A 47889-nucleotide genomic window follows, 5' to 3' on the forward strand; every position below is an offset into this window, starting at 1 on the left:
GGCGGGACCCGCGCGGCGCGACCGGGCGGCACCGGCACCGCCGGCCCCCGCAGCACCGCCGGCCCCCGGGCCACGCGGATCGCCGAGCTGGGTCGCGTCCTCGTCCGAGGGCGCCACCTGGGTGATGTCCGCCTCGGGCCAACCACCGTCGCCGTCGCGCCCGTCGCCGTCGCGTCCGTCGTTCACCGCACCATCTCCTGCCGTGCCCCATCGGCGGCCGCCGTCGCTGCCCGGTCGTCCCCGGCATCCGTCGGACGCCGAATGCCACCGGATCGCTTTCCCACCGCATCGTCCTGTCGCCGGATCGTCGCATGTTTCGCATGTCTCGCGGCTGTCCGGGTGAGATCCATACCGAACAAGGACATGTCGGATCGGCGACGGGAGACCAGGTCGGCCGGCCCGGAGGTCAGCTCACACCTCCAGGGGGAGCTGTGCCACCGAGGTGTCCCTTCTGACCGGTGCGAGCCGGAAGACGTCGCCGCGCGGCGCCGCGTACGCCTGCCAGTAGTGCTCGGCGACCTCGCCCGGACGCAGCGGCCCGTCGGGCGCGACCCGACCATCGAGCAGGACGGTGCGCAGCCGCACCCCCCGCATCGCCAGTACCGGGCGCAGCGCCTCCGCCAGGGCCGTGAGCCCCGATTTGCCGACGGCGAGTGCGAACCGCCCGGCCACCGGCGCCGTCCGCGGGCTGGTGGAGGTGAGCAGGATGGTGGCGCCCGGGCGCTCGGCGAGTGGACCGATGCCGGCCTGGACCGTCGCCAGCGCGCCGGTGACGTTGACCGCGAAGGTGTCCGTGAGCGTGGACGGCGCCATGCTGAGCGCCGCCCCGCGGATACTGATCTTGGCGTTGTACACCAGGACGGTCAGCCCGCCGATCTCGGTGGACACCCGCTCGATCGCTCTGGTCAGCCCCGCGGCGTCGGTGACATCCGCCACCAGCCCGGACACCGTCAGCTCCTGCGCCGCCAGCTCGGCGCGGATGCGCCCCAGGGTCTCCGCCGAACGGGTCACCACGCCGAGCGCGAACCCCTCCCGACCGAACCGGCGCAGCAGCTCCACCCCGAAGCTCGCCCCCGGCCCGACCACCACCAGCCCCCGGCCGGACGGCTCCTCCCCCGCCGTTCCCGCCGCCATCCCCGCACCGTCGTCGGCCGCCGGGTCGACCGCTGCGTTGGCGCCCGTCCGGGAGCTGCTCATACCCCACATCCTCGCCGAGTCCGGGACCGGACATGTCGGGGATGGCCGGATCGGTGCGTCACCATCGCACCCCGCGGTCCATCACGGCACGCGACACCCCGTCCGCCATGACCGCGCCAGGCAGGTCGTCGTGGATCCTGCCGGCTTGTCCGCGCGACGCGACACCACTCCTCGAGCGCGGCTCCTTTCTGTGACCACAGTTTCGGGGGTTGCGGACGTGCAGGGCACGCAGGGGTCGCCGTGGGGTGTTCGTCTCCGATATGCACCCACGGCGACACGTGTATCCGGATCTTGCTGGCGGGTCGGTTGCGGGGCGTGGCAGGGGCGGGGAGTGGGTTGCTGGCCGTGTGGGTGCGGGGCGGTTTGGCTGCGGAGAGTGGGCGGGCTGGTGGGCGAGATCGCGGCGGCGGATCATGATGTTCCTGTCGCCATCGAGGTTGCCCACGGTGGAGGAGGGTTACCGCCGGTCAGGTGGGGCGGCGCAGGCCCCGCCGCTCGCGGTCGGCCTCGGCCCGGGCGGCGACCCGCAACGGGGCGCAGTTCACGAACGCCCAGACCAGCGGCGGCAGGACGACGAACGCGGGAATGGTCAGGAGCAGCATCGCGACGACCACAGCACCGAAGGTCTGCATCCCCGGGATGTACCCCCACCCACGTCCGACCCCACCCGTGCACCCCGCTGACCTGAGCTTTCATCGCGGGCCCACGGCCCGCGGCCCACGGCCCACGAGACGGGGCCTGGGGTCAGCAGACGCACGCCACGGAGCTCGGGGTCAGGGGACGAGAACGCCGGGGTTGAGGATGCCGGCGGGGTCGAGGGTGCGTTTCACCGTACGCAGGACGTCGAGGCCGAGACCGCCGATCTCGGCGCCGAGCCAGGGCCGGTGTTCGGTACCGACGGCGTGGTGGTGGGTGATCGTCCCGCCGGCCGCGACGATCGCCTCACCGGCCGCGGCCTTGGCCGCCCGCCAGGTCCCGATCGGGTCGTCCCCCTGGGCGCACACGACGGTGAAGTACAGCGATGCGCCCGTGGCGTACAGGTGGGAGACGTGGCACATCACCACCGGTGCCAGGCCGGCGCGGCCCAGGGTGTCGGTCAGGGCCCGGCGCACGCCGGTACAGAGGTCCGGCAGGGACGACCAGAAGCCAGCCGTCTCCAGAGTTTCGGCGAACACGCCGAGATCGAGCAGGGCGTCGCGCAGATAGGGGGCGCGGAAGCGACCGCGTTCCCAGTCGAGGCCGACATCCGGTCCGAGCGCGGTCGCCCCGCCCGCTCGCAGGATGCTCGCGACCTGCGCGGCCCGGTCGGCCACCTCCGTCCCGGACCCCTCGAACCCGGTGATCAGCCGACATCCGCCGACACCTGTGCCGGCCCCGGCCTTCTCCTTGTCTCCGGCCACCCCCGTGGACGCCGAGTCACCAGGGATCGAGTCACCAGGCACCGAGCTACCCGGCACCGAGCTACCCGACGTCGGGCCGGGAGTGACCGAGCCCGCAGCAGCCGATTCCCTGGAAGCCGAGCCCACGGTGGGGGTGGACCCCGACAGGTTGGCGATGGTCTCGGTCTCGTCGGCGAGGCGGCAGACGGTGGGACGCAGGTCGCGGGCGGACAGATCGCGCAGCAGGCGCGTACCGGTGGCGAAGTCGGGCACCCACCAGCCCTCGTGGATTCGCCGGGCCGGTAGCGGGCGCACCCGCACGGTCACCTGTGTGATCACGCCGAAGGCCCCTTCGGAGCCGAGCACCAGCGCCCGCAGGTCGGGCCCGGCGGCCGAGGCCGGTGCCCGGCCCAGGTCCCAGCTGCCGGCCGGCGTCGCCACCCGCAGCCCGACGACCATCTCGTCGAACCGGCCGTAGCCGCCGGAGGCCTGCCCACTGGACCGGGTGGCGGCGAAACCGCCGACGGTCGCGTACTCCCACGACTGCGGCACGTGGCCCAGGGTGAGCCCATGCGGCGCGAGCAGCTCCTCGACGCGGGGGCCGCGCAGCCCGGCGTCGAGTTCGGCGGTACCGGACTCGCGGTCGATACGGCCAAGCCGGTCGAGACGGCGCAGGTCCACCGCGATCAGCGGGCGCCCCTGCGTCGCGGTCGGAGCGAGCCCGCCGACGACGGACGTCCCGCCGCCGTAGGGCACGACGACGATCCGCTCACGGGTGGCTACCCGCAGCAGCGCGAGGACCTCGTCGTGATCCGCGGGCAGCACCACCGCGTCGGGCGCGGCGCCGGCGTCCCCGGAGCGCAGCAGCAGCAGATCGGTGGTGGAGCGCCCCCGGCAGTGCCGGATCCGCGTCTCGTCGTCGGTGCGGACGTGGACCTCGCCGACAACCGCCTCGAGCGCCTGGCGGGCCGCAGCGGGCAGCCGGACCGCGGGCAGGCGCACGTCGGCCAGCGCCACCGGTCGCGACGGCCGCACGGGAATGCCAAGCCCGACCAGCAGATCCGAGACACCCGGGGGCAGTGGGTGGTGCGCGAACGCCGGCCCCCAGCCCCACCAGACCGGCTCGGCAGCGGAGGCGGAGGCGGCAGGCCCGTGGGGGGGTTCGGCCCCACGGGCGGCAGCTGCGTGGATCTCGGCGCTGGTCATCGGCACCTCGGTTCGGCTGTGGTCCGTCTCGGTAGACTGCGACCGTGACAGTGTGACAGACGATGTAACACTGTCACAGATCTCGACGCCACGATGACACAGCCAGACAGACGACACAGCCCGACAGGCGACACAGCCCGACAGATGACACAGCCCGACGACCCGGCCGGGCACGTATGGGCCGGGCACCCTCCACCTCAGGCCGGCGGAAGGAGTACGGCGTTGACCATCGGCACGGACGCACCACACGCGCACTCGCCGCAGGCCACCGGGCGGGACGGCGGACGGGACAGCGGGCGGGACGGCGATCCGCCGCGTACCGCCGTACGGGACGGCGCGGCGCGGGACGGCGCGGCGCCGGAGGGCACCGTGCGGGACGCGGTCGTGCTCGACGCGGCGAAGGCATCGCTGCTGGCGGTCGGGGTGCGGCGGACCACGCTGACCGAAGTCGCCCGCCGGGCCGGAACAAGCCGGATGACGCTCTATCGCCGCTGGCCCGATCTGCGCACCCTCGTCGGGGAGGTGATGACCCGGGAATGGAGCTCGATCGTCACTGCGGCAGCCCGACTCGCCCGGCGCGACCCGCACAGCCGTGATCTGGACGGCATCGTCGACCAGATCGTCGCGACGGTCGACGCCTTCCGGGCGAACCCGGTCTACCGGCGCATCCTGGAGACCGACGCGGAGATGCTGCTGCCCTATCTGACCGAGCGGCGCGGCACCACCCAGCAGATGATCGTCGACCTGCTCGCCGGACAGCTCGGCGCCGCCGCCCGCGCCGGCACGGTACGCAGCGGCGATCCCGAGGCACTGGCCGTGATGGTGTTGCTGGTAGCGCAGTCCTACGTGCTGTCCGCGGACGCGCTGGGCGGACGGGTCGGCGCCGCGACACGCCACGGCGAACTACGCCGTCTCCTGCACGCCTACCTGGCTCCGGCCCCAGCACAGGACCCGGACCTGGAGTCGGACCCGGAGCGGACCACGTGACGGGCGACGACGCCGGCCGCGGCAGCGGTGCTGGCGGGGGGCTTCGTGGGACGTCCCTGCACGCGCGGCGGCGGGAGCGGGAACTGGCGGAACTGGCGGACGGACGGGTGGTCGACCTGCTCGTCGTCGGCGGCGGGGTGACGGGCGTCGGGGTCGCGCTGGACGCGGCGTCGCGCGGGCTGAGCGTCGCGCTGGCCGAGGCGCATGATCTGGCGTTCGGGACCAGCCGGTGGAGCTCGAAGCTCGTCCACGGCGGCCTGCGTTATCTGGCCCACGGTGACCTCCCGGTGGCGTGGGAGAGCGCCGTGGAACGCGACATCCTGCTGCGACACACCGCGCCGCACCTGGTGCGGGCGCTGCCGATCGTCACGCCGCTGACCGGCGACCTGCCGGTCCCGAGGGCGGCGCTGGTGCGGGCCGGCCTCGGCGTCGGCGACGTGCTGCGCCGCGCGGCCGGCACCCCACGCGGCGTCCTGCCCGGGTCACGCCGGCTCACCGCGATGGAGACGCTCGGGTTCGCTCCGGCACTGCGGCGGGCCGGGCTGCGCGGTGGGTTGGTGTACTGGGACGGGCAGCTGGTCGATGACGCCCGGCTGGTCGTCGCGCTGGCTCGTACCGCGGCCGGCTTCGGTGCCCGCATTCTGACCAGGCTGCGCGTCCAACGGATCGAAGCGGTCGGCCGAGCCGGAACGGGCGCGGCGGCGGGGTTCGAGGTGACCGCGCTGGATGGACGCGGCGGCGGGGAAGTCGGGCTGCGGGCCCGCGCCGTCGTCAACGCGACGGGGGTGTGGGCACCGACGCTGGCCCCGAGCATCCGGCTGCGTCCCAGCCGGGGCACCCATCTGGTGGTGCGTTCCGAGGTGCTCGCCGGCGGTCGGGCGGCGCTGTCGGTGCCGATCCCGGGCGAGCTCGGCCGGTTCGCGCTGATGCTGCCGCAGGATGACGGACGGGTCTACGTCGGGCTCACCGACGTCCCGGTCGACACGATCACCGACGTACCCGAACCCGACGACCACGAGATCACCGAGCTGCTGGAGGTCGTCTCCCGGGTGCTCGCGGCCCCGCTGGACCGGACCGACCTGCTCGGCGCGTTCGCCGGTCTGCGCCCGCTGCTGGACGGGCCGCCACCGGCCCACCGACCGGGCCACCCGGCCGAGGCGAGCCAGCCCGGGGCCGGCGGGCGCGCATCGTCGCGCACGGCGGACCTGTCGCGGCGCCATCTGGTGCACGCCGATGCGGACGGCCTGGTCACGGTGGTCGGTGGGAAGCTCACCACCTACCGGCGGATGGCCGCCGACGCGGTGGACGCGGCGATCGCCGTGGCGGGCCTGGCCGCCGGCCCCTGCCGGACCACCCGGCTCGGGCTCGTCGGTGCGGCCCCGCGCAACCGCCTCGCCGAGATCGCCGCGCCGCGCCGGCTGGTCGAGCGCTACGGCACGGAGGCGCCCCAGGTGCTCGCGCTCGCCGCCGACAGCCCCGAGCTGGGCGAACCGGTGGGCGGCGGGACATCCGTCACCGGGGCGGAGTGGCTGTTCGCGATCCGCCACGAAGGGGCGCTCGAGCCGGCGGACCTGGTGGACCGCCGGTCACGCATCGGTCTGGTCCCGGCGGAACGCCGCACGGCGCTCGCCGCCGCCACCCTGCTGTTCGACCACGCCCCGTCCCGGTGACCCGGGCTCGTCCCCGACCGGCACCGAACCACGCATCCCCGCCATCGCGGACGGAACAACCGGCGCGGACGACGCGAGCAGCGCCGCCGCGGACGACGCGGCGGGTTCGAGCAGCGCCGGGGAGCCCGGCTGATCGCCCAGGCCGTCCACCGACGGGGCGTCCGGGGACGTCTCGCTGGCGGACCAGCGCAGTTCGACGCAGACGATCCCATCGGTCATCGACGCACGGGAACGCACGAGACCCGCGCCGGCCGGACCGAACTCGCCGAACCGGCCGAAGTCGGCGAGCGTCGCCGCCCGGCCGCCCCCCTGCGCGGGTGCCATCACGGCCCGTACCGGATAGGTCAGATAGACGTCCGCCTGATCGGTGTCGAGGTAGCCGGTGAGCAGCACCGTCCCGCGTCCGACGGACGCCAGCACCGCCGAGACCCGGGCGAGGAACTCCGCACCGACCGCCGCCGGGACGGCGGTGAACAGGCCGTCGGCCTGCACCGTGACGGCGACCCCCCGGGCTTCGGCCGCCTCGATCGGCTCGGCGAAGTCCTGCAGGACCTCCGGTCCCGCCCCGGTGAGCTCCCGGCGCAGCGCCCGGGCCTGCGCGGTGCACCGCGCGCGGACGTCCGGGGTGGTCGGATCGAGCCGGCCGGCGGCGAGGTCGCGCAGCAGCGGCAGGAAGCGCGTGTCGAGCTGGGCGAGGCGCTGCTCGCGGTCACGGCGCAGGGCGTGGTCGAGGATCCGCTGGTCGGTGACGCCGGCCGCCAGCTGCTCGGCCCGGGCCCGCTCCTGGGCACTGGCCCGCAGCACCGGTCCGAACATGGTGACCAGTACCTGCAGGATGACCAGCGCGTAGATCGCCCCGCCGAGCCGGGCCAACACCAGGTGGTCCTGCCGGCCCCCCAGAACCAGGACGAGGGCGATCATCGTCAGGGCCGCGAGGGCAGCGGCGGCGTACCGCTCCCGGCGCCGCCGGGACTGCACGGCAAACGCCAGCCACAGCGGGTTGACCATGGTCGTCGCCCAGCACACGATCACCTCGCTGGACGAGTCGTCGGTGTTCAACGCCCCACCGACGGCCGACGCGATGGCCAGCAGCACCGCGCCGCGGGCCTCGGCCGGCCGCAGCGGCCGACGCCGGCCGATCCACGCCGTCGTCACGACCGCGGCGAGCGTCACCAGCCAGATTCCCAGCGACAGCGGCACGGAACGGGCCTGGTCCCGATGGACGATCACCGGAATGAGCGAGGCCAGCCAGCCCACCACCACCGCGACCGCGAAGGCGCGCCGGACCGTCGCGCTCAGCTCCTCCTCGATCCGATCCGCAACCGCCGCCGCCGACTCGGGCACGTCGGACGAGCAGGTGGCGGCCGACGTCGCCGGGTGGGTGGCGACCCGCGGCGGTTCAGCCCAGGTCAGGGCAACCTCGGTGCCCTGACCTGGGCTCGACCAGATGTGAGCCTCGCCGCCGACGGCACGCATCCGGGCGGACACGGAGTTGCGCAGGCCCAGCCGGGCACTGTGGGCCGCGACCTCGTCCGGTCGAAAACCTCGCCCCCGATCGAGGATGCTGACCCGCAACCGGCCGGGTTCGACCCGGGTGATCACCCGGGCCTCGCCGGTACCGGCGTGCGCCCGGACGTTGCGCAGCGCCTCCCCCGTCGCCGCGGCAACGGCCGCCGCCACCTCGTCGGGCACCCAGCCCACGTCCGTCCCCTCCCCGGCGCCGTCCCTTGTGATCTGCAGGCCGGTGCGGCTGGCCTGCGTCATCGTCCGAGCGAGACGCTCGAGGACGCCGGATCCGGGCCGGCTACCGGTATCGTGCCGCGGGCCGAGGTGATCCTCCACCTCGCGGACGCTGTGCGCGCACTGCTCGCGCAGCAGGTCGACCGGCCCGTCCTCGGCCATGCCGATACCGGTCAGGGTGTTGAGGATCGTGTCGTGCAGCAGCCGTTCGCTTTCCTGCGCCGCCCGCTCACGCGCCTCAGCGACCAGCGTGCGCCGACGGTGCGCCGTGGACCGCTGTTGACGCAGGTCGGCATCGTCGGCAACCCGTAACAGCCGCGCCAGCGCATAACGCAACAGGAAGGCGACGACGAGCAGAATCAACGTCGCCGCGAAGATCTGCGGTCGATGCCCCACGCCGGTGGCGAGGTGGACGGCGCACAGCAACGCGACGGTGGCGGCGAAGACCCGGTGGGTCATCGTGAACGCGGCTGTGACCGCCGCGGTGAGGGCGCCGACGAACACGAACGAGGCCGGGTCGCCGCGCACGGGTTCCGGCACGATCCACGGGGCGACAGCGGCACCCGCCACCGCCACCGCCACGTCCAGGCCCACGAGCACCGGACTGATCCGGATCGGCTCGCCGCGCCGCTCCTCGTCATCGGTGCCGCCTCGCCCGCCGGAGTGCTCCTGCTCACCGGTGGCGCCCGGTCCGGCAGCAGAACCGTGCTCGTCGGCGGCGCCCCCGCCATCCAGGCGCCGGTCGGGAGCGTCCAGGTCAGAGCCGTCCACACGCTGGCGGCGCAGCAGGACGAGGACCAGGACGCTCCAGGCGAACATCGCGCCCGCCGCGCCCGCCCCGACCGGATGCGAGCGGTACCAGGTGAACCAGACGGCGACGGACGAGAGCAGAAACGCCAGGTGCATCACCCGTAGCTGGATGGCGCACCGAACCATCACCCTTGACAGTGCCTGCACGGAACGTCCGTTCATAGCGCATAAGTGTGGACGATCTGGCTACCCGTGCTGGCACCCGGGACACGCGGCGGTCATCGCGCGGCCGCTCAGGCCGGGGAAAAGCTCCGAGTAAACCTAAATGTCCACCGATCTGGACATGTGTCTGCCATCCCCCGACGCCGTGCTCGCCCGGGGTCACGACATGGGGCTCACCGCCGTCCGCGCGATCTCGGCCAGATGGTCCCCGCTGTCGCCATAGGCCGTCGCGAGCCGCTTCGCACGCTTGTAGAAGAAGTGGGTGTCGTGCTCCCAGGTGTAACCGAGGCCACCGTGATATTGGATCATCGCCGCGGTGACCTCCCGGGCCGTGTCACTGGCCTTGCTCTTCGCGATCGCCACCGCGAGAACCACATCCGGCTGCTCGGTGTCCGGCTGCTCGGTGTCCGGCTGCTCGGTGGTGTCGATGGCGTGGGCGGCGAACAGGACGGCATGCTCGGCCATGGTGACCGCGACGTGCAGGTCGGCAAGGTGGTGCGCGAGCGCCTGGAAGGAGCCGACCGGACGGCCGAACTGAACCCGGGCGATGTCGTAGGCGACCGTGCGCCGCAGCGCCTCGCGGGCGATCCCGACCAGATCGGCGGCGGCGAGCGCCGCCCCGCGGCGCAACAGGTCCGTGAGGGCGGCGTCATCCGAGCCGGGCAGGCGCCGGCCGGGTGCACCCTCGAACGTCACCGCGGCGAGCCGGGTGGTCGCGTCGAACCCCGACTGCGGTGCGACCCGCACCCCGGCCGCGGACGGTTCCACCAGATACAGCCCGACCCGATCGGCAACCACGGCATCAACGCCGACACCGGCCACACCAGCCTGGTCAGCGGTGCGCCGACCGGCAGCGGAACGGGTGTCGGCGGCGGGGCCCGGTTCGAGGGCGGCGACGACGAGCAGACCGGCAACAGCGGCGTACTCCACCCCGCTGGCCATGCCGTGGAGGCGGCCGTCCGGACTGGCCCGCACGGCGATACCGGTCCGGCCGAAACCACCGCCCGGCCCGCGCAGCGCAACGGTGGCGACGAGCTCCCCGGCACCGAGCGGACCCAGAACCGCGGCGGCCTGCTCCGACGAGCCGAAACGGCGCACCGCCTCACCGGCAAGCACGGTGGACGCCCACGGTCCGGGCACCACACCGGCGCCGAACGCCCGCGCGATGACCTGCGCATCGAGCAGACCGAGACCGAGCCCGCCGTACTCGACCGGCACGCACACCGACAGCCAGCCCTGGTCGCCGATCGTCCGCCACAGCTCGCGCGGATGGCCGTCGCCGTCGGTGTCCTCGAACACCGCCCGCACGGCCGTCAGGTCACATCGGTCGGCGAGAACGTCCCGGACGGTCTCGGCCAGGGCACGCTGTTCGTCGGTCAGATCGAAGAACACGGGACAGGCTCCTCGGAACGGGAGTCAGGCCGGCGGCTGCGCCGGGGCGAGGGTGGTCGGGCTCGGCCATCCGGGATCAGGAGCCGCGGGGCAGACCGAGGACACGTTCGGCGACGATCGAACGCTGAATCTGGGATGACCCACCCCAGATGGTCACCGATCGGCTCCAGAAGCTCTCCCGCCGCAGCGCGGTGAGATCGAGATCACCGAGCTCGCCGAGCGGCTGGTCCAGGCCGACGTCCGCGCCGAGCACCTCGTCGAGCGTGTCGAACAGATCCTGGTAGGTCTGCGACCACTGCAGCTTGGTGACCGACGAGGCGAAGCCCAGGTCCCGACCGCGCTCGACCTCGGTGAGCACGTGCAGGGCGTGGTAGCGCAGACACTCCAGCTCCACCAGTCGGCGCGCGAGGGACTGACGGACCAGCGGGTCACGGTCGCGGCCCAGCGCCCGAGCAACCTCGACGATCTGGTCGTAGGCCCGGCGGAAGTCGGTGTACTGGCCCATCGCCGACGACCCGCGCTCGAACGACAGCAGCAGCATCGCCGTCGCCCAGCCGTTGCCGAGCCCGCCGACGCAGTCCGCCGCGGGCACCCGGACATCGGTGAAGAACACCTCGCCGAACTCGCTGATCCCGCTCATCTGCCGGATCGGACGGACCTCGACCCCGGGCGAACGCAGATCGACCAGCAACAGCGACAGGCCGCGGTGGCGGCCTGCGGCCGGATCGGTGCGCACCAGGGCGAACATCCGGTCGGCGCGGCGGGCCGACGTCGTCCACACCTTCTGGCCGTTGACAACGAACTCGTCGCCGTCACGTTCGCCACGGGTACGCACGGAGCCGAGGTCCGAGCCGGACTCCGGCTCGGAGAACCCCTGGCACCAGATCACCTCGTTGCGCAGCATCGGCGCGAGGATCTCGGCCTTCTGCCGCGGGGTCCCGACGGCCATCACGGTGGGGGCGAGGAACGTCAGACCCAACGGGTTCACCGAGCGTGGCGCGCGGGCGTGCATCAGCTCGGCGTCCGCGACCGCCGCCATCGTCGCGGAACCGCCGCGCCCGCCGTACTCGACCGGCCAGTCGATCCCGCCGAATCCGGCCAGAGCCTTACGCCGCTCCCAGCCCCGGCGCAGGTCGAAGGCCTCGTCCTCGCCCAGGGTGGCCCAGAATCCCGGTGCCGCCCACGCGGCGGGAAGCTGCTCGGACAGCCAGGCCCGCAGCTCCCGGCGAAAATCCGCCACCTCCGGTGGATAGGTCAGATCCACGTGTTCAACCCCATCTGTCGGCTTCGTCGCTTCCCCCCACGAGCGCGCAGACAGTGAGACCGTAGTACCCCAGTGCCGGTGATGCGTCGGCGACAGTCCTTTACGCCGCGCCGGTACGGCTGCCGCCGTGAACGCCAGGGTGCCCGGTGCCTGGCCCGGCACCCCAGCGTTCACTGCGGTCACAGGCGCAGGTCACCGTGAGCCGGCACGATGGACGTGACCGCGGGGAGCGCCGACACCGCCACACCGCCCTCGGCACCCGCGTCACCACGCAGCACACACCGCACGAAGGAGGATCACCGTCTTGACGTCGACCAGGCCCGCAGCGCCGAGAGGGGTCCTCGGCCCCGCCGCGCGCACCGCGGCACTGCGCCGGATGCGCACCGAGGTGATGGACATCGTCGTGATCGGCGGCGGTGTGACCGGATCGGGAGTGGCCCTCGACGCCGCCACCCGGGGTCTGTCCGTCGCCCTCGTCGAAGCGCGCGACCTCGCCGCCGGCACGTCCAGCCGGTCCAGCAAGCTCATCCACGGCGGGCTGCGCTACCTCGAGCAGCTCAACGCCCCGCTGGTGCGCGAGGCCCTGCGGGAACGCTCGCTGATGCTCGACACGCTCGCCCCGCACCTCGTCCATGCCATCCCGTTCCTGCTACCGCTGACCCGACACGGCTGGGAACGGGCCTATCTCGGCAGCGGCGTGCTGCTCTACGACACCCTCGGCCAGGGTCTGGCCCGCATCGGCCCCGGCGGCGACGGCACCGTCCCACACCACCGGCACCTGACCCGCAAGGCAGCGCTGCGGGCGTTTCCGTCCCTGCGCCCGGATGCCCTCGTCGGCGCCATCCAGTACTGGGACGGGCAGGTCGACGACGCCCGGCACACCATGTTCGTCGCCCGCACCGCGGCCCGCTACGGCGCGGCCGTCGCCACCAGTGCCCGAGTCGTCGGGCTGGTCCGCGAGGGCGAGCGGGTCGCCGGCGTCCGAGTCCGCGACCTGGAGTCCGGCGAGGAGATCGAGCTGCGTGCCCGTGAGACGATCAACGCTGCCGGGGTGTGGACGGACGAGATCCAGGCCATGGTCGGCGGGCGCGGTCGGCTGTCGGTGCGCGCGTCCAAGGGCGTACACATCGTCGTGCCGCGCGACCGCGTCCACGGCGAGACCGGGCTGATCCTGCGCACCGAACGCAGCGTGCTGTTCGTCATCCCCTGGGGCGGGCAGTGGATCATCGGGACGACCGACACCGACTGGAACCTCGACCTCGCCCATCCCGCCGCGTCCAGCGCCGACATCGACTACCTGCTCGCCACCGTCAACAAGGTGCTGCGCACCCCCCTGACCACCGACGACATCACCGGTGTGTACGCGGGCCTGCGCCCGCTGCTGGCCGGCGAGTCCGAGGACACCTCGGCGCTGTCCCGCGAGCACGCCGTCGTCTCCCCCGCCCCGGGCCTGACCATGGTCGCCGGCGGGAAGTACACGACCTACCGGGTGATGGCCGCGGATGCCGTCGACGCCGCCGTCCGCGGGCTCAACCGGACGGTGCCCGCCTCGTGCACGGAGAAGATCCCGCTGCTCGGCGCGGACGGCTACCTCGCCCTGTGGAACGCCCGGGAGGCCCTTGCCCGCCGGTCGGACCTGCACGTCGGCTGGATCGAGCATCTGCTGCACCGGTACGGCACCCTCGCCGAAGAGGTGCTGGAACTGGCCGCGTCCCGCGCGGAGCTTGCCCGGGCGCTACCCGGCGCACCGACCTATCTCGGTGCCGAGGCCGTCTACGCCGTCACGCACGAGGGGGCGCTGCACCTGGAGGACGTGCTGACGCGACGCACCCGGATCTCCATCGAGACCCGCGACCGCGGTGTCGAGGCGGCCCGCGCCGTCGCCGGCCTCATCGCCCCCGTCCTCGGCTGGGCGTCGGCCGACCAGGACCGCGAGGTGGAGCACTACCTGGCCCGGGTGGCGGCCGAACGCGCCTCGCAGCAGGCGGCCGACGACGCCACCGCGGACGCGGCCCGCCTCGGCGCACCCGAGGTACGCAGGCTCGGCCACACCGCCGAGCACCGCCCGCCCGCTCCCGCACTCACCTCGACACCCACCGCGCCGACGCCCACCCCCACCTCCGGCTGATCAACGCAGAGCACACATGGGACACACACCGGGTTCACACGGGAGTCCGGATGCACACCGGATGAACGGCACGGACCCAGGGGAATGACTCACGGAGGTGCTCGACACGACCCCGACATCGGCCGGGGGTTTTAGCGGAGCCGAACGCGGAACGACATCAATCATGGGAACTATTCTCTGGTTGATCGCGGTGATTTTCGTCATCGCCGGTATCGTGACAATCGTGCGCGGTGGCCTTCTGTACGGCATCGTGCTCATCGTGGTGGGACTTCTCATCGGCCCCGGCGGTGTCTCGGTGTTCACCTGAGAAGCGCGGGCGCTCGCCGGGAAAACACGGTGTTCACCTGATCGGCGGCGCCCGCGGCGGGGTCAGAGGCCGTATTCCTCCAACAGCCGCAGCCAGACCTCGCTGACCGTCGGAAATGCCGGCACCGCGTGCCAGAGCCGATCCACCGGCACCTCGCCGACAATGGCGACGGTCGCCGCGTGCACCAGTTCCTGGGTGTCCGCGCCGGTGAACGTCGCACCGACCAGCACCCGCCGATTTTCGTCGACCACCAGCATCGACGTGCCGACCGCGTCCGTCCCCCGCACCGACGCGCCCGCCACCCCACCGGTCGGGACGCGTACCGCCCGCACCGCGAGCCCTGCCTCGCGGGCCGCCCGTTCGGTCAGCCCCACCGCGCTGACCTGCGGATCGGTGAAGGTCACCCGTGGGACAGCCCGCCCGTCCGCAAGGTCGCGGGCGGGCTGTCCCACGATGTCCCGACGTCCGGTGATGACGTCCGCGGCGATGCGCGCCTGGTACTTGCCCAGGTGCGTGAGCAGCGCCCGGCCGTTGACGTCGCCGACGGCGTACAGCCAGCCCTCGGGCACCGCGCGGGCCCGCAGCTGGTCGTCCACCTCGACGAACCCGCCCGGACGCAGCCCGAACGCCGTCAATCCAAGATCGTCCGTTGCTGGCGTCCGCCCCGCCGCCACCAGGATCTCGTCGGCGACCAGCTCCGACTCCCCCGCCGGACCGACGACGCGGACGGTCACCTCCGGACGTGGCTGCCCCGGCTGCACCGGCTCCCGCCGGACCGCCACCGCCCGGGTGTCGACCAGGACGGTGATGCCCTCGGCCGCGAAGGCCGTCCGCACCTCGTCGCTGGCGAACTCCTCCTCTCGGGCCAACAGCCGCGGTGCACCCTCGACGAGGGTGACCGTCTCGCTGCCAAGTCGCCGAAACGCCTGCGCGAGCTCGGACCCGACCGCACCACCACCGAGCACCACCAGCCGGCGCGGCACCTGCCGGGCGCCCGTCGCCGACCGGTTGTCCCACGGCTCGGCGTCCGCCAGGCCCGGTACCGGCGGCACGGTCGCCCGTGTGCCCGCGGCCAGCACCACCGCCCGCGAGGCCACCAGCAGCCGCTGCCCACCACCGGTCAGGGTGACCCGTACCTCGCGCGGTCGTCCCGTCAGGCGGGCGACGCCCCGCACCAGCTCGACGCCCCGGTCCCTCAGCCACGGCACCTGCCCGTCGTCGGTGTAGCCGGCCACCATCTCATCGCGCCGGGCGAACGCCGCCGCCGCCTCCACCGACCCCGTGACCGCGGCGGCCGCGCCCGGCACCCGACGGGCCGCGGCGAGCACCTCCCCCGGCCGCAGCAGGGTCTTGCTGGGAATGCACCCCCAGTAGCTGCACTCGCCGCCGACGAGCTCCCGCTCGACGATCGCCACCGCAAGCCCCGCCTGCGCGCACCGCCCCGCGACGTTCTCCCCCGCCGGCCCCGCGCCGATCACGATCACGTCGGGCCCCGGGCCCCCGGCCGGCGCGCTGTCGTCACGGACGCCGTCCTCGGAGGCGCCATCGTCGCTGGCGTCATAGCCGTCATTGGTGCCATAGCCGTCGTTGGGCGTGCCGTCCATGGGATCCTCCCTGCGCCGGCGTCGACCGACATCCAGCTGGCCGACGTCCGGCGGTCACCTCGTTGCGACACAGTGGTCACGACCACCCGACCACGACCACGACCACGACCATGACCACGTGACGGTTGGTACCCAACCATGCCAGGCGGCCCGGGCGGTGCAGGTGTGGACGGTCCGGGCGGGGGTGGCGCAGGCGCGGTTCGGGGCGACGGTGACGAGAAGCACCCCGCCCGATCGGACGCCACGCCCACCGCGATCGAGAGACACGCGGTGTCAAGGGAACAATGGCAAGACAAGCCGAAGCATGGCCCGGTCCAGGTGCGCCACGTCGTCGCAACCCCCGTCGACGGGACCGACGCGACGTGGCGTGCCATCGTGGCCGGATCACCGAGAACGAAACGAGCGGGGAGACGAGATGCAGCTCGGGATGGTCGGACTCGGCCGAATGGGTGCGAACCTGGTACGCCGCCTGATCCGTGGTGGCCACGAGTGCGTGGTCTACGACGTCAACGCCGACGCGATCAAGGCGCTGGAGGCCGAGGGTGCCACCGGGGCACGCACGTTGGCCGAGTTCGCCGAGGCACTGCGCCCACCACGCGCCGCGTGGATCATGGTTCCGGCCGGGCTGACCGGTGAGACCGTGACCAGGGTCGCCGAGCTGTTCGCACCCGGCGACATCATCATCGACGGTGGCAACTCCTACTACCGCGACGACATCCACCGGGCGAAGGACCTCGCCACCCGCGGCCTGCACTACGTGGACGTCGGCACCTCCGGCGGCGTGTTCGGCCTGGAGCGCGGCTTCTGCCTCATGATCGGCGGCGAGGCCGAGGTCGTCGCCGGGCTAGAGCCGCTGTTCAGGACCATCGCCCCCGGTATCGGCGACGTGCCCCGCACCCCGGGTCGTTCCGGCGAGCCGACCCAGGCCGAGCAGGGCTACCTGCACTGTGGCCCCAACGGCGCCGGCCACTTCGTCAAGATGGTCCACAACGGCATCGAGTACGGCATGATGGCCGCGTTCGCCGAAGGCCTCGCCATCCTCGACAAGGCCAACATCGGTCACGAGGTCGCCGAGCACAACGCCGAGACCACACCGCTGGCCAACCCCGAGTACTACCAGTACGACCTGGACACCGCCGCGATCTCCGAGGTCTGGCGGCGCGGCAGCGTCGTCGCTTCCTGGCTGCTCGACCTCACCGCCACCGCACTGGTCGAGGACCCACAGCTCACCGAGTTCTCCGGCCGGGTCTCCGACTCCGGTGAGGGTCGTTGGACGGTGCTCGCCGCCGTCGACGAGGGCGTGCCCGCCCATGTGCTGACCGCTTCGCTCTACGAACGGTTCAGCTCCCGCGGGGAGGGCCTGTTCGCCGACAAGCTCCTGTCCGCGATGCGCAAGCAGTTCGGCGGCCACGCCGAGCAGCACACATCCTGACCCGTCTGACCACCACCCCACCGGGGCGCTTCGGCGGTCAGGCGCCGATGTAGGTGGCCAGGTGCTGAGCGGTCACCGTGGAGCGGGCGGCGACGAGGTCTGCGGGGGTTCCCTCGAAGACGATCCGTCCACCGTCATGGCCGGCGCCGGGACCGAGGTCGATGATCCAGTCGGCGTGGGCCATGACGGCCTGGTGGTGCTCGACGACGATCACCGACTTGCCGGCGTCGACGAGCCGGTCGAGCAGGGCGAGCAACTGTTCGACGTCGGCGAGGTGCAGGCCGGTGGTCGGCTCGTCCAGGACGTAGATGCCGCCGCGTTCACCCAGGTGGGTGGCCAGGCGCAGCCGCTGACGCTCCCCGCCGGACAGGGTGGTCAGCGGCTGGCCGACGCGCAGGTAGCCCAGACCGACGTCGGCCAGCCGGTCGAGGATGACCCGGGCTGCGGGCGTGCGGGCGTCGGCGGGACCGGACGCGCCGACGAACGCGGCGGCCTCGGCGACCGACATCGCCAGCACCTCGCTGATGTCGCGACCACCGAGGCGGTACTCCAGCACCGACGCGTCGAACCGGCGGCCCTCGCAGTCGTCGCAGGTGGAGGCGACACCGGCCATCATCGCGAGGTCGGTGTAGATGACGCCGGCGCCGTTGCAGGTCGGGCAGGCACCCTCGGAGTTGGCACTGAACAGTGCGGGCTTCACCCCGTTCGCCTTCGCGAACGCCTTGCGGATCGGGTCGAGCAGGCCGGTGTAGGTCGCGGGGTTGCTCCGTCGGGAGCCACGGATCACGCTCTGGTCGACCGACACCACGTCGGCGTCTGCCGGCATCGAGCCGTGCACGAGCGAGCTCTTCCCCGAGCCGGCCACCCCGGTGACGACGACCAGGACACCGAGCGGGATGTCGACGTCGACGTCGCACAGGTTGTGCGTGGCGGCGCCGCGGATCTTCAGATGCCCCGTGGGGCTGCGCAGCGGGTCGCGCAGGGCGGCCCGGTCGTCGAGGTGCCGGCCGGTGACGGTGTCGGCGGCCCGCAGCCCCTCGACGGTGCCCGCGAAGCAGACGGTCCCGCCGTCCGTGCCGGCGCCGGGGCCGAGATCGACGACGTGGTCGGCGATCGCGATCGTCGCCGGCTTGTGCTCGACGACGAGCACCGTGTTGCCCTTGTCCCGCAGCCGCAGCAGCAGGTCGTTCATCCGGGCGATGTCGTGCGGGTGCAGCCCGGTGGTGGGCTCGTCGAAGACGTAGGTGATGTCGGTGAGCGACGAGCCGAGGTGGCGCACCATCTTGACCCGCTGCGCCTCGCCGCCGGACAGCGTGCCCGACGGCCGGTCCAGGCTCAGGTAGCCCAGACCGATCTCCACGAACGAGCCCAGGGCCGCCCGCAGGGATGTCACCAGCGGCGCCACCGATGGCTCGTCGATGCCGTCCAGCCAGCCGGCGAGGTCGCTGATCTGCATCGCGCAGGCGTCGGCGATGGAGATACCGCGGATCTTCGACGCGCGCGCCCTCTCGGCCAGCCGGGTGCCGTCACACTCGGGGCAGGTGGTGAAGGTGACCGCCCGGTCGACGAACGCCCGGATGTGCGGCTGCATCGCCTCGCGGTCCTTGGCCAGCATCGACTTGCGGATCTTCGGAATCAGGCCCTCGTAGGTGAGGTTGATCCCGTCCACCTTGATCTTGGTGGGTTCCTTGTACAGGAGATCCTGCAGCTCATGCTTGGTGAACGTGCGGATCGGCCGGTCCGGGTCGAAGAAGCCGCAGCCGTTGAAGATGCGACCGAACCAGCCGTCCATGCTGTAGCCCGGGATGGTGATCGCGCCCTCGTTGAGCGACTTCGTGTCGTCGTACAGGACAGTGAGGTCCAGGTCGGAGACGTTGCCGCAGCCCTCGCAGCGCGGGCACATGCCACCGGTGCGAGTGAACGTCCTGCGCACCGCCTTCGTCGCGGCGCCACGCTCGACCGTCAGCGCGCCGCTGGCCCGCACGGACGGCACGTTGAACGAGAACGCGCCCGGCGGGCCGATGTGCGGCGCTCCGAGCCGGCTGAACAGGATGCGCAGCATTGCGTTCGCGTCGGTGACGGTGCCGACGGTGGACCGCGGATCGGCGCCCAGCCGCTGCTGGTCGACGGTGATCACGGTGGTCAGCCCGTCGAGAACGTCGACGTCCGGGCGGGACAGCGTCGGCATGAACCCCTGGACGAACGCGCTGTACGTCTCGTTGATCAGCCGCTGCGACTCGGCGGCGATCGTGGCGAACACCAGCGAGCTCTTGCCCGACCCCGACACCCCCGTGAACACCGTGAGCCGCCGCTTGGGCAGCTCGACGCTGATGTCGCGCAGGTTGTTCTCCCGGGCACCGTGCACCCGGATCAGGTCATGCCGGTCGGCGGCCTGCGGCGTGGGCGTGGGCGTGCTCATCGTGTCCCCTCTGGTCATGTCCCTGCCCGACAGGGCCCCAACTCAGCGGATCTGTTGCAGGCGGACCAAGTTGCCCGCCGGGTCGCGCACCGCACAGTCCCGGACACCGTACGGCTGCTCGGTCGGTTCCTGGACGATCTCGGTCTCGCTGGCCTGCAACCGGTCGAAGGCGCCGTCCAGGTCGGCGGTGGCCAGCAGAATCATGGCGTAGGTACCCTTGGCCATCATTTCGGTGATGGTGCGACGCTCGTCGTCGGTGACTCCTGGATCCACCGCCGGCGGGGCCAGCACAATGGACGTTCCCGGCTGGTCGACGGGGCCGACCGTGATCCAGCGCATCGTGCCGTGCCCGACGTCGCCACGGACCTCGAAGCCGAGTATGTCCCGGTAGAAACTCAGGGACGCCTCGGGGTCGTCATGCGGAAGAAAGCTGCTGTGGATGGTGATGCCGCTCATGGCGATCAGGCTAGCTGCGGCTCCGTGACCTGCGCTTCTCCATTCCTGACCAGATGGCACGTCCGGTCCGCAGAGCGCGCCGGATCTGCGACCGGGATCCGCACCGGCCTGGTGACCTGTTTCGACACGCAGGACGGCAGGCCTGCCGTCGATCGCGTGGCCTCGCGCCGGTAGGCGGTCGGTGTCATGCCGACAAGATCGGTGAACCGGGAACTGAAGCTGCCCAGCGATGAGCAGCCGACCGCGAAGCAGACGTCGGTCACGCTCAGATCGCCGCGGCGCAACAGTGACATGGCCCGCTCGATCCGGCGGGTCATCAGGTACGAGTAGGGCGGCTCGCCGTAGGCGAGGCGGAACTGCCGGCTCAGGTGCCCGGCGGACATGTGCACGCCTCGGGCCAACGCCTCGACGTCGAGTGGACGGTCGTACTCCCGGTCGATCCGGTCCCGAACACGACGCAACAGAGCCAGCTCGTGCAACTGCCGCTGCGCGGCACTTCGGCTGCTCATCCCCGCTGTCCTCCCGTCACGACCACACGCGTCTCGCAACCCGGCCGTCCGACCTCGTGTCACGGTCACACACCATCGTCACGGTCACACACCATCGCCACGGCCGCACGCCTCCCGTCACAGCCGCACGCCCGGTCATGGCTACACGTCGGCACTGAGATCGGCCACATCTCCCATCAGAATCATGGGACGCGCACCGGGTGACAACCAGCGCATGACCGAGACCAGTGTGCTCTGGGGGAGCGCGACGCAGCCCCGAGTCGGCGACCGGTGGTCGACATGCAGCCAGATATCCCCGCCCACCTGACCACCAAGCGGGCGGTTCGGGTCCGAAGGCGCACGGCCGGGAAGCCGGTTGTAGTCGATCGCGACGACATAGTTGAACGCGTCCGCGAGCGGCTCACCCTGCGGTGCGGCGGTCTGGTAGAAGGACGGCCGGTACTCGTAGGGCATTGCGGAACCAGGGTTGGGTAGTCGGCCGCCAGCCGCGGTCAGGCTGAACACGCCGATCGGACTGCGCAGATCGCCCTCGCGATGGGCTTCGGTCCATCCCTCGGCACCATTACGCCCAGTCATCGGTGTGCCGAACGACATCCACGGTGCGTTGACGTCCGCCCGCTGCCACAACGTGACACTGTTGGTGTTCGCATCCCGGTCGACGCCGCTGACCACGATGGCCTGGAGCGCTTCTCGGGGCACCCGGGCCATCATCACCGAGCCGATCCCCGGAATGGCGCCGGCCCGGCCGGCAACGGACGCACCACCAGTGCCGGAACCCGCAGCGTTCGGGCCCGCCGCCCAGTTCGGTCGCACCACTCGCGCCGACCCCGACGAGGGCCCGGTGGAGCCGTCCGCGGAATCGTCGAGGTGCAGAGCACCCGCGGCGCCGACCACCAAGGTCGTTCCGATGGCCGCCACGATGACCACGGCCGGTCGGCTGCGGACGGCCTGCGCACTCGATCGTGCTGCGCGCTGTGTCCTGCGGTGATCAGCCATGTCTCCGGTCCCCGGACGATGCCGCGGGCGGGGCAGCATCCTGCTCTGGCAGTGTTGCGCCGCGGCCGGCCCTGCGAGATGGCCCTGTCCGACAGCCCGCGGCGACCACGCCCCCGCCGCGCAGGTGCGACCGGCGCACCGCCACCGACGGTACGTTCAGCGTTTTCTCCGAAGCGGGGTGGTCCCGGGCTCCGCCCCCGTCCAGACCATCCACATCTGCGGGTCGAACAACCTTCTCCAACGTTGCCGTCGACACCCACATTCACACCTCTTTCCGTGATCAAAAAATCACGGAAAGAGATATTGCACTCACGGAAGGACACCGTAAAACCACATCCAGACGCCGCGGATGGAACAATGAGGGGGACGTATCGCCCATGTACTCCCGTGGCCGCCACCCGCGGACCCTCTGCGAAGCAGGCTCGACGACCGTGCTCGACGGATTCCGGTTCCATCGCATCCTCAGCGCCCCCCGCCGGCCCGACCCGGGCGCCGGGCCCGACCCCGTCCCATCGGCTCTGTTCGCGGCGCTGGTCGGCGCCCACGCCGAGCTGATTGCCCTGGATGGTGAGGGTCAGACCGGTGCGGGCCTCGCCGTCGCATGGTTGCGCGGTCCGGGCGAGACGCACATTCAGATCCTCGCCGGCGGTCGCCCGTACTTTCCGCCGAGCGCCTCCGGCGGTCCGCCTCCCGCGGTCGGGACGACGACCGGCACTACGGCTGACCCTGCGACCTGGCCTGCCAGCCTCAACCAGACACATGACGATCCTCTCAGTGGCCTCGTTGACGGCCCGGGGCTCGGGATGGGGCTGCCGCGACTCCCCCCGTTCCCCCTGTCTACCCCGGCTGGCATACATCGGCCGGGGGCGCCGCAGTCGGCAACCCGAACCCGCGCTGTCGCAGCAGCCGCAGCTGCTGCGGGCCAGGTCACGTCGCCGAGTGACAGCCATGTCGACCGGCCGGCCGATCCCGTTCCGATGCTCTATCCACCGGGGGCCACCTCGCGGGCGCTGCCCACCGAGACGGTCACCGCCGACCTCGCCCGGATCCCCTACTGGCTGCGCTGCGCCGGCGCCCCTGACGCGCTGTGGGCCGCTGGACCCACTGGTGTGCCGGGTGCTGGCGGGGCGACGGCCGGCGGCAACGGGGCCTCGGCTCCCGGCGGCGGGCCACGGCGCGGCTCGTTCGACGACTATGCCGCTCACCTCGCCGGGCCGTTCGCGTGGCTGGTGGTCGCCTGGCCGGTGCCACCGGAACACCTCGAGGCCGAACGCGACGCCCTCGCGCGGACCATTCCGGCGTTGCGGATGCGTGAGCACGACCAGGACGCCCGGCTCGACCTCGAACGGGCCGAGAACCGGCACCGGGAACTCGGCCGGGCTGCGGCCAGCGGCATGTGGGACGTGGAGATCCTGGTCGGCGCGGCCAGCCGGGCCAGTGCGTTCTCGGTGGCCGCCCTGCTGTGCAGCGCCAGCGATCTTGATGATCTGCCCTACACGCTGCGTCCACTCGGCCCGGTGAGTTCGCTTGCGGGCGCGTTGGCCGCCCGCACGCCGGTCGGATCGCAGGCATCGGCCCGCAGCCCCTTCCGCGCCGGCGCCGAGCTGCTCGCCGCCCTCGCCCGTCCGCCGGCTCGGGAACTGCCAGGCATCACCCTGGTCACCCCGCACACGTTCGACGTCACCCCGGAAGGCCCGAACCGGACAGGTCCGGCCGATCCATCCGGGCAACCGGGTGCCGTCCGTCTGGGGGATGTCCTCGACGCCGGCTGGTCGCCGGCCGGGACGCTGAGTGTCGCGCGAGCAACACTGAACCGGCATGCGTTCGTGTGCGGCGCCACCGGATCGGGCAAGTCGCAGACCGTACGCGGCCTGCTCGAGTCGCTGGCCCGGATGCCCGACGCCGTACCGTGGTTGGTGCTGGAGCCCGCGAAGGCGGAGTACGCGCGGATGGCCGGACGCCTCGCCGATCTCACCGACGTCACCGACACCGCGGATGGGCCGGGCCGGACCACTGATGGGCGCGGAGAGGTGCTGGTCATCCGGCCGGGCCGGCTGAACGCGCCGCCCTGTTCGCTCAATCCGCTGGAGCCCGAGGCCGGCTTTCCCCTGCAAAGCCATCTCGACCTCGTCCGTGCACTGTTCCTCGCCGCCTTCGAGGCCCATGAGCCGTTCCCCCAGGTACTCGCCCGGGCATTGACCGCCTGCTATCACGATCTGGGGTGGAACCTGGTCCTGGATCGACCCGAACCCCCTCACCGCCCACGCCTGCACGTCCGCGGGCCGCAGGCTGACCCGCTCGTCGATGCACGTCGGCGCTACCCGACCCTTGGCGACCTGCAACGAACGGCGACTCGGGTCGTGGAGACCATCGGCTACGGCGCGGAGGTCACCGCGGATGTTCGCGGCTTCGTCGATGTGCGCATCGGCAGTCTGCGCCAGGGCAGCCCCGGCCGGTTCTTCGAGGGCGGGCATCCCCTCGACATCGGCGCGCTGCTCACTCGCAATGTCGTCTTCGAACTCGAGGACATCACCAGCGACCAGGACAAGGCCTTCCTGCTCGGCGCGGTACTGATCCGCATCGTCGAGCACCTGCGGGTGCGTTATGGAGCCGCGGGAGCCGGCGGACTGCGCCATGTCCTCGTCGTCGAGGAGGCCCATCGGCTGCTGAAGAACGTCACCGAGGGTCCGGCAGCCGCCGCCGTCGAACTGTTCGCCTCGCTGCTCGCGGAGATCCGCGCCTACGGTGAGGGCCTGGTCGTCGTCGAGCAGATTCCGGCGAAGATCCTGCCCGACGTCATCAAGAACACCGCGCTGAAAGTGATGCACCGGCTGCCGGCCTCCGACGACCGGGAAGCCGTCGGCGCCACGATGAACCTGCGGCCGGAGCAGTCCGAGGTCGTCGTAGCGCTGCCCGCCGGGGTGGCTGCCGTCAGCGTGGACGGAATGGACCGCCCCGTTCTCGCCCGGATGACCGCGGGGGACGCGCGCGAGTCGCCGCAGCATGCCCGCCACATCAGCGTGCCGCTGGCCGCACGGCGCAGCCCCCGCTGCGGACTGGCCTGCCGCACCGAACGCCCCTGCGATCTCGAGGAGACGGAGACCGCGGCCCTCGCCGCGCATGATCCCCTGGTGGTGTTGTGGGTGGAGGCACTCGCCGCGCATCAGGTGACCGGATTCGCCCACCTGCTTCGAGGGGCTCCGTTCAACCCGTCCGCAGCCTTGCGGGCCCGGTTGGAGGCGGCCTCGCCACGACACCTCGACTGCCTGCTCGCCCACGCCGTCGACCGCGCGGTCACCGCTCGCGCCGCGCTGCTGGCGTCCTTCGTCGACCCCGACGAGTTTGCCGACGCCCTGTACGGCACGATCCGCCGTCTGCTGGCCACGCCGGTTGACTCCAGCACCGACAACGGGACGGGCGTCTCCGGTAATGGCAGCGATCACAGCGGCCGAGACGAACCCGATTCGCGGCAGTTTACTGCCGGAGTATATCGATGGCAGGACATTCGCATTGCACTGGGCGAAGCAGTGATCAACCAAGGAGAGGACTCACCTCCGCATATACTCACGGATTCTTGGCACGGCCGTGGCCTGAATATCATTGGCGATACCCTCGGCGAACAGCTCGCCTGGCTTCGAGCGAGTGCCATATACACCGATGGAGCCGATCAGGTCTGTCTTGGCGACCCTACCGAAAGCGGACTGACCGAGGCGGTTCGGGAGATCGGAGGCGGGACAGACAGGTCGGCCATCCTTACCGCCATGCATCACGCATGCGACGGCCCGCACCTCGCGGACCTTGTCGATCAGATTGCCAACCTCATGCAGATCGCTGGTCCGTGATTTTCCGGATGGCAGCAACCGGGCGGCAGCAACCAAGGAAACGTGTAACCTTTTCCGGCGGAGCAACTGAAACACCCTTCCGGAAGCCGAGGCCCCGCGAAGGCCGACATTTGATGGACGGGCCGCGACGCCAACCCAGGGCACCCGACTTCGGCTACGCCAGCGAACACCTCCGTCCACAACTCCCCGTAGCTCACACAGCAACAGGGAGGGCAGAGCCGCAGCCATCATTCCACCACGAGCGGATCGGCCGCCCGCATCAAGCATAGGACGTCACCCTCCCAACCAGCCGATCCAGCCAACGGCGAACACACGAAGCAATTTTCGAATCAACGATGCAGCCACACCTCCAAGGCGTGCCGCCGAAACGGCCTTCCACATGATCCGATCAGAGACTGCGCACAGTAGAGACCCTTCCCGCAGCCGCAGCCGCAGCCGCAGCCGCAGCCGCAGCGCTCATCCTCCGAGCGGCGACCGCCTCATGACACAGCCTCAACCTTAACCTGCTCCGAACATTCAGCAACCCCTGGCGAGATTTTTCTCCCGACCTTGCCCGACGGTGCAGTCGCCCCCAGCCAGAAGCCTCACCCGCAGCCCCAGGACGACCGGCCCACACTTCCCTCTCGGTGTTTTGGTCGTGGCTCGGGGTGGGATGCGGCGTGTTTCTTCGAGTGTGCGGTGGGGGGTTGCCGGCGGACGACGAACGGCCTACTCTTCGAATGCACGTTCGAGCATGGCCGGTGGGCGTGGTCGGTGGTTACCTCTGCCGGCCGGGGCCTTCTGTTCCCGTGTTCCGTCGTGCCCTTCGGTTCTTTTTCCTGTTGACTTTTTCTTTTTGGGAAGGGGGTGCTGGTGATGGTGTCGGCGGTAAGTGTCGGGGCGATCTCGTCGCAGGAGCAGGAGCAGGAGGTGCAGGCGCGGAGGCGGGAGCGGGCGCGGGCGGCGTGGGTGGGGTGGGAGCGGGAGGCGATGGAGTGGTTGGGGGAGGTGGAAGTGGAGGGGTGTCGGGTGGCGGAGTTGGGGGCTGGGGAATGTACAGGGTGGGAGGCGGAGTTGGGCCGGCGGGTGGCGCGGGTGCAGGCGGAACGCATTGTGGTGCGGGCGCGGTTGGCGCAGATGCGTCCGGCGCCGCGGGTGCCGGTTGATGGCCGCGATCCAGGCGGCGAGAACGGCCTGGACGGTGACGGTGGTGGGGATCGGGGGGTGCCGGTGGCGGGTGGGGTGCGGGCGGGGGTGTGGGCGGAAGCAGAGCGGTGGGGGTACAGCGAGTTCGTGGGTGAGGAGGTGGCGTTGGCGGCGGGCCTGTCGTCGGCGCAGGGTGGCCTGCAGGTGGCGTTTGCGGTGCGGGTGGTGCGCCGCCTTGCGGGGGCGGTGAAGGCGCTTTACGAGGGGGCGATTGATCTGGGGCGACTGGTGGCGTTGGACCGGCTGACCGGGCAGCTGTCCGACGAGCAGGCCGGGCTGGTGGCCGCGGGGGTGCTGGCGCGGGGTGGCCGGCCGAGCATGGAGGCGTTTACGCAGGCAGTACGCCGCGGGGTGCTGCGGGTGGATCCGGGCGGGGCGCAGCAGCGGCGGGAGAAGGCGCAGGCCGCGCGGCGGGTGGAAGTGCGTCCCGAGGCCGACGGGATGGGCCGGTTGGGCCTGGTGCTGGGCGCGGAGCAGGTGTGGGCGGTGTGGGCGCGGCTCAACTGGCTCACCCGGCAGGGTGCCGGAGATGGTCGAAGTTTTGATCAGCGGCGGGCGGATGTGGCCTACGGGCTGTTGATGGGGGCGGACGCCGGGCGGGTCCCGGTCGAACTGCAGGTGGTCGTGCCGGTGGAAACCCTGCTGGGCCTGACAGAACTGCCCGGAGAGATTCCCGGGTTCGGGCCGTTGCCGGCGGAGGTGGTCCGGCAGATGAGCGAGGATCCGCGCTGCACGTGGCGGCAGATACTGACCCGCCGGGACAGCGGGGATCTCGTCGACGTATCCCAGCGCAGGTTTCCCTCGGCGGCACTGGCCCGGAAGGTTCGGGCACGGAACACCACCTGTGCGCTGCCGGGCTGCGGGCAGCCCGCCAGCGGCGCGGATCTTGACCATACGGTTGCCTGGGCCGACGGCGGGCCGACCCACGAGGGCAACCTCGCCCCGGTCTGCCGACGTCATCACCGGATGCTCGGGCGCCGCAAGCATCGACCCGCGAGCCAGGCGGGGGCGGCCGGTCAGAACGAGCCCACCAGCTGGCTGATCGAACAGACCGCCCCCGGCCACATCACCTGGACCACCCCTACCGGCACCCAACACCACACGTACCCTGACAACTACACAGCGGAATAGCATCGTCCCGGTCGCGGGAGCTTCCCACACGTCACGCAACCAACACGTGTGAAGCCCTCGCTCAGGACATCCGGTTCGACGAGCAGAGTTGATCAGGTCAGGTGACCCTCGTTCCCATCCGCCGATGACCGCCATGTCCCTGACGCCGACGAGGCAGTATCGCCACCTCGCACCGAGGGCCGCGACCCTACATTTGATCCGCGGAACGCGACAGAACGGACACTGCACGCCATACTGTCAACCGGGAGAGACCAATACGCGACGCCGTGTGCCCAACGTCGGCATTTATCCTGCGTTGACGTCCTCGAGCGATGCTTCGACCGGCGCAGTAGCGCAGGCCGGGCACAGGGGTTCAGGCGACGGACGGCCAGGTAGGTCGGGGGACGATGATGGAGAGGGCGACGCTGACGGCAGAGACTCGGCTGGCGCGGGGTCTGTTTGTGCCAGATGAGCGTTGGGGCTGGGAATTTGTGGACGGGGGCCCGCCCACGCCGAGTCCCATGGCGGGTCAGCAACCTGTGTTCACACCGCCGAAGGTGCCTGACCTGCAGGCGATCTCAGGCCAGCGCACCCGCGCACTGCGGATGCTGTGGATCAGGATGCTGCTGCCGGTTGCCTTCGTCGTGTTCGGCATCCTGCTCGCGCAGGATGGCGGGTTCGTGTTCGTGCCAGCCGGATTCGGCCTTGCCCTCCTGGCAGGGCTACCTGTCCTGGTTCGACACCTGCGGCTCATTCATGCTCAGCGACGCACTGCGACGGTCACAGCAAAGGCGCAGGCCCAGCACGATGAGGCGATGGCAGCGTGGCGGACTCAGGTCGCTGCGCACGATCAGGCCGAGCGACACCGGCGGGAAGCTGCCAGCGCCTTCTACCCGATCACCGCGCCCGCCTCGACTCCCCGCGTCGACGTGTTCGGTGGTGACGGCGACGGGTGGGCCAGCCTGTTGGCCACGGCTGGAGCGTCCCTGCTTGCCAGCGGGACCGGCGTCCTGCTGGTCGACCTGAGTGAACGGACAGTGGGCGGTGGCCTGGCGCGTCTCGCCGGCCAGGCACAGTGCCCCGTCGAATCGTGGGATCTGCCAGGCCAGCTTGACGAGGTGCAGCTGCTTGCCGGTCTGGGGCCACGTGAGGCAGGCGAGCTCGTGGCAGATGCCTTTGAGCCGACGGGTGCACGTGAACCGGACCCGCATCGCCGGGCCCTGCATGCCGACCTGATCAGCGCAGTCAATGAAGTGCTTGGCGAGAATCTGACCTTCCGTCGCCTCGCCGAGGGTCTGCGAGTGCTCGAAGGGCTCGAAGACGCCAGCCGCACCGTGGCGATCTCCCCGTCTGAGGCCATGGCGCTGGTCGGGCGCATGAACGTGTTCGGGCGCGGGGAGCGGATCCCCGATGAGCTGCGCTATCTTCGCTCCTCGTTACAGGCCCTGTGCGCGTCGCCGATGAACGACCTCGCACCTGACCGCCGGGGGCTCTCGGTAGGGGGTGCCACGGGCACCGAGCCATCGGGTGCAGTCGGTGGCCGTCCGCTGGCCGCATGGTGGCCGGTGCGCGGGCTGCGGGTGATCGCGACCTCCAGCCGCATGGCGGCAACACCGTACAAGGAACTGGCTGATCGCCTGGTGATCCAGGCTCTGCTCCGCCAGCTGCGCAGACGCACCCAGCGACCGGCAGCCGGACGAGATCTGGTGGTGGTCGCGGGAGCAGACGCTCTGGGCCGCCCGGTGCTGACGATGCTCTCCCGACATGCTGAGATTGCCGGAACACGACTGGTTCTGCTGTTCGAACGGCTCGCCGACGACGCAGAGCGCCTTCTCGGCAGCCAGGGCGCCACCACAATCATCATGCGGCTTGGGAACGGGAAGGATGCGACCACCGCGGCGGAGTTCATCGGCCGCGGTCACCGCTTTGTTTTGTCGCAGGTCACCGCGCAGGTCGGGCGAAGCTTCACCGCCGGTGACAGCGACAGCGTCGGTACCCAGGACGGCACCTCCGACACCACCGGGACCAGCGGCGGCTCTGCCAAGACCTACGACCGCACCCGCTTGCTGCCCTGGTTGCAGAACACCTCGACGAACACCGGTTGGCAGGAATCGGTGACGACCTCCCGATCGCGCACCTGGCAGCGCACCGTGAACACCTCGGTCAGTGACTCCACCACCGACGGCGAGACCTCTGCCCGGGTGTACGAGTTCCTGGTCGAGCCGACCACCGTGCAGACGCTGCCGACCACAGCCTTCCTCCTGATCAATGCAGTTGATGGTCCAGAGCGCGTGGCCATGGGGGACTGCAATCCCGGAACGGTGTTACTGCCCCGGGTTTCTCCCGTCGATCGGGCCACCGCCGCGCGCTCCCCCGCCTCGGCCACCGGTCACGCACCGCCCGCCGTCTTTCCCTACGCACGTGCCGTTCCGTTCGCTGCGCTGTCGCCGGTTGCGCTGACCCCGGTCGCGTCGCCGGCCGCCGAGCGGCCTGGCGCTGGACGGCAAGATGCTGAACCTGTGATGCCATTCGGGTACTCGGGACCGATCGAGCCCAACACCTGGGCCCCGGATGACTCATGGCCTTCATCCGGATCCGCTCCGATTCACCCCGATCTGCTGGTTTCCCGGCCTGCGACTGCAGCGGCCCGTCCCAGTACAACGTCGGGCACGTCTGGCTGGGTACCCGACATCTCGCATCCAAGTCCCACTCTGCGCCCCGTCGGCGGACAAAGGACCACAGCCGGAGACCCGGCTTCCGGACGTCTCCCGGTACCGCCGGGATCTTCCGCCGGACCCGTCCCACGACCCACGGACGAAGACCGCGACACGCCACCGCGCCGCGGCCGACGGCGGATCAATCCGCCACACACGCCGACCTGATCCGACCTTGTCGCTCACCAAGTTATCCACAATCAAAAGAAGGGCCTGGATCAACACAGACACAACCGTCATGGTTGACCCATGGCCCATAACCCTGGCCGACTCTCCTGGCAGGAGATCGCCACCATCCAGGCCGGTGTGATCACGATCCGCGACGCGGTCGCCGCCGGTGTCCCCCGAACCGAGATCCGCCAGCACCTCGCCAACGGGCGTTGGCAGCAGCCCTACCGGGGCGTACTGATCACCGATCTCGCCACAGTCGACGACCTGCAGCGCCACTGGGCGGCCGTCCAGGCCGTCGGTCCCGGCGCAGTGCTTGCCGGCGCCGCGGCGGCGTCACTCGCCGGTCTGGTCGGCTACGCCGACGAACCGATCACCATTCTGCTTCCCACCGCCCGCCGCATCGTCTCGCCCCCAGGCATCGTCCTGCGCCGCAGTGCACGCCTCGAGGCCGTCGACCTCGACAGCTGGCGGCTACCCCGTCGGACGCGGCCCAGCCGATCCGTCATCGACATGGTCGAGTGGGCTCCCTCCCAGAAGCAGGCGGTCGCAATCCTCGGTGCAGCGGTGTCGCAGGAGGTGGTGACGCTGCGGGGGCTGCGAGATGCGCTGGCCCGGCGCGGCCCCATCACCCGCCGGACCCTGATCACCGAGACGCTCGACGTCCTAGAGGCCGACGCCCCACGCCTGGCCGAAGCGATGTTCCGCCGCCTCGAGCGAAATCACCTGCTGCCCGTCGCCCGGTACCTGACGGACGGCCCACCCGACGAACCGACCTCGGGGCTACGGATCTGCTTTGACCCATGGCCGGTCCGAGCCGAGGTCGTCCCCACGCTCGGCCCACCGTCCACCGTCGACGATTCCACCGGTCACCTGGTCATCCGCCTGCCTACGCGGATGCTGCGGGAGACGCCCGAGCAGGCAGTCACCTTCGTCACCGGGGCGTTGCGCCAGCGGGGCTGGGCACCCGCCATACCCACCCAGCCGACGGCCCTGGCCTCCTGACAGGACCTCGCCTCCGCCGAGCTCGCATCCTGGGTCCGCGCCGATCTCCGGGCTCCGGGGCATGCGGCTCCGGGGCATGCGGCTCCGGGGCATGCGGCTCCGGGGTGAAGGGCTCCGGCGCACGGGGGCTACGTCCGGGCTCCGGGGCGGTACCCACTGTGGTGCGGCACCCGGAGCACGGGCCGTGCAGGACACCCGGCAGGGCAGGATGCCGGCAGGGTCACCCGGAAGATCTCGGCGGCGGCGATGCACGTCACGGTGCGCAAACGCGTCGTCGGGGTTGGCGAAGGGCTGAACGTGCCGTACTTTTGGGCGAACAATGCGGGAGCTTCCACCCGAGGAGGCTGAGAGGGCGGCTGGGCATCAGCCCGGCGCCGCCGACCGCCTGAACCTGTCCGGGTAATGCCGGCGTAGGGAGTCATCGTGGTCGCGCGCCGCAGCCGTACCGTCAAGGAGATCTCGGACGGCGCACCAGCCGAGCCGGTCTCGGCGCCTGGCCTGGGTGTCGAGCTGGATGGCATCCGTCGCCGCTTCGGAGACACTCTTGCGGTCGCCGACGTCGACCTGCGCATCGAACCCGGCTCCCGGGTTGGCATCGTCGGCCCGAGCGGATGCGGCAAGTCAACGCTCCTGTCGATCATCTGTGGACTGGACGAGCCCGATGCCGGGCACCTCAGCGTGCTTGGAGCCACCGACGCCCCCGGCCGTCTTGCCCGCTGTGCCTGGATGCCACAGCAGGATCTGCTGCTGCCGTGGCGCAGTGTCCTGGCCAACGCCCGCATTTCCCTGGAGAACCAGGGCCACAGTCGCGAGGAGGCCTCACGACGGGTCTGGCCGCTGCTGGAGCGGTTCGGTCTCGCCGAGTTCGCCGGGCATCGCCCGGCGACGCTGTCCGGCGGCATGCGTCAGCGGGTGTCGTTCCTGCGGACGCTCGCTGCCGGCAAACCGGTGTTGCTGCTCGACGAACCCTTCGGCGCACTCGACGCCATCACCCGCGCCGACCTGCAGGGATGGCTGCGCTCCGCGCTCGCCACCGAGCCGCGCACCGTCCTGCTCGTCACCCACGACGTCGAGGAAGCACTGCTGCTGTGCGACCGGGTCGCGGTCATGTCCAGCCGCCCCGGCCAGATCGTCGCGACCTTCGACGTACCGATTCTCGATGAGCCGGGCACCGACACACCGGGCACCGATGGGCCAGGTAACGATGGACCAGGTACCGATGGGCCGGGCGTCCGTGGGACCACCCGCTTGGCCGCAGCCACGCGCACCAGCGGATCCGTCCGGCGGGCGCGGCTCGCCGATCCCCGGTTCATCGCCCTACGGGACGCGGTCCTCGCCAGCCTGGAACAGGCCCGCGAGCCGGAGCTACCCGAGCACGAGGAATCACGTGCCCGGAGCGGCGCCACTATACCCGAGCCCGTCCGATGAACTCCCATCAGACGAGTGCCCGGCCGGCGGGAGCATCGTGGCCCAGCGTGCTGGTCGGGCTCGCGGTCGTCGGCGGGTGGGAGTTCGTCACCCGGGTGCTGCACGTCGAGGAGTACATCCTGCCCGCACCCGACCAGGTGGCCACGACGCTGGTGCGCCGCTGGGGGGACACCCTGGCCAGCGCCACCTGGGTGACAGCGAAGGAACTCGTCGCCGGGTTCGCACTGTCCCTGGCCGTCGGGCTCGGGCTCGGCTGCGCCCTGCACTTCTCGGCCGTGGCACGGCGCGCGCTGTACCCGCTGCTGATCGGCTCGCAGACGATCCCGATCGTGGTGATCGCGCCGATCCTCGCGATCGTGTTCGGCTACGGCATCACCCCGAAGCTGATCCTGGTCGCACTGATCTGCTTCTTTCCGGTGGTCGTGGGCACACTTGACGGCCTCGCGTCGGTCGACCCGCGGCTGGTGGCGATGATGCGCACGTTGCACGGCGGACGGCTGGACATCTTCCTCCGGGTGGAGTTCCCGGCAGCGTTGCCGTCGGTGTTCACGGGGCTTCGTCTCGCCGCCGCCTACGCGGCCACGGGTGCGGTGTTCGGTGAGTACTCCGGCGCGGCCGACGGGCTCGGCCATGTGATGCGTCAGGGCGTGCCGCAGCTGCAGTCTGCCCTGGTGTTCGCCGCGATCGTCCTGCTCACCGCCATGTCCGTGGCGTTGTTCGCCCTGGTGTGTCTGGCCCAGCGACTACTCGTTCCCTGGCATCGCCAGGATCGCCCTGGCGTGGCCGCCTCCGGCCGTCCCGCCACGGCCACCGGCCGTCCTGGCAGGCTCCGTCCTCACAGCGCCCATACCGACGGGGCCCGTACCGACCGGAGCGAGGCCCGCACCACGTCCCGCGAGGATGGGATCCGCACCACCGTCCGTTCTGCCCCAGAAGGGAACCCTCGATGATCTCGCCGCGCCTGCGCCGGCTGGCCCTGCCTGCGGCCGCGTTGCTCGCCGTCGTTCTTGCCGCCACGACGGCGTGTGGCTCCAGTGGCTCGTCGGAGGCCAAGCAGCGTAAGGCCACGGTGCTGCTCGATTGGGAGCCCAACCCCGACCATCTGGCGTTGTACTCGGCGCTGAACAGCGGCGACTACCGCGATGTCGGGCTGGACGTCACGCTGCGTTCGCCGTCGGATCCGTCCGATCCGTTGAAGCTGGTCAGCACCGGCACCGTTGACCTGGGCATCTCCTACGAGCCCGAGGTGATCATCGGGGCGACCCGGAAGCTCGACGTGGTGGCGGTGGGCGCGCTCGTGCCGACCGCACTCAACTCGATCATGGCGATCGGGTCGGCCGGCATCACGAAGCCGGCAGACCTGGCCGGCAAGACGATCGGCACCTCGGGGCTGAGCACCGACGAGGCATTCCTGGACGCCATCGCCCGGGCCAACCATTTCGACCCCGACGCACTGCACCGGGTGGACGTCGGCGCCGACCTGCTCCCCGCGATGATCTCGAAGAAGGTGGACGCGACGCTCGGCGCCTACCGCAACGTCGAGGGGGTCACCCTCGCCGACCGCAAACTCGATCCGAAGGTCATTCCGGTGACCGACGCGGGCGTGCCGCAGTACGACGAGCTCGTGATCATCGCCCGGCGCAGCCGCCTGGCCAGCGACCCGGCCTACGCGACCCTCGTGCGCGACTTCCTGCGCGCGACCGCGGCAGGCAACGACCGGGTCCTCGCCGACCCGGCCAAGGCCGGCGAGGCGCTCAGCGGTGTCGCCGACGGCTACGACCCGAAGCTCCTGCCCACCATGATCAAGGCCACCGCGCCGCTGCTGCGCAACCCGGCCGGCTTCGGCCGGATGGACGTCGCCGACTGGACGTCGTTCATCGCCTGGATGCGCGAGGAGAAACTGATCACCTCGGCCGTCGCGACGGCGGACGTCGTCACCGACAAGTACCTGCCCGCCCGGTGACCGACACACCCACCGTCAGTCACCGGCCCGTCGGCGTGCATGGATTGTTCTCCGAACACCTGTGGACGTCGACGCAGGGGGTCTATCAGGCAATTCTGCGCCATCCGTTCCTCACCGGGCTCACCGACGGCAGCCTGCCCCGGCCGGCGTTCGGCCACTTCGTCGTGCAGGACACGTACTACCTGCGTGACTATGCGCGAGCGCTGGCCGTCTGTGCGGCGAAGGCACCGACCGAGGCCGACGTGCGAGCCCTTGCCACCGATGCGGCCGAGGCCATCGCCGCCGAGCAGGCCATGCACGCCGACCTGCGCCATGCCCTGGCCAGCGCTGAGACCGGGGCAGGGGGGGCAGGCGGAGCAGAGGGAAGGCCGGACCCGGTGGGACCGACGACGCAGGCGTACACCAGCTATCTGCTGGCGGCCGTATACGGCGGGTCGTTCCTCGAGGGGCTCGCCGCCGTGCTGCCCTGCTACTGGATCTACGCTCGGGTGGGCGCGGAACTGCTCGCCGCGTCCTCCCCGGATCCGCTCTACGCCCGGTGGATCGCCGCCTACGGGGATCCGGCGTTCCAGGCGGTGGCCGATCGGGTGATCGCCCTCACCGACCGGGTCGGCGCCGAGGCCTCGCCAGCCGAGCGGGACCGAGCCGGCGCCCACTTCGCGGTGACCGCCCGTTACGAGTGGATGTTCTGGGATGCGGCCTGGCGCGGCGAGGCCTGGCCGGTCTGAGCGCGGGTGGGCGAGCACACCCCGTGGCCGGTCCACGCACCGGGTGAGCGTCAGATACCGGTCACAGCTCCCGGCGGGCGATGATCAGACAGGTGCTGGACAGCCGGGGGGTGTGCACAAAGCGCCAGGAAAGCCGGTCAAGCACCCGGGCCAGGGCCAGCAGCGGGCTTGCGATCGTTATCATCAACGCCCAGGAGACCGTCGCGACGGGGCCCGCGGCTCGGCGCAGCCACGGCATCGGCTGTGGGGCGATGGCGTTGACCGCGAAGCGCAGCGCGAGGGTGAGATCGCCGGGGCCGCGGGGTGCGGCGAAGCGGACGAACACCGGCCGCAGTCCCCGGTCGGTCAGGGCGGCGAGCAGGTTGTCGACGGGGATGAAGTGGGCGCGTTCCGGGATCGCCCAGCCGGACCAGAACCGGCCGAGCAGCCGGGCCGGCAGGGATTCGGCGTTGGCCAGTTCACACAGCAGCAGTCCGCCGGCAGGCAGAGCCTTGGTGAGGGCGTCGAGTTCGGCCGACGGGTCCGCGCAGCCCTCCAGGTAACCGAACATGCTGATCACGTCGTACTGCCCGGCGACGGCGTCGGCGATGTCGGAGAGCCGTCCGTGGTAGGCATGATCCACCCAGCCGCGGCGCAGGCCCTCCTCCAGACTGGGCGAGATGTCGGCGCCGTCGAAGACCGTCGCCGGCCAGCGTTCGCGGGCGGCGTTCGGGACGTGCCCGTAGCGGGAGCCGACGTCCAGCCAGGTTCGGGGCAGCACGAACGGCCGGACGGCGGCAACCTGGGGGCGCCGGTCGCGGGCGATCATCGCGAGGACCCGCTCGCCGAGGTCGGCACGCAGCCCGTCGTAGCGGTCACGTTCGTAGAACTCCCGCCCCTCGGCGTTGAGCGGGGGGTTGAGGAACACGTGCCCGCAATGCGTGCAGCGGTCGAGCTGGAACTCGCCGGGTTTGCGCAGCAGCATGTCGGGCGCGACCAGCCGGACGGCGAGCTCCGTCGACCCGCACCAGGGACAGTCGTCGCGGGCACGGCGCAGGAACCGGTCGAGGCCCGCCTGCACCTCGCGGTGGTAGGCGTCGCGGCTGGCGGCCCGGTGTGCCCGGGCGGCGTGTTTGACCGGATTGGCAGGCAGTCCGGCGGCCTTCGCCTCGGCGGCCCGCGCCGACTGGGTACGGCCGGCCCGCACCGAGTCGATGACGAACAGCACCCCGCCGAGGATGCGTACCAGCGGTGAGCGGATCAGGTCACGGGGGGTGAGTGGCACCCGGCCGGCGCAGACGACGAACGGCTGGAACCAGAACAGGGCGAGGGCGGTGTAGCCCCAGACCTGGTTGTAGTGCAGACCGATGCCGGTGGCGACCTGGGGGACGAACGGGAAGACCTGGTAGCGCCGGGTGAACCGGTAGGCCCGTTGCTGCACCCGGGCCCGCATCGCGGCGTCGTCGCGGGCGGCCCGCAGACCGGGCAGGACGGCGAGGTCGGTCGAGTCGGCGGCGAACAGTTTCACCCGTTCGGTGATGTCGACGAGCTCGACCGGGTCGAAGTCCTCCCGCGCAGTGATGCCGGCGCGGTCGAGGATCTCCGAGCGCACCAGCAGCGCCTGGAAGGCGCCGCGGCCCGGCACACACCGATCGGTGCGGTAGGAGCGGGTGTCGACCATCCGGGCGACGTCGAGGGCCCGCTCGACGGTCAGGTCGGCCGGGACCAGGTCGAGGACGTCGAGCCGGTCCCGGCTGGCGTGATAGCTGGCCGCCCGCCGGGCGCCGTCGGTGATCTGCACGCCGGCGGCGACCAGAAACTCGTGGCGCGGGTCGACGGGCCGGCCGGAGGCGGGAATGGTCTCCAGTCGACGCAACCGGCCGCGCAACCGGACGGCATTGACGATCAGTCCGATGCACACCGCGATGGCCAGCCAGCCGAGCAGCCCGCTCACCTCATGTGACCAGCTTCTCAACGTGATCGGCTGCGGCCGCGACCCCGCCGGCGTTACGGAACGCGTCGCGCAGCCGGGCGGCGGCGACTCGGTGGGTCGGGTCATCGAGCACGGCGCTCACCGCGGCCCGCACGTGGTGCGCCCCGGCCCGGCCGAACTTGATCCGCACCCCGGCGCCGGTGCGCACCACCTGTTCGGCGATGACCGGCTGGTCGTCCCGGACGGGGGCAACAACCAACGGCAGGCCGTGGGTGAGCGCCTCGCACACCGTGTTGTTGCCGGCATGACAGACCACCGCGGACAGGCGTCCCATCAGCTCGATCTGCGGCACCGAGCTGGCGATCAGCAGGTCGTCCGGGGCATGCAGGTCGTCGATGAGCCCGGGTGGGGCCACCACGATCGCCTGCACCCGGTCGGTGAGGGTCAGCAGACCCTCCGCGGCGGCCCGCAGGAACCGTCCACCGGCCTCCCGGGTGACGGTGCCCAGCGAGACGAGCACCGCGGCGCGCCGGGGATCCAGCCACTCCCAGGGAAACGGGATGCCGGCCACCCGCAGTCCCTGCGCTGCACTGCCGACGAACACGGCGTTACGAGGGGTGACCGACTCGTCCGAGGACTCCGAGGACTCCGGGGACCCCGGGGACTCCGGGCGGCGCAGCAGGTCGGGGACGGAGAAGACGATCACAAGCTCGTCGGAGAACCGCAGGTCGACGGCGTCCGCCGCGGGTCCGGACAGCCCGTGGGCGGCCTGGAAGTCGCTCAGCAGGCCGCGGACCCACTGGCCGAGCCCAGCGAGCACCCCATAGGGATCGTCGAGTTCGGCGGAGGTGGTCGCGAGGGTGGCCCAGTGCAGGCCACGACGCCGGGCGACCAGCGCCGCGCCGATGGCCTGCTGGTCGGCGACGAGGGCGTCCGGGCGGAACTCCTCGACGATCCGCTCGATCGCCGGGATCATCGCCGTGTTCAGCGGGAGCAGGAACTCCTCCCACAGGAACTTCAGCGACGCCGGTCCGCGCAGTCCCCGTGACCGGGCGACGACGGCCTCCCGGTCGGCGTCATCGGCCAGGTCAGGCAGCGGGTAGACCGTCAGCCCGGGGGGGATCAGGTGACCGATCACCGCCGCATGGCCGGCGATGGCGACCTCGTGGCCCCGCGCGGCGAGCTCGCCCGCGACCCCCACCGCCGGATTGACATGCCCGGTCAGCGGGGGCACCACGAACAACACCCGGCTCATCTGCCGCTGCTCTCCGCGGCGGCCGCGGTCCGGGGGGTGTTCAGGTCGGGCGGCGGCACCATGTCGGTCACCCACTGGGGCGTCTCGAAGCGTCGCGCGGCGAGCGGGACGTAGTCGGGCCGGGCGGTGGTGGCGCGGTCGTCGAGCAGCCACCACCGCATCAGCGTGCGCAGGTAGGGGGTGGCCTCCCGCAGCACCATGTGGGTGTGGTGGGACAGGACCACCAGGGTCGTGTCCGGGACGACGGAGGTGAGGGTCTCGGCCTGGCCGATGATGTCGGAGTTCTCGCCGTAGACGGCGAGCACCGGCATCGCCAGCCGACCGAGCGCCTCGGTGGAGAACGGCGGGGTCGCCAGCATGTCGGTGGCGATCGTCGTCTCCTGCAGCAGCCGGCGGGCCGAGCGGGTGGCCCGCCCGGCGACCCGGCCGGCGGCCTGCTGCAGCCACTGTTCCACCTCGTCGTCGGACATGGCGGCGAGAATCTGGCCCAGCGAGCGGGCCATCTCCTCGCCGAGCCCCTCGAGCAGGAACGGTGGTTCGATCAGGGTCAGACTCGCCACCCGCTCGCCGTGCTCGAGACCGTAGGCGAGCGCCATCGTCGCGCCGTAGCTGTTGCCGACGAGGTGCACGGGGTGGTCGACCCCGAGCGTGTCGAGCAGCCCGGTCAGGTCGGCGAGCGAGTCGGCGAGCTGGTAGCCCTCGGGGGTGCGCTCGCTACGCCCGTGTCCGCGCAGGTCGTAGCAGATCACGTCACAGCCGGCGTCGGACAGGTAGGTACCCAGGGACAGGTAGAAGCTGGACATGTTGTCCATGACCATGCCGTGCAACATCACGACGGTCGGAACGCCCGTGCCCGCGGCACCCCGCGGGCCGATCCGCTGCACGTGCAGCCGGACGTTGTTCGCGACGATCTCACTCACTCGTACCACTCTCCCGCTCGGTCGCTGTACCCCCAGCACCGCTTTCGGTCAGATCGAACCCGTTGTCACCGGAGTGGACTGGCTGTCTACGACGAACTCCACCACCTCTCCGATCCGCATGTTGATGACCTGGTCGACGTCCCGGGTCGCGAGGAAACCGACGAAGTCGACGGCCGCGCCGTAACGCTCGCGCAGCCGGTCGGCGAGCGCGACGAACTCGATGCTCTCCAGCTCGAGGTCATCGCCGAACGACGTGTCCATGGTGATGTCCATGTCGAAGGCGTATTCCTCACCGATGACGTCACGGACGTCCTCGGTGATCTCCGCGAGCACGCGTGCCTCCACGGCTGAGCGGTCCATCTGTGCCACCTCTTCCCCGGTCGCGGCGATCGCACCGGCCATGATTGTCTGCTGGTCTGTCACCTTGAAAGACTCCGTTCCTCGACGCTGTCATGCGGTCGGGAACCGTCTGGACGCAACGCCTCGACGTCGGCTTCGACCTCGGGGGAGGTCCAGGCGACGACATAACGGGCGGGAATGCCGGTGCGGTCGGCGGACACGGCCGACGTCGGCGGGTCGGAACCGGTCTGTGCGTCGTTGGGCAGAATCCGACCCACCGCGTCCACGGTACGCAACGCCACCCACCGCCTCCGCAGGTGGTGATCGCCGGCTGCGGCCAGATCACCGGTCACGGTGACCTGCAGCAGCAGCGGCAGTCCGGCCGACGCACTGGCCGGCCACGCCGACCAGGCCGGGGGCGCCGGATGCGGTCCGTCGACGACGAACTGGCGTGGACGGCCCGCAAGGCCCGTACCCTGCGCCTTCGCCGCCGCTTCCTTCGCCGCCCACAGCCGGGTGAACCACACCGCGCGCGCCTGGCTGTCGTCGCCGGCGAGCCGGTCAAGCAGCTCCGCCTCAGCCGGGGCCAGCGCCGTCTTCTCCACCCCGGGCGCGCGCGCCACGACCTGCTCGACGTCGATGCCGACCGGCCCGGCCGCCGACACCAGCGCGACGGCCAGCTCCGGCTTGTGGGCCAACGACACCCGCGGCGCCTCGACGACCGGCAGACCCGCCCGCACCGGCAGCGGCCGGACCCGGGGGGCGCCGAGCGCGTCGTGCTCGATGCCGACCTCGATCCCCCAGACCGGACCGGCGCCGCGGTCCCACAGCCAGCGGCGCACCGCATCCTGCGCGGCGATGCGGCCCAGCAGCCGGCCACGGGCAGCCCGCGGGTTCAGCGCGGCCAGCGCGGCGCGGGCGTCGGCGTCCAGGTAGTGGCGCACGATCAGCTCCCGCGACGCCGATTCGCTCCACCGGTCGGGCACGGCCCACCAGCCCTCGCCGGAGGACTGGGCGACGGCGTGCACCTCGGGGGCACGCACCATCGTCCACAGCACCGCGTCGTTGGCGAAGCGCCGGTCGGTCCAGGCGGTGATGACCGCCCAGCACTGCCCGTCGGCCCGGCGCAGCTCCAGGTCGGCGACGACGGTGCGCTCGGCCACCTCGCGGATGCGCACCACGCAGTCGAGCAGCTCGCCCTCGGCCGGCGGCGGTCCATAGAACCGCAGGTCCGCGATGGACTGGGGCAGCAGCAACGAGTCGTCCGCCAGATGCTCCATCGCCCAGTAGCCGAACAGCTGCCCGGCGTTGTCCAGCAACGCCCCGGACGCGGACGGCACTCGCAGCCGGCCGCGGACACCGCTCGGTGCGATCCCGTCGATGTGCTCGACGCCCTGGTAGCCGGGGCCGTGGAAGAGGAACCGGCCGCGGTAGAGGTCCGGCCCCTGGTTGCGCGGGGCGCGCTCGGCGGGCAGGACGGGCGTGCCGGCCGCGCCCAGCAGGTCCGCGGTGGCCGCGCTCGTCGCCGGCGGGGACGGATAGCCGGCGGCAAACAGCACCGTGCCGCGGGCGTACCCCGCCACGTTCACCCGCACGGCCTCGACGGCCTCGCCGCCCGCGTTCCCGTCGGCCGCGTTCCCGTCGAGCGCGCTCAGGGTGATCGACACCTCCACGGCGGGCTCGATCGCAAGCCAGCGCAGCGCCCGCACGTCCCGCAGTCCGATCGGCACCCGTCCGGGCATCACCGCGACCGCCTCGGCGATCATCAGCTCGAGGACCTCGGTCATCGGTACGACCGGGAAGCGGTCCGACATGTCGGTCCAGCCCGGCGGCTGCCGGTAGAAGCAGTGGTCGATGATGTGCGGCATCGACGCCAGCGAAAGGTGCCGCACCACGGTGCGCGGCCCCGCCGCCAGCCCGGACGGCCCGACCGGCGTCGTCGGCCCGACCGGCGTCGTCAGCCCAACCGGCGTCGTCGGCCCGACCGGCGTGGCCGAGGCCGGCCTCGATGACCGGGATGGTCTTGATGGTCTGGAGGGCCTGGACGGTCGGGAGGGGCCGGTGGGCCCGAACGCGCGCCCGCGAGGCGAAGCACCCCGGACGCGGACGGCCGGCGAACCGGCCGGGTCGCCGTGCCAGTGGTCGACGATCGCACTCATCGCGGCATCCGTCTCCCCCAGCGCGCTCTGCAACGTGGCAAGCACCGCCGGTGGGGAGACCGGCACGGACGGGGCAGCCGGAACCGGGGACACAGCCGGTACCAACCGGACGGGCTGCGATGCCGGCGGTACGGGCTGCGATGCCGGCGGTACGGGCTGCGATGCCGGCGACGCGGACACCGGAGCCGGTGCGGCCGGTCGACCGAGCAGATCCGCGGCGGCGGGGCCGAGACGGACCAGCGGGGTACCCAGCCGCAACGGGACGGGCTGGCCCTTCCGGCCCGGCAGCTGCACGCGCCGACCGGCGGCCGGCGCCGGGCGGGTGCGGCAGGGCAGCAGGTCCAGCCGCGGCGCGGCGCCCTCGACCCACAGCGCGGCGGCGACCCGGCGCAGCTGATCCAGCCCGGATCGCTTGGACGAGTTCGTGACCAGCGAGAGGTGTTCCTGCCCGCGCAGCGTGTCGTCGACGAATCCGGCGACGCTACCGACGCCGACCTGCACGAACGCCCGTACCCCGGTGGCGTACAGCTCGTCGACCAGTTCCCGGAACCGCACCGGTTGGAGCAGGTGGCGCAGGGTCAGGTCACGCACGGCGTCGTGGTCGCGGGGGTAGGGCGCCGCCGTCGTCGCCGACCAGATCGGCACCGCCGCCTCGGCGAACGTGGTCGTCTCGATCGCGGCGCGCGCCATCCCCTGGTAGGGCTCGAAGAAGGGCGAGTGGAAGCCGGAGCGGAACGGCAGCAGCTGACCGAGCACGCCGGCGCGGCGCAGCTCGTCCAGCGCGGCGCGCACGCTGTCCTCCCGGCCACAGATGATCGACTGGTGCGGGCAGTTGTCGTGCGAGACGACCACCTCGTCGAGTGGAGCGATCACCGCGGCGGCCTGCTCCGCCCCGCAGCCCAGAGCGCCGAAGGCGACCCCCGGAACCTCGAGCGCGCCGGGGTCGAACCCGGCGATGAACGAGTCGGCGAAGGCATCGGTGACCAGCCCACAGGAGATCATCGCGTTCCACTCACCGATGCTGTGCCCGCCGACGGCGTCGGGGGCGATGCCGAGCCGGCGCAGCGCAAGGTCGAGGATGCGTCCGACCTCGATGCTTGCCACGCCGTGCTGGCCCAGCACCGCGGTGTCGCCGGAGCTGGGCCCGGCGAGGCCGAAGTGGGCGCAGACGTCGTCGATGCGCGGGGTGAAGTTGTCCTCGAGCCCGCAGAACAGGAACGCCGTGCGTCCGGCGCCGTCCGGGTTCGCCTGATCGAGCAGGCCGGTGGGGGTGAACCACAGGTCGTTGCGGCCTCGCCAGGGTGTCCCACGTCCAACGACGGTGCGGGCAAGGGTGAGGCGGCGTGCGTTCGGAGCAACCAGCGCCAGCCGCCAGGGTCCGCCCTCGGGCGGGGTGGCGGCGTCGTCGCGGGCCAGCAGTTCGGCGTCGGGTCGGTCGAGCTGGGCGAGCAGGTCCGCCGGCCCGGAGCCGGCCAGCAGCAGTACTCCTTCGGCACTGGGATCCGCGTCGAGGTCGCCCGGCGCCACCGCGACAGCCGGCACCACGACGCCAGCCGGCACCACGCCAGCCGGCGGGGCGACGGCCGGCGGGGCGACGGCCGGCGGGGCGACGGGTGCGGGGAAGGTTCGGGCGGCGGTGACCGGGGCGTCCGGCGGTGCCTCCTCCACGACGAGATGCGCGTTGATGCCGCCGAAGCCGAAGGCGTTGACCCCGGCTCGACGCGGGCCCCCAGCAACCGGCTCGTTCCAGGGGGTCGCGGTGCGCACGGGGTCGAACCGGCTGTCGGCAAAGGCGGGATGCGGCTCGTCGCAGTGCAGCGTGGGCGGCAGCGTCCGATGATGCAGCGCGAGCGCCGCCTTGATCAGACCGGCCGCGCCCGCCGCCGGCATCGCATGGCCGATCATGGACTTGACCGAGCCGAGCCCGATGCCACCGGCTCCGGCCCCGGAACCAGCGGATCCACCCGCCGTCGCGGCGGTACCGAAGACCTCGGCCAGGGTGGCGAGCTCCACCGCGTCACCGGCGGGGGTGGCGGTGCCGTGCGCCTCGAGCAGGCCGAGCGCGCCGGGGGCGGTCGGGTCGAGCCCGGCGTCCGCCCACGCACGGCGAACAGCGAGAACCTGGCCGCTGGTGTCCGGGGCCATCAGCGAGGCACCACGCCCGTCGCTGGACACCCCGGCGCCGCGCAGCACCGCGTAGATGCGGTCGCCGTCGCGGCGGGCATCGACCAGCCGGCGCAGCACCAGCATGCCCACGCCCTCGCCGATGACGATGCCGTCGGCACGCCGGTCGAACGGGCGGATCGCCTCGCTCGGCGACAGGGCCCGCAGCAGGGTGAACACGCTCCAGAACGACGCCTCGTGGACGAGATGGGCGCCACCGACGATCATCGCGTCGGTCCGGTGCGCACCGAGATCGCGCAGGGCCGCCTCGACGGCGATCAACGACGAGGCGCAGGCCGCGTCCACGGTGTAGGCGGGTCCACGCAGGTCAAGCCGGTTCGCGATCCGGGACGCGGCGAGGTTCGGCACCAGGCCGATCGATGCCTCGGCGCGCACCGGCCCGAGCTGGTCGAGGAAGGCGGTACGGACCCGTTCGACCGCGTCGCCCGGCAGCTCCGGCAACACTTCCCGCAGAGTCGTGACGAGCTGACGCGATGTGCGGACCCGCTGCTCGAGGCGAGCCACACCAGAACCGACATAGCCGCCCCGGCCGAGCACCACACCGACCCGGTCGGCGTCACCGAGGCGGTCCGCTCCCCCGGCATCGGTGATCGCCTCGGCCGCCAGCCGCAGCGCGAGCAGCTGGTCCGGTTCGGCCCACTCCACCGCGTTCGGGACGATGCCGAACGCGGTGGGGTCGAAGGTGGCCAGGCCGTCCACGAATCCGCCACGGCGGCAGTAGAACGCCCCCCCGTCCGAGGCCGCACCGGCCGCACCGGCCGCACCGGCGAAATAGTCGTCGACATCGAACCGGCCGGGCGGGATGGCGCCCACGGCGTCCACCCCACCGACGATGTTGCGCCAGTAGGTGTCGAGGTCACCCGCCCCGGGGAACAGCGCCGACATGCCGACGATGGCAATCGGCTCCGCACCGCCACGGCCCCCCGCGGCACCGCCGGAAGTCAGCGCGACGGGTTCAGGCATCGAACGCCTCCGCATCGGCGCACATGTAGACCACCTGCGCCGGACCGTCAAGCGGGCCGGCGAGCTCGGCGAGCAGCGCGGCGACACCCTCGGCCGGGTCGATCAGGCCGATGCCGCGCCGGGCGTACTCGCGGGCGAGTTCCGGCGAGACCATCCCGCCGCCGGCGTGTGACGACCCCCAGGGGCCCCAGTCCACGCTGACGACCCGACCGGCGAACCGGCCGGAGGCCGCCCGGGCAAGGGTGTCCAGCGCGTCGTTACCGGCGGCATAGTCGGCCTGTCCCCGGTTGCCGAACACTCCGGCGACGCTGCCGAAGAGGGCGACGAAGCCGATGTCGTCGCGCACCGCCGCGAGCAGGGCCCGGGCACCGTCGACCTTGGTCGCGTACACACGGGCGAACGAGTCGGCGGTCTTGTCCCGCAGGAGCCGGTCGGCGAGCACGCCCGCGCCGTGGACGAGCCCGTCGAGCCGGCCGTGACGGGCGTACACGTCGGCGACGACCGCCGCGACCGCGTCCGGGTCCCGCACGTCCACCGCGTGGTAGCGCACCGAGGAGCCGAACTGACCGAGGGTGGCGAGCGTGGCGCGGACCTCCCGCTCGGCGAGCAGTCGCGCGATCCGCGCCTCGATCTCCGCCGGACGGCGCACCCCCGCGGCGACGAAGGCCCGGCGCAGCGCCGGGGCGTCCGAGGCAGCCGCCGTCGCCGGGTCCTCCGGACCGGTCGGCAGCGGGGTACGCCCGATCAGCTCGATCGCGCAGCCACTACGGCGAGCCAGTTCCACCGCGACACCGGCAGTGATCCCCCGGGCGCCGCCGGTCAACAGCACCACCGAGGACGGACCGAGCGTGGCCGGCAGCGCGCCCCCTGCCGACGCCGGAACGTGGCGCGGACGGGGCACCACCCGGGAACCATCCCGGTAACCCACGACCAGGGGCCCGTCCGCGGTGAGCAGCTCGGCGAACAGCCGGTCGGCGATGCCGCGCGGTTCCTCCTTGGGCTCCACGTCGACCAGCCGCAGGGCAAGCCCGGGCACCTCCCGGGCGATCGTGCGGATCAGCCCGGCAAGCCCCGCCCCACGGGTCGGACGCACCGCGGGCTGCTCGGCCTCGGCCTCACGTTCCACCCTGATCGAGGCGCCGGCGCCGGCCCGGCCGGTCACCGCCGGCGTCGGGCAGCCGAACCGTCCACCGTCCCCGGTGACCACCAGCACGCGCCGGCAGCCGCCGAGTGCCGCTGCCCGCAGTGCCGGGAAGGCCGCGGGCAGTACCGCGTCGTCCTGGGCGTCCGGGTCGGCGGAGGCGATCCAGGCCAGGCCGTCAGCACCGGCCCCGGCCCGGATCTGGTCGACGAGCCCGGGATCGTGCGCGGCGAGGATGCGGACCTCGCCGCCGGCCCGTTCCAGCCGGGTGGCCAGCGCCAGGCCCACCCCGAGGCCACCCTCGACCAGCAGGAACCGTGCCCCGCGCAGGTCAGCGGTGGGGACGTCCGCGAGCGGCGGGGCGTCCTGCACCTCGACGACATAGCGCTGCAACGGGAATGTCCGGGATGCCTCGGCCTGTGCCACGCTCCCCACCGCGGCCCCGGTGCCGGTGGCCGCGGCGCCGCCAGCGGCTACGGAGACGCCGGCCAGGGCCGGGCGGAAATCCCGGTCGGCGGACAGGGAACCCGCGGGTGCGGCCATGGGCTGTTCGGGCATGGGCTGTTCGGGCATGACGACGTCGGCGAACGCGGGGCCGGCAAAGGCCGGCACGGTGTCGTTGGCGGCAGAGCTGCCAGCGCCAGACGATCCGGAACCCACAGGTGCCGCACCGCCCGAAGCCGGCTCCGGCGAGCCGGCCGGGGCCGGGCCGCCCTGCCCCTGGAAGGGCGCCGGCACCGGGACGGCCGTGGCTGCCGGGGTGGACTCCCCGGCACCGGAGCGGGCCTGGATCCAGTCGACGATGCCGCGCACCGTCTTGATCGCAGCCAGCTCCTCGACCACCGACTCGTCCAACTCACCGGAACCCGGCGCCGAAAGCCCCAACCGACCAGCCAGCTCCCCCAACACCTCCGTCCGCTTGATCGAATCGATCGACAGATCCGCCTCAAGATCCAGATCGGGTTCGAGCATCTCCACCGGATAACCGGTCTGCTCCGCAATCACCCCGACCACCACATCGGACACCGCAGCCCGATCCAACCCAGCCGGGGCGCCAGCAGCGACCGACCCGGCCGGCACCCCCTGAACGGCCGGCGCCACCTGGACGACCGGCGCCACCTGGACGACCGGCGCGGACCGGGCCTGGATCCAGTCGACGATGCCGCGCACCGTCTTGATCGCAGCCAGCTCCTCGACCACCGACTCGTCCAACTC

At 71.9% G+C, this 47889-nt stretch carries 30 protein-coding genes, 1 pseudogene and 1 riboswitch; of the genes and pseudogenes, 13 read left to right on the forward strand and 18 right to left on the reverse strand.

The features are described from left to right. The 4 genes and pseudogenes from ND747_RS17280 to ND747_RS17295 all read right to left on the reverse strand — a co-directional run. A pseudogene (locus ND747_RS17280) lies at positions 1-186 on the reverse strand (collagen-like protein); the annotation flags it as partial. 225 nt (positions 187-411) lie between these two features. Beyond that, entirely contained in the window at positions 412-1197 is a 786-nt protein-coding gene (locus tag ND747_RS17285; protein WP_308204646.1) for an SDR family NAD(P)-dependent oxidoreductase, read from the reverse strand. Between the two features lie 467 nt (positions 1198-1664). After that, entirely contained in the window at positions 1665-1829 is a 165-nt protein-coding gene (locus ND747_RS17290) for a hypothetical protein (protein ID WP_251734640.1), read from the reverse strand. A 141-nt stretch (positions 1830-1970) separates the two neighbouring features. Further along, positions 1971-3782 (reverse strand): FAD-binding oxidoreductase, encoded by a 1812-nt coding sequence (locus tag ND747_RS17295; protein WP_251734641.1) that lies wholly within the window; start codon positions 3780-3782, stop codon positions 1971-1973. A 222-nt stretch (positions 3783-4004) separates the two neighbouring features. Between ND747_RS17295 and ND747_RS17300 the strand changes: the two genes are divergently transcribed. Next, complete coding sequence (locus ND747_RS17300; RefSeq protein WP_251734642.1) at positions 4005-4769, forward strand: TetR/AcrR family transcriptional regulator; 765 nt, start codon at positions 4005-4007, stop codon at positions 4767-4769. Next, on the forward strand, positions 4766-6439 hold the full coding sequence (locus tag ND747_RS17305) for a glycerol-3-phosphate dehydrogenase/oxidase (protein ID WP_251734643.1): 1674 nt from the start codon (positions 4766-4768) through the stop codon (positions 6437-6439). The genes ND747_RS17300 and ND747_RS17305 overlap by 4 nt, the downstream gene beginning before the upstream one ends. Here ND747_RS17305 and ND747_RS17310 read toward each other — a convergent pair. From ND747_RS17310 to ND747_RS17320, 3 genes are all read right to left on the reverse strand, one after another. Next, positions 6356-9136, reverse strand: coding sequence for an ATP-binding protein (locus tag ND747_RS17310; protein ID WP_251734644.1), 2781 nt, complete (start codon positions 9134-9136; stop codon positions 6356-6358). The two genes, ND747_RS17305 and ND747_RS17310, sit on opposite strands and share 84 nt — an antisense overlap. Before the next feature lie 174 nt (positions 9137-9310). Beyond that, complete coding sequence (locus tag ND747_RS17315; protein ID WP_251734645.1) at positions 9311-10543, reverse strand: acyl-CoA dehydrogenase family protein; 1233 nt, start codon at positions 10541-10543, stop codon at positions 9311-9313. Between the two features lie 76 nt (positions 10544-10619). Beyond that, entirely contained in the window at positions 10620-11807 is a 1188-nt protein-coding gene (locus tag ND747_RS17320) for an acyl-CoA dehydrogenase family protein (protein ID WP_251734646.1), read from the reverse strand. 304 nt (positions 11808-12111) lie between these two features. On the opposite strand from ND747_RS17320, the gene ND747_RS17325 reads away from it, so the two are divergent. Then, entirely contained in the window at positions 12112-13935 is a 1824-nt protein-coding gene (locus ND747_RS17325; RefSeq protein ID WP_374216258.1) for an FAD-dependent oxidoreductase, read from the forward strand. A 163-nt stretch (positions 13936-14098) separates the two neighbouring features. Then, positions 14099-14242 carry a GPGG-motif small membrane protein gene (locus ND747_RS17330; RefSeq protein WP_285900684.1) on the forward strand — a complete coding sequence of 48 codons (144 nt, stop codon included), beginning with the start codon at positions 14099-14101 and terminating at the stop codon, positions 14240-14242. A 62-nt stretch (positions 14243-14304) separates the two neighbouring features. On the opposite strand, the gene ND747_RS17335 is transcribed toward ND747_RS17330, so the two are convergent. Further along, on the reverse strand, positions 14305-15846 hold the full coding sequence (locus ND747_RS17335; RefSeq protein ID WP_251734648.1) for an NAD(P)/FAD-dependent oxidoreductase: 1542 nt from the start codon (positions 15844-15846) through the stop codon (positions 14305-14307). A 415-nt stretch (positions 15847-16261) separates the two neighbouring features. On the opposite strand from ND747_RS17335, the gene gnd reads away from it, so the two are divergent. Then, complete coding sequence (gene gnd / locus ND747_RS17340) at positions 16262-17278, forward strand: phosphogluconate dehydrogenase (NAD(+)-dependent, decarboxylating) (protein WP_251734649.1); 1017 nt, start codon at positions 16262-16264, stop codon at positions 17276-17278. A 37-nt stretch (positions 17279-17315) separates the two neighbouring features. On the opposite strand, the gene ND747_RS17345 is transcribed toward gnd, so the two are convergent. From ND747_RS17345 to ND747_RS17360, 4 genes are all read right to left on the reverse strand, one after another. After that, a complete protein-coding gene (locus ND747_RS17345; RefSeq protein WP_251734650.1) occupies positions 17316-19697 on the reverse strand; it encodes an excinuclease ABC subunit UvrA in 2382 nt (793 codons plus the stop codon). 42 nt (positions 19698-19739) lie between these two features. After that, entirely contained in the window at positions 19740-20153 is a 414-nt protein-coding gene (locus ND747_RS17350) for a VOC family protein (RefSeq protein ID WP_251734651.1), read from the reverse strand. A gap of 5 nt (positions 20154-20158) precedes the next feature. Next, positions 20159-20662: a helix-turn-helix transcriptional regulator gene (locus tag ND747_RS17355; RefSeq protein ID WP_251734652.1), complete on the reverse strand. Its 504-nt coding sequence runs from the start codon at positions 20660-20662 to the stop codon at positions 20159-20161. 141 nt (positions 20663-20803) lie between these two features. After that, positions 20804-21580 carry a L,D-transpeptidase family protein gene (locus tag ND747_RS17360; RefSeq protein ID WP_251734653.1) on the reverse strand — a complete coding sequence of 259 codons (777 nt, stop codon included), beginning with the start codon at positions 21578-21580 and terminating at the stop codon, positions 20804-20806. Positions 21581-22089: 509 nt separating this feature from the next. Between ND747_RS17360 and ND747_RS17365 the strand changes: the two genes are divergently transcribed. The 8 genes from ND747_RS17365 to tenA all read left to right on the forward strand — a co-directional run bounded on the left by ND747_RS17365 (position 22090) and on the right by tenA (position 35801). Next, the gene (locus ND747_RS17365) at positions 22090-25500 is read left to right on the forward strand and encodes an ATP-binding protein (protein ID WP_251734654.1); all 3411 of its coding nucleotides are present in this window, start codon (positions 22090-22092) and stop codon (positions 25498-25500) included. Between the two features lie 855 nt (positions 25501-26355). Next, entirely contained in the window at positions 26356-27816 is a 1461-nt protein-coding gene (locus ND747_RS17370) for an HNH endonuclease signature motif containing protein (protein WP_285900678.1), read from the forward strand. Positions 27817-28334: 518 nt separating this feature from the next. Continuing rightward, complete coding sequence (locus ND747_RS17375) at positions 28335-30677, forward strand: hypothetical protein (protein WP_251734655.1); 2343 nt, start codon at positions 28335-28337, stop codon at positions 30675-30677. Positions 30678-30758: 81 nt separating this feature from the next. Further along, positions 30759-31682, forward strand: coding sequence for a type IV toxin-antitoxin system AbiEi family antitoxin domain-containing protein (locus ND747_RS17380; protein WP_251734656.1), 924 nt, complete (start codon positions 30759-30761; stop codon positions 31680-31682). A 311-nt stretch (positions 31683-31993) separates the two neighbouring features. Continuing rightward, a riboswitch (TPP riboswitch) is annotated at positions 31994-32116 on the forward strand. Next, positions 32106-33110 (forward strand): ABC transporter ATP-binding protein, encoded by a 1005-nt coding sequence (locus ND747_RS17385; protein WP_251734657.1) that lies wholly within the window; start codon positions 32106-32108, stop codon positions 33108-33110. (Overlaps the previous riboswitch by 11 nt.) Then, positions 33107-34060 (forward strand): ABC transporter permease, encoded by a 954-nt coding sequence (locus ND747_RS17390; protein ID WP_251734658.1) that lies wholly within the window; start codon positions 33107-33109, stop codon positions 34058-34060. The genes ND747_RS17385 and ND747_RS17390 overlap by 4 nt, the downstream gene beginning before the upstream one ends. Beyond that, on the forward strand, positions 34057-35073 hold the full coding sequence (locus tag ND747_RS17395; protein ID WP_251734659.1) for an ABC transporter substrate-binding protein: 1017 nt from the start codon (positions 34057-34059) through the stop codon (positions 35071-35073). The genes ND747_RS17390 and ND747_RS17395 overlap by 4 nt, the downstream gene beginning before the upstream one ends. After that, the gene (gene tenA, locus ND747_RS17400; protein WP_251734660.1) at positions 35070-35801 is read left to right on the forward strand and encodes a thiaminase II; all 732 of its coding nucleotides are present in this window, start codon (positions 35070-35072) and stop codon (positions 35799-35801) included. Before ND747_RS17395 ends, tenA begins: the two co-directional genes overlap by 4 nt. Positions 35802-35862: 61 nt before the next feature. On the opposite strand, the gene ND747_RS17405 is transcribed toward tenA, so the two are convergent. From ND747_RS17405 to ND747_RS17430, 6 genes are all read right to left on the reverse strand, one after another. Then, entirely contained in the window at positions 35863-37725 is a 1863-nt protein-coding gene (locus ND747_RS17405; RefSeq protein ID WP_285900688.1) for a class I SAM-dependent methyltransferase, read from the reverse strand. Between the two features lie 10 nt (positions 37726-37735). Then, positions 37736-38968: a glycosyltransferase gene (locus ND747_RS17410; RefSeq protein WP_251734662.1), complete on the reverse strand. Its 1233-nt coding sequence runs from the start codon at positions 38966-38968 to the stop codon at positions 37736-37738. Next, entirely contained in the window at positions 38965-39888 is a 924-nt protein-coding gene (locus ND747_RS17415; protein ID WP_251734663.1) for an alpha/beta hydrolase, read from the reverse strand. The genes ND747_RS17410 and ND747_RS17415 overlap by 4 nt, the downstream gene beginning before the upstream one ends. Before the next feature lie 48 nt (positions 39889-39936). Then, on the reverse strand, positions 39937-40248 hold the full coding sequence (locus ND747_RS17420) for a phosphopantetheine-binding protein (RefSeq protein ID WP_251734676.1): 312 nt from the start codon (positions 40246-40248) through the stop codon (positions 39937-39939). A 59-nt stretch (positions 40249-40307) separates the two neighbouring features. Further along, on the reverse strand, positions 40308-45533 hold the full coding sequence (locus ND747_RS17425; protein WP_251734664.1) for a type I polyketide synthase: 5226 nt from the start codon (positions 45531-45533) through the stop codon (positions 40308-40310). Next, positions 45526-47889 (reverse strand): SDR family NAD(P)-dependent oxidoreductase (locus ND747_RS17430; protein WP_251734665.1); only part of this gene is annotated, 2364 nt, incomplete at its 5' end. The genes ND747_RS17425 and ND747_RS17430, both read right to left, overlap by 8 nt.

It is taken from the genome of Frankia sp. R82, assembly GCF_023716925.1.
Classification (GTDB): Bacteria; Actinomycetota; Actinomycetes; order Frankiales; family Frankiaceae; genus Frankia.

Coding starts and splice junctions, on each gene's coding strand:
- gnd (WP_251734649.1), top strand. CDS start 16,262: ATGCAGCTCGGGATGGTCGGACTCGGCCGAATGGGTGCGAACCTGGTA.
- ND747_RS17370 (WP_285900678.1), top strand. CDS start 26,356: ATGGTGTCGGCGGTAAGTGTCGGGGCGATCTCGTCGCAGGAGCAGGAG.
- ND747_RS17285 (WP_308204646.1), bottom strand. CDS start 1,197: ATGAGCAGCTCCCGGACGGGCGCCAACGCAGCGGTCGACCCGGCGGCC.
- ND747_RS17425 (WP_251734664.1), bottom strand. CDS start 45,533: ATGCCTGAACCCGTCGCGCTGACTTCCGGCGGTGCCGCGGGGGGCCGT.
- ND747_RS17345 (WP_251734650.1), bottom strand. CDS start 19,697: ATGAGCACGCCCACGCCCACGCCGCAGGCCGCCGACCGGCATGACCTG.
- ND747_RS17350 (WP_251734651.1), bottom strand. CDS start 20,153: ATGAGCGGCATCACCATCCACAGCAGCTTTCTTCCGCATGACGACCCC.
- ND747_RS17390 (WP_251734658.1), top strand. CDS start 33,107: ATGAACTCCCATCAGACGAGTGCCCGGCCGGCGGGAGCATCGTGGCCC.
- ND747_RS17295 (WP_251734641.1), bottom strand. CDS start 3,782: ATGACCAGCGCCGAGATCCACGCAGCTGCCGCCCGTGGGGCCGAACCC.
- ND747_RS17355 (WP_251734652.1), bottom strand. CDS start 20,662: ATGAGCAGCCGAAGTGCCGCGCAGCGGCAGTTGCACGAGCTGGCTCTG.
- ND747_RS17330 (WP_285900684.1), top strand. CDS start 14,099: ATGGGAACTATTCTCTGGTTGATCGCGGTGATTTTCGTCATCGCCGGT.
- ND747_RS17380 (WP_251734656.1), top strand. CDS start 30,759: ATGGCCCATAACCCTGGCCGACTCTCCTGGCAGGAGATCGCCACCATC.
- ND747_RS17410 (WP_251734662.1), bottom strand. CDS start 38,968: ATGAGCCGGGTGTTGTTCGTGGTGCCCCCGCTGACCGGGCATGTCAAT.
- ND747_RS17420 (WP_251734676.1), bottom strand. CDS start 40,248: ATGGACCGCTCAGCCGTGGAGGCACGCGTGCTCGCGGAGATCACCGAG.
- ND747_RS17335 (WP_251734648.1), bottom strand. CDS start 15,846: ATGGACGGCACGCCCAACGACGGCTATGGCACCAATGACGGCTATGAC.
- ND747_RS17290 (WP_251734640.1), bottom strand. CDS start 1,829: ATGCAGACCTTCGGTGCTGTGGTCGTCGCGATGCTGCTCCTGACCATT.
- ND747_RS17395 (WP_251734659.1), top strand. CDS start 34,057: ATGATCTCGCCGCGCCTGCGCCGGCTGGCCCTGCCTGCGGCCGCGTTG.